Source organism: Streptomyces sp. NPDC051286 (assembly GCF_044455345.1).
GTDB lineage: Bacteria > Actinomycetota > Actinomycetes > Streptomycetales > Streptomycetaceae > Streptomyces.
Window position 1 is genome coordinate 346,658 of the sequence record NZ_JBITER010000001.1, and the last position, 56,201, is coordinate 402,858.

The window sequence follows — 56,201 nt, forward strand, 5'->3', positions numbered from 1 at the left end:
GGCCCCCCGATGGGGGCGGGGGGGCGGGGCCGGCCGGCGCCGGGGGGGGGGGGGGGCGGGGGCGCCCCCCCCCCCCCGGGGGGCCCCCCCGCGGGGGGGGGGGCCCCCCCCCCCCCCCCGCTCCCAAGTGCCTTCAGCGCCGTCAGGGGGCGTACTTGTAGCCGACGCGTCGCACCGTCTGGATCGACCGCCGGTGCTCGGCGCCCAGTTTGCGGCGCAGCCGGGCGATGTGGACGTCGACGGTGCGCCCGTCGCCCACGTGCCCGTAGCCCCAGACGGTCGTCACCAACTGGTCGCGGGTGTGCACCCGGTGAGGATGCGCCACCAGATGGGCGAGCAGTTCGAACTCGAGGAATGTGAGGTCGAGCGTGCTCCCGTCCACCGTCGCGGTGCGTTGCGCACGGTCGATGCGCACCGGCCCCGCCCCCGGCGTCACCAGCGGCTCCGGAACGATGCCCTGCGCCGCGGCGGCCGCGGCCGCGACGGCGGGCTGCTGGTCGGCCGGTACGAGGACCAGGTAGCCGATCATCGGCGGACGGCCCGGCAGCGCCGGAACGGTGTGCTGGGGTGCCGGAAGCCAAGTCGCGCCCGGCGGCAGGAAGCCGGCCACATCGGCCGGCTGGACGATGTCGTCGAGGGCGACGGCGCGCAGCCTGTGACGGTTGGCAGGAACGGAGCGGGCGGAGGCGGCGGCCGCAGCGGAGAAGGTACGAGTGTTCGCCATGAGGGTCAGCTCTTTCGCGCGAAGGAGTCGTCGAGGGACGGACTTGCTTGCGTGCGCGCGGACCGAAGGCCGGGTGAGCGGCTTTAGAGGGCCTGCGCGTTCAACACGCGGCAACACACCCGGTCGAAGTCATGATGCTGACGAGACGGCCAGAACGGCTCAAGGTCGCTGCGACCTGATGAGGTGTACGGGAAGCCGGCCATGCCCCCATTAGACCAGACAACGCGGTGGCGCAGCAGGCCTCTCTCACCCGTCGGTACGGACCCTTTGTGTCGAGCACGGGCCGGCTTCGGCACGCGCGACCGACGGCGGACCGGGCACACCGAAAGGGCGCCCCCGTTTCCCGAGACCTTCGGCAAGCGCCCCTATCAGGGCGGCCTGACGTACCGGGAAGCACGGTCGCACCTTCTGTCATCATCGGCGGGGTGATCACCACTTCCCGACGTTCCGTCCTGACCGTCCTCGCCGCCGCCGGCCTCGGTGTCGCACTCCCCACCACGCTCGGTGCCGCGCCCGCGTCCGCCGCGACCGACCTGTACGACTCCAATACGGATCTCTACCAGAAGCTCGCCGGACGCGAGGGCATCGACTTCGCGCGCCGCTATCAGCGCCACGCGTACATCGACAACGACGAGGCCACGACGCCGGGTTCGTACGCCCGGACCGCGATCCTCGCCCTGCACGGCGGCGGCATCGAGGTCGGCACCTCCGAACTGTGCCTGGGCATAGCCGGGTACACCCCGAAGGACCTCACACCCCACTACGGAACCGGGGCGCCGCTCCACGACTACTGGATGTTCGAGGGCATCAAAACCAGCGGGGGCAACTCCGAGCTGCATGTCACGTCCACCCACTGCGACGACCGCGTGGCCCTCTCGCTCGCGGCCGGTGCCCTCAACGTCGTGAGCGTGCACGGCTGTACGGCCGCCCAGGCGGGCGCCCCCGTGTCCCGCCCCGAGGCGGTGGTGATCGGTGGCCTCAACAGCGTTCTGCGCCAGTACCTCGGCGAGGCGCTGCGCGCGGCGGGCGTCCAGACGATCGAGGCCTCGGCCGACGGCGATATCGGCGGGGTTCACCCCAGCAACATCTGCAACCGGACCCTGCTCGGCATGGGCGCCCAGCTGGAGCTGACGACGGAGCTGCGGGCGAGCATGTTCGGCACCAACACCCTCAAGGGCAGGGCCGGTTCGGTCAACGCGGAGTTCTGGAAGTTCACGGACGCGGTGCGGAGCGCGGTGGCCCGCATGGAGGCAGATCCGTCCCAGGCCGTTCTCTGAGCGCACCCGCCGCCCCGAGGCGGACGAGCACGACGAACGCGCGGCGGGGCGCCCGGACCAGGTGCGGGCGCCCCTTCGTACCGAGTCGGTGGCGGGATCAGACCTGGTCGGCCTTCTCCAGCGCCGTGCAGCAGGTGTCGACGATCAGCCGCGTGACGACGTACGGGTCGACGTTGGCGTTCGGGCGACGGTCCTCGATGTAGCCCTTCTGGTCCCGCTCGACCTGCCACGGGATACGGACCGAGGCGCCGCGGTCGGAGACGCCGTAGCTGTACTCGTTCCACGGGGCGGTCTCGTGCAGGCCGGTGAGACGGTCGTCGATGCCCGCGCCGTAGTTCTTGACGTGGTCCATCGGCTTCGAGCCCTCGCCCATCGACTCGCACGCGGTGATGATCGCGTCGTAACCCTCGCGCATCGCCTTGGTGGAGAAGTTGGTGTGCGCACCCGCGCCGTTCCAGTCGCCCTTGACCGGCTTCGGGTCCAGGGTCGCGGAGACGTCGAAGTCCTCGGCGGTGCGGTAGAGGAGCCAGCGCGCGATCCACAGCTGGTCGGAGACCTCCAACGGTGCGAGCGGGCCCACCTGGAACTCCCACTGGCCCGGCATGACCTCGGCGTTGATGCCGGAGATGCCCAGGCCCGCCTGCAGGCAGTTGTCGAGGTGCTTCTCGACGATCTCGCGGCCGAAGATCTCGTCGGAGCCGACACCGCAGTAGTAGCCGCCCTGCGCGGCCGGGAAGCCGCCCACGGGGAAGCCGAGCGGGCGGTGGCCGTCGAAGAAGGTGTACTCCTGCTCGATGCCGAAGATCGGCTCCTGGCCGGCGAACTGCTCGGCGACCGGACGCAGGGTGGCGCGGGTGTTGGACTCGTGCGGCGTCATGTCGATGTTGAAGACCTCGCACAGGACGAGGACGTCGTTGCCGCCGCGGATGGGGTCCGGGCAGGAGTAGACCGGCTTGAGCACGAGGTCGGAGGCGTGACCCTGGGCCTGGTTGGTGCTGGATCCGTCGAAGCCCCAGATGGGCAGCTCCGCGACGTCTCCCGAGGGCTCGCCTGCCATGATCTTCGTCTTGGAACGAAGCTTGGCGGTCGGCTCGGTGCCGTCGATCCAGATGTACTCGGCCTTGAACGTCACGGAAGTCATCCTTCGGGGGTGGTGCGGTGCTGCGGTCTGCGGTCCGGTCTCTGCAGCGCAGCTTCGCAAGACGGGATTTCCCATCCGTTGCCCGAATGTGAACCCCGTGTTACCGAGGATTTCTGCGTTGTACGTGGGCCGTGAGGAGCCGCTCGAAACCGGCGGCCCGGATCCGGTGCACCAGCTCCTCCTCGGTGCTGCCCAGCGCCGCGGCCGCCCGCGCGAGCGGTGGGGTCGTTCCGGGCGGCGGTCGATGCGCTGCGCGAAGCGGTACGTACGGGGGTTGCGCACCCTGCGACGTACGGTTCGGGCTGCGGCATACCGAGCTGCTGGCCGAGGCGGAGGTCAAGGCGGGGCCGGTGCCCGCACGGTCCTGAACGGCGGGGAGCGCCCGTCCGGCACCGCGCGGGCACCGACCGGTCCGGTCAGCCCACGCGCTCGATGCGGGCGCGGCGGATCAGGAACTTGCCCGGCTCGCGGACCTGCTCGAAGGCCGCGTTGTTCAGCAGGGCGCAGCTACCGGAGGGCGAAGCGACCGTCACCGTCGTGGACCTGTCATTGTCGAGATTGGTCACCCGGAGCTCGGTGCCGACGGGGAACTGATTGCTGGACGCGGCGGGGGCACCACCCTCGCCGGACAGCGTCACGGTGGACCCGGCACAGACGACATCACCGGTGGCCCGGCCGCCTCCGCCGGGCGGCGCCGGGGCCGCGGCCCCAGGCGCCGGTGCGAACACGGGTGCGGACGCGATGGGATCCACGAACGCCCCCGCCGATGCCTCCCCACGGCACCCCGAGGCGGCCTGCTGGCGTCGGATCTGCGCGATCACGGCTTCCCGGTTGGCTATCCGCGCAGCCGACTGGGCATCCGGATCAGCCCGCTGACCGGCGATGAACCGCTCGTTGTTGCCGAGCGCCGTGGCCAGTCCGGTACAGACGACCGACGAGGACCGGTCCGCCGGTGGCGACTGTGCCGCCTGGCTGGTCCCGGCCAGCACGGCCGCCGTCCCACCGGCGAGCGCGGCGGCCCCGACCAGCAGGGCGAGCTTCTTCTTGCGGCTGAGGGTCTTCTTGCGTGACACGTAAGGCTCCTGTCCCCGGCCGGCACACCTGGTGCGCTCGGCCGGATGCGGTGCGTGTGTCCCTACGTACGAGTAACAGGCGTGTTCGTTTCAGCCGCCGCACCGCAGACTTCTGTCACTTCTCCATCAACCGGGTCCGAAGCTCCGTCCAGTCCTCTGTCTCGGCCAGCAGCTCCAAGTCGCCTACGCCCCGCCGCAGTTGCTCACCGACAGCGCAGGCCAGGATTCTGGCGCGCCGGGACCGGTCGATCGCCGCGATGTTCTCCCGGGTGTACGAGGCGGTGTTGCAGGCGACGCCTTTGACGATGCCGCCATGGAGCCGGATCACGAAAGGGACCCCTCGATCGCCCTGCCGGTCAGGGAATGGCGGTGACCGCCTGGTGCGCGGCGGACAGGAAGCGCCGCACAGCAGCCGTCTCACTCTCGTCGAAGTCGCGCAGCACTGCCACCGTGTTTTCGATCAGCGGCCCGAAGAAGGCCCACCCCAGCTCCACCGCCCGCGGGTCCACCGCCAGCAGCACCCGCCGCCGGTCGCGCGGGTCGCGGGTGCGGGTGAGGTGGCCGAGCCGTTCCAACCGGTCGATGACGGCGGTGGTGCCCGCGGAGTTGAGCCCGAGCTGCGCACCGAGCCACCCGGCCGTCGCGTCCGTGCCCGCCCGCTCGGCGTCGAGCAGGCAGATCAGGGCGCGTACGTCGGTGGGGTGCATGCCGTTGCGGCTCGCGAATTCGGCCTGACGCAGCCCGAATTCGACAGTCACCTTGCGCAGCAGATGAACGATCTCCAGCTCGGATCCCTGTTCGCCCATCGGCCCTCCTCCCTCTATTATCTCGCTCAGCGAGATAATATCCAAGGGCATCCACCCATGGGGAGGCACTGCATGGCAACCACGTCATCCGGTTCAGCCGCGGCATCCGTCACCGAGTCGTTCCTCGCGGCGTACGACGAGGTCCTGGCGGTCAAGTGGCCCACCGAAACGACCCACTCCGACGTCCCCACCCCGTACGGCACCACCCGTATCAACAGTTACGGTCCCGAGGGTGCCCCGCCTCTGGTGCTCCTGGCGGGGGGCGGCTCCACCTCAACCGTCTGGTTCGCCCAGGCCCCCCACCTGGGTCGCACCCACCGCGTCCACGCCGTCGACCTCATCGGCGATCCGGGCCGCAGTGTGGCGGGGGAGCGCCCGGTCCGTACGGTGCCGGACCTGACGGCCTGGCTGGACGCCGTGCTGGACGCCCTGAACATCGCATCGGCAGCACTCTGCGGCCATTCCTACGGCGCCTGGATCGCGCTCCACTACACCCTGCACGCGCCCGACCGCGTCCGGAAGCAGATCCTCGTGGACCCGACCCAGTGCTTCGCCGGCTACCGCACCGGCTATCTGCTGCACGCACTGCCGATGCTGCTCCGCCCCAGTGCGAAACGCACACGCGTCTTCATGAACTGGGAGACGGCCGGCGCTACGCTCGACCCGGCATGGCTGCGCCTGCGCGACGAGGCCGCAGGCTTCCCGACCACCCGGCCGGTCACGGGCCGTCGCCCCACGCCCGAGGTCCTGAGCACGCTCAACGTACCGACCCTGATCCTCACGGCCGAGAACAGCCGGGCCCACAAAGCCGCACGGGTCACCGCCACCGCGACCCGGCTGCTCCCGCACGTACGGACGGCGACGATCCCGGGCGCCACGCACCACACGCTGCCGCTGCACTCCCCGGACGCCGCCGAACTCAACCGCAGGATCGAGGACTTCCTGCTGACCGAGTGATTCCGGCCGTGCTCAACGCCCCAAAGCGTCCCGTACGGCTTCCTCCGTACGCGCCACGACAGCTGTCCCGTCCTCCGCCGTGATGATCGGCCGCTGGATCAGTTTCGGATGTTCGGCGAGCGCCGTGATCCACCGCTCCCGCGAACCGGCCTCGCGCGGCCACTCCTTGAGGCCGAGCTCCTTCGCGTCCGCTTCCTGCGTCCGCGTGATGTCCCACGGCTCCAGCCCCAGCCGGTCGAGCACGGCCCGGATCTCGTCCGGCGACGGCACATCCTCCAGATAGCGGCGAACGGTGTATTCGGCGCCCTCGGCGTCGAGCAACTGCACTGCGCTGCGGCACTTGGAACATGCGGGATTGATCCAGATCTCCATGGGGTCAACGGTACGTGACGGACACCGCGAAAGCCCCGCTGGCCAGGGGCGATTGTCAGTGGTGGACCGTAAAATGGAGGTAGTTCGTGAGGGTTTCACGACCGTGCCAGGAGGATGCCCATGGCCGTTGCCGCAGTCACGACCAAGCCGCTCCACAAGCCCCTGCAGAAGAAGCCGCTCCCCGCGGGCCGGCCCCGCGAGTGGTACGTCTCCCACAACCGCCGCCTGAAGGCCATGCGCCTGGCGATCGCCCTGCTCGACACGGGCGTCTACTACCCGTCGAGCGCTGACAACGACACGATACGCACGACCGCCGAGCGCATCGGCATCCACCCGCCGTCCGACACCACCTGCCGCATGGTCCGCGCCCTGATCCGTTACGGCCGCTGACGGACGGGAAGCCTGTGCCCCCGGGCGCCGGGGGCACAGGCGCATGCGCGCACAGGGCAGCCGCGCCCGGGCGTATGGCCCCCGCTCCGGCCCGGCACTTCACTCGTCCGGCATACCGAGCATGCGATGCGGCCTGCGGACCCTTTGACTGGGGCGACGGGTGAGTGCTGGGAGGAACGATGACAAGGAATGCCGCACGAGGCCTGTGGGCCGTGCTGCTGACGACGGCCGTGATGTCGACCGCCGGTGCTTGTTCGCACGGCGGCGGCACCTCTACCACGGCGTCCGGGCCGGCCTCCGCCGCGGCGTCGGTGGCATCCAGGGGTTCCGACGTGGTGGCCTCGGCGACTGCTGCCGCGGGCGAGAAACTGAGAGGCTTCAAGAACGGCGTGAACGCCAAGGGCGACGTCAAGCTGGGCGCGGTGAGCACCGACCACGACGGCCGCGCCACCTCGAAGATCACCGTGACGAATGGCACCGACTCGCCGAAGTCCTACGCCGTGCAGGTCACCTTCCGTGACGCGAACGGCAACCTGCTCGACACGGTGGTGGTGACGATCGGCGACGTCGGGCCCAAGTCCTCCAAGGACGCCACCGCCCGCAGCAACCGCAAGCTGTCGGGTGAAGTCAAGGTCGATGTGGCGAGGGCTCTGCGGCACTGACCGCACCACCACTGCCACCATCCGGTCCGAAGAACGACTCACCACCGGTGCGGCGGCCACCGCTGGTCCGCCCAGTCACGGGCCAGCGGCCGATGCCCCAAGCGATGCTCAGACCGCGCAATTTGGTTTCCAGGCATCAGGTTCAGAAGTGGTTGTGCCGTTGTTTTCCTGAAGTCGGCTTTCGATGCACGTGCCCCGGCGGAGCCTGTAATTGGTGGGATCGCCGGGAAAGCGCCGTCAGCTTTTTCTCTGTGCCGGTGCCGGGTTGCGGGATCTCGAGAATAATCCGTCGACCTGAGCGGTCGTCGACAACGAGAGCGCTCTCCTCCAGTACCATGTGGCCGACAGAGGGATGCCGCACTTCCCGGGTGGTGACCTGGTGACTTTCGATTTCGTGCTGCTGCCACCATCTGCGGAATTCCTTGCTGTTCTGACTCAGCTCTCGGACCAGTGTGGTGAACCACGGTTCGTGGACGTAAACTCCGGTGGCTGCGCGGAATTCGGCCAGCACGGAGCGGGCGCTCTGCTCCCAGTTCTGAATGAGCTCGTGCAGATATCCACCGAAGAAGAGCCAGAGCATGTGGCGGTGCTCACGGGGGATTTTGGTCAGATCGCCGTAGACATCGGTTCTGGCCTGGTTCCAGGCCAGAATGTTGAAACGGGGGCCGAGGGCGATTGCCGGATGTGGATGCTGGCTGTCCAGGATGCGTTGGAGAGTCGGAGGCACGCCGTCCGGGGCAATGCTTGCGCTGGAACGGGCGTCCTCGCGCGCCAGGGCCAGGAGGTAGTCGTGCTCTTCGGTGCTGAGGCGAAGGGCATCGGCCAGCGAGTCGAGGACGTGGTCGGACACCCGGATGTTCCGGGCCTGTTCAAGGCGTGAGTACCAGCAGGTGCTGATGCCCGCGAGGTCGGCCACGTCTTCCCGGCGCAGGCCAGGGGTTCGCCTTGATGTCCGGGGTGGAAGACCCACCTCTTCCGGCTGAATGGCCAGCCGTCGTGTTCTGAGGAAGTCCGCGAGCTGAGCTCGCCGTTGGTCGTAATTCATCCAATGTTCCCTTTGCTGGGCGACGTTTCGGATGGTTAGTACCTGGGACCTCTACTCCTAGGATAGTCGGTTTCTGGATGTGCGCTCTGCCGCGTGTGATCCTGATGCAGGAAGCGGCGTTCGGCCGTGCGAGGTGCTGAGGGAGCAGCACCGCCCTGGAGCGAACACCTAATCTTTCGTTCCGGCGATCGAAGGAGAAAATCATGCGTGGCAAGCGATACCTTTTCCGGCTCAGTCCCGTACTTATCGCCTCTCTGGCGGTGCCTGCGGGTTTCGCCGGGAACGCGTTCGGCGCCTCACCCGCAGCCGATTCGGTGGCAGCGGCGCCCTCGAAAGCGCCCTCGCAGGTTATCGATCCGTTCAGCTACAACGCCGGGTTCGCGGCGTGCAGGGCTGGGAACGTGTCGCAGAACCTGCAGCTGAACCGAAACGCCAACCTCAACCGTAACGTCAACCAGAACATCAACCGGAACCTGAACCAGAACGTCAACCGGAACCTGAACCAGAACGTCAACCAGAACCTGAACCAGAACATCAACCAGAACCTGAACCAGAACATCAACCAGAACCTGAACCAGAACATCAACCAGAACGTCAACCAGAACGTCAACCAGAACACCAACCAGCAGCCGCCTGCCCAGCCGCCTGCCCAGCCGCCTGCCCAGCCGCCTGCCCAGCCGCCGGCCCAGCCGCCGGCCCAGCCGCCTGCCCAGCCGCCGGCCCAGCCGCCTGCCCAGCCGCCGGCCCAGCCGCCTGCCCAGCCGCCTGCCCAGCCGCCTGCCCAGCCGCCGGCGGTGTAGCACCAGCCAGTCGCCGCCTAGCCGGCCTGTCCGGCGGTCACCATGCCACCGGGGACGCGCAGCCCGTGGACACGCGGGTTGCGCGTTCGGCCCCACCACTCAGCTTGTTCTCGGGGGCAGCGGGCGACTCTCCCGGAATTTCTGCGTCAATGCCGACTAGCTAGGGCCGCTACCCCGTTGGTGTGGGGTAGCGGCCCTAGCTAGTCGCTGTTTTGGGAGATCAAGTCAGTGAGCGGCCCTCTCTGCCCACTTGTTGTGTGCAGAGAGGGGGATATCGGTCGACCTCGCCCTTTAGATGTCGAAGTAGAGCTCGAACTCGTGCGGGTGCGGGCGCAGCTGGATCGGGGCGATCTCGTTGGTGCGCTTGTAGTCGATCCACGTCTCGATCAGGTCGGCCGTGAAGACGCCGCCCGCGAGGAGGTACTCGTGATCCGCCTCCAGGGCGTCCAGGACGGCGGGGAGCGAGGTCGGGACCTGCTGGACGTTGGCGTGCTCCTCGGGAGCCAGCTCGTACAGGTCCTTGTCGATCGGCTCGGCCGGCTCGATCTTGTTCTTCACACCGTCGAGGCCGGCCATCAGCAGCGCTGAGAAGGCCAGGTACGGGTTGGACGACGGGTCCGGGGCGCGGAACTCGACGCGCTTGGCCTTCGGGTTCGAGCCCGTGATCGGGATACGCATCGCGGCGGAGCGGTTGCGCTGCGAGTAGACCATGTTGACCGGGGCCTCGAAGCCCGGGACCAGGCGGTGGTACGAGTTCACCGTCGGGTTCGTGAAGGCCAGCAGCGACGGTGCGTGCTTGAGGATGCCGCCGATGTAGTAGCGGGCGATGTCCGAGAGACCCGCGTAGCCCTGCTCGTCGTAGAACAGCGGGTTGCCGCCGGCCCACAGGGACTGGTGGACGTGCATGCCTGAACCGTTGTCGCCGAAGATCGGCTTCGGCATGAAGGTCGCGGTCTTGCCGTTGCGCCAGGCGACGTTCTTCACGATGTACTTGAAGAGCATCAGGTCGTCGGCCGCGGCGAGCAGCGTGTTGAACTTGTAGTTGATCTCGGCCTGGCCGGCGGTGCCGACCTCGTGGTGCTGGCGCTCGACCTGGAGGCCGTTCTTGTCCAGCTCAAGGGAGATCTCGGCGCGCAGGTCGGCGAAGTGGTCGACCGGCGGAACCGGGAAGTAACCGCCCTTGTAGCGGACCTTGTAACCCCGGTTGTCCTCTTCCGAGCCGGTGTTCCAGGCGCCGGCCTCGGAGTCGATGTGGTAGAAGCTCTCGTTCTCCGACGTCTGGAAGCGGACGTTGTCGAAGACGTAGAACTCGGCCTCGGGGCCGAAGTACGCGGTGTCGGCGATGCCGGTGGAGGTGAGGTACGCCTCGGCCTTCTTGGCCACGTTGCGCGGGTCACGGCTGTACTGCTCGCCGGTGATCGGGTCGTGGATGAAGAAGTTGATGTTGACGGTCTTGTCGCGGCGGAACGGGTCGACACGGGCGGTCGACAGGTCCGCCCGAAGCGCCATGTCGGACTCGTGGATGGCCTGGAAGCCGCGGATCGACGAGCCGTCGAAGGCCAGTTCCTCGGTCGGGTCGAATGCCGCTGCCGGGATGGTGAAGTGCTGCATCACACCGGGCAGGTCACAGAACCGGACATCGATGAACTTGACATCTTCGTCAGCGATGTACTTCTTCGCGTCGTCGGCGTTCTGGAACATCCAACTCCTCCTACTCCCGGCCCGGGAGGGACGGGGTTGTAGCTCGTTGTGCGGCCAGTGCGGTGGCACACGCTGGACCCGACCATAGGCAGACCGGATTTCTCAAGCATGACCCATTTGTTTCGCAGAAGTTAACCGAGGCGGGTGTCGGCGGCACCTCGGAGGCGTTATCGGGGCGGCGGCGGGGGCCGCGTCCGCGCGTCCGGAGGGGCCCCACCCGGCAGGGCGGGAAGGCGGGCGCAGTACCGTGGACGGGTGGACAACAGGCAAGCAATCGGATCGTGGCTCTCCGGGCCGCGTGCGGCCGCCGAGGACATGGGCGCCGATTTCGGCTACCGGGGCAAGCGGCTCGGTCTGCCCGAAGAAGGGCCGGGGGCGATCGCGCCGCTCGGCCGGCGTTTCGGCGCCCTTTTCGTCGACTGGGCGCTCTGCCTGCTGATCGCCTACGGGCTGTTTGCTCGCGGTGACCAGCAGGCGGCCGGGAACTGGGCCCTCGGGATCTTTGTCGTACTGAGTGTGCTCACGGTCGGGACCGTCGGCTGTACGCCGGGCAAGCGCATCCTGGGCATTCGTGTCGTCGGCGAGGGCGGCGACCGGCTCGGTTTCGGGCGGGTGATCATCCGGAGCGTGCTGCTGTGCCTGGCGGTTCCGGCTCTGGTCTGGGACCGCGACGGGCGCGGGCTGCACGACCGGCTCTCGCGCGCCGTACAGGTGCGGATCTGAGAACGGTCCGACGAGCGGAGACGTGAAGAGGGGGGGGGGGGGGGGGCCCCCGGGGGGGGCGCCCCCCCCCCCGGGGGGGGGGGGGGGGGGGGCGGGGCCCGGCCCCCCCGCGCCGCCCGCCGCCGGCTGTGCTGCGCGCCCCCCGCCCCCCCCCCCGCGCCCCCCCGCCGCGGGGGGCCCCCCCCCCCCCCGGCCCCCCCCCCCCCGCCCTCTTGTGCGTCGAGTGTGCGGCGTCAGCGCATCTTGCCGCCGCGCGGCATCCGCATACCCTTCGGCATCGGGCCCTTCGGCAGCGGCATGTTGCTCATCAGGTCGCCCATCGCCCGCAGCCGGTCGTTGGCCGCCGTCACCTGCGGGCCGGTCAGGACCCGCGGCATCTTCAGCATCTTGGTGCGGACCTTCTTCAGCGGCACCTGGCCCTGGCCCTCGCCGTTGCCGACGATGATGTCGTGCACGGGTACGTCCACGAGGATGCGGGCCATCTTCTTCTTCTCGGCCGCCAGCAGGAGCTTGACCCGGTTCGGGTTGCCCTCGCCAACGAGCACGATGCCCGCCTTGCCGACGGCCCGGTGGACGACGTCCTGGCTGCGGTTCATTGCTACCGCCGGCGTCGTGGTCCAGCCGCGGCCCACGCGGTCCAGCACCGCCGCCGCAGCGCCCGGCTGTCCTTCCATCTGTCCGAAGGCCGCCCGCTCGGCACGCCGCCCGAAGACGATCGCCATCGCGAGGAGGGCCAGCACGAAGCCCAGGATGCCCAGGTAGATCGGGTGGTCGATCAAGAAGCCGATGGCGAGGAGGACACCGAAGGTGACGATTCCCACACCCGCGACGACAAGACCGATCTTGGGGTCGGTCCGCCGGGTCATCTTGTAGGTCAGGGCGATCTGCTTGAGCCGCCCCGCGTTCTCGACGCTGTCCGCGCCGTCAGTGTTTGCCTTCCTCGCCATGTACAGAAGTTTACGTGGCTTAGGAACGGTGGCTGGCCACGGCCTCCAGTACGTACTCGGTCTCGACCCGGTCCTTGGCCCGGCGGCGGTCCTCGAGGACGGCCGTCCAGGCATTGCGGCGGGCGGTGCGCTGGCCGCTGCTCAGCAGCAGCGACTCGACGGCGCGGAGAGCGTCGGTGACGGACGGAATGGCGGTGGCACGTACCGGCACGGCCTGCATCGTGGAAGTCCCCTCGGAACGGATGCGCGGAGTGAGTGGGTTACGGGAGCTGCTTGCGCGGGCTGGAGACGGTGAGCAGTGGCGGCAGCAGCCGTGAGAACCACTGTGCTGCGTGCATCCAGAGTCACTGCTCGGTGTTACCAGCGCATGACCTTTCGGTCAAACACCAATGAAACCTTGATATGAGCGCCGCGCACGCCGACGCGGCCCATACGCGTCCCCGACCTGCGGGGGGCGTATGGGCCGCGTCGATCCAGCCAGTACCGTTGAGTAGCCGCTTGTGCTCAGATTCACACAGTCCCGGTCAGGCAGTGGGGGCAGCCGTGACCGCGCCGCGTCGCTCGATCGCCTGCTGGAAGAGCCGCCCGGCCCGGTACGAGGAACGGACCAGCGGCCCGGACATCACACCGGAGTAGCCGATCTCGTCGGCCTCCTCCTTCAGCTCCACGAACTCGTGCGGCTTCACCCAGCGCTCGACCGGGTGGTGGCGCACGGAGGGCCGCAGGTACTGCGTGATCGTGATGAGCTCGCACCCGGCGTCGTACAGGTCCTGGAGCGCCTCGCTCACTTCCTCGCGGGTCTCGCCCATACCGAGGATGAGGTTCGACTTGGTCACCAGACCGGCCTCGCGGGCCCGAGTGATGACCTCCAGGGAACGCTCGTAACGGAAACCGGGACGGATCCGCTTGAAGATCCGCGGCACCGTCTCGACGTTGTGCGCGAGTACCTCGGGGCGCGAGGAGAAGACCTCGGCCAGCTGCGCGGGCTCCGCGTTGAAGTCGGGGATCAGCAGCTCGACCTTGGTGGCGCCGGCCTCGCGCTCCGCCGTCAGCGCGTGGATCTGGCGCACGGTCTCCGCGTACAGCCAGGCTCCGCCGTCCTCCAGGTCGTCGCGGGCGACGCCGGTGATCGTGGCGTAGTTCAGGTCCATCGTGACGACCGACTCGCCGACGCGGCGGGGCTCGTCCCGGTCCAGCGCCTGCGGCTTGCCCGTGTCGATCTGACAGAAGTCACAGCGCCGGGTGCACTGGTCACCACCGATGAGGAACGTGGCCTCACGGTCCTCCCAGCACTCGAAGATGTTCGGGCAGCCGGCCTCCTGGCACACCGTGTGCAGACCCTCGCTCTTCACGAGCTTCTGCAGCTGGTTGTACTCGGGGCCCATCTTCGCCCGGGTTTTGATCCACTCGGGCTTGCGCTCGATGGGGGTCTGGCTGTTCCGGACCTCCAGGCGCAACATCTTGCGCCCGTCGGGTGCGACAGCGGACACGTCCGGCTCCCTACGACTTCGATTCTTCGGCGAACACCAGGGTACGCCCGCTATTTATACGGTTGGGGTGTAGCTCTTGCCCCTGGTCAACCAGGGGGCGGGCCGGGCCATTCCCGGGGCTCCGGGTCAGGCCGAGGCCCGGTCGATCTCCCGCGGGGCGAGTTCCGCGTTCTCCAGGACGTCCTTCAGGTGCTTCTCGACCACCGGGAGCACCTCCGCGATCGTGATGTCGCGGCCCAGCTCGTACGCGAGCGAGGTGACGCCCGCATCGCGGATGCCGCACGGCACGATCCGGTCGAACCAGGTGTTGTCGGGGTTCACGTTCAACGCGAAGCCGTGCATGGTCACACCCTTGGCGACCCGGATGCCGATGGCCGCCAGCTTGCGGTCCTCGCGGCGCTGACCGGCGTTGGACGGGGCGTACTCGGGGCCGTTCAGCCGCGGGTCGAACTCCTCGTCGTGCAGCCGCGGGTCGAAGTCGAGGGAGAGGCCGCCGAGCGACGGACGCTCCTCGACCGGGTCACCGAGCACCCAGACTCCGCTGCGGCCCTCGACCCGGCTGGTCTCCAGACCGAACTCGGCAGCCGTACGGATCAGCGCGTCCTCCAGTCTGCGGACATGCGCCACGACATCCACCGGGCGCGGCAGTTTCTGGATCGGGTAGCCGACGAGCTGCCCGGGGCCGTGCCAGGTGATCTTTCCGCCGCGGTCCACATCGACGACCGGAGTGCCGTCCAGGGGACGCTCACTGTCGGTCGTACGTCGTCCCGCCGTGTAGACCGGCGGGTGTTCCAGCAGCAGACAGGTGTCGGGGACCGTGTCCTCGAACCGGGCCGCGTGCACCTCGCGCTGCTTCTGCCAGGCCTCCTGGTAGTCGACGGCTTCCTCGCCGAATCCCAGCCGGACGAACCGAAGCTCACTCACGGAGATGCCTCCCTACTTGCGGTACCGGGAGCCGGAGGGTGCCCCGGAACCACGTCACCATGCACTGATTCGCGCCCCGGGCCACTGTACGACCGCCCCGGGAACGGTGGCCCGGCAGGTTGTTCCCGTCAGCGCCACCCCCAATCCTCACACGATCGGATGAATGTGAAGCGAAGGAGAGTGAGGCCGCCGTAGGGCCCGCTAAATTCGCGCCGTTCCATAAGGGCTGCCCGCCCGGCCCCGAAAGCAGGAGACCGTACAGCTGATGTCGGAACGACCTCCGCAGCGCACCCCCAACCGCCAGCTCGCCTCGCTCATCACCGAAGCCGGATTCTCGAACGCCGGACTCGCCCGCCGGGTGGACCAGCTCGGCCTCGAACACGGCCTGGATCTGCGCTATGACAAGACCTCCGTGACTCGCTGGCTGCGCGGCCAGCAACCGCGCGGCACCACCCCCGCACTGATCGCCGAGGTCTTCACCCGGCGGCTCGGGCGCCGGCTCTCCGCGCAGGACCTGGGCCTCGACGGGTGTGCGCCCGTCTACGCCGGCCTGGAGTTCGCCGCCACTCCGGCCGAGGCGGTGGACATCGTCAGCGGCCTGTGGCGGAAGGACTCGGGCAGCCAAGCGGAGCTGCGCAAGATCGCCTTCACCCCGGCCGGTCTCGTGGTGCCCAGCCGCGACTGGCTGATCGGACGGGCCGACGAGTGGGTGGGGCGGGGGAGCGAGACGGCTGCCCCCGGCGGCGGGGGCAGCGGGACCCAGGCGGCGCCGGTGCTCGGTGCGCAGCGCGGGCCGGTGGCGACCAATGGGTCCCGTGGTTCGCACGCCGGAGCGCACGCCACGGCTCACGCGGGGGCGCATGGATTGCACGCGGCGAGTGGGCCCAGGGGCCGATACGGCGCCCGGGGGACCGCGCCCGCCAGGCCCTCCGGGCCCGCCGCCGCCGGGCCTCCGGTGCACCTCGTGCCGCCGGCAACCGGTGCCCCCGGCGTCCCCCGGCAGCGGCAGACCGACCGCGGATCCGGCCAGAAGGTCAGCAGCGGAGACGTCGCCGCTCTGCGTTCCGTCGGCGAGCTCTTCCGCACCCTCGACAACGCCTACGGTGGCGGCCACGCCCGCCAGGCCCTCGTCCGTTACCTGGAGCACGAGGCCGAGCCGATGCTCCGCGGGACGTACGGGGAGACCACCGGGCGGCGGCTCTTCTCGGCCGCCGCCGATCTGACCCGGCTGGCGGGCTGGACCTCGTACGACATCGCGGCGCACGGTCTCGCCCAGCGCTACTTCGTCCAGGCGCTGCGGCTCGCGCAGGCGGCGGGGGACCGGGCGTACGGCAGTTATGTGCTGATCACCATGAGCCGGCAGGCGGTCTATCTCGGGCACGGCAGGGAAGCCGTCCAGCTGGCGCGCGTCGCCCAGCAGGGCATCGGCTCGTCGGCGCCGCCCGTCGTCATGGCCCTGCTGCACTCCGTCGAGGCGCGCGGGCACGGCGTGCTCGGCGAGGCCAGGACCTGCGAGGCCTCGCTGGCGCGGGCGGAACGCGCGCTGGAGACCGCCCGGCCCGGGGACGACGTACCGTACTGGGCGCGCTCCTTCGACGAGGCGCAGCTCGCCGACGAGTTCGGGCACTGCCACCGCGATCTGCAGCAGTACCGGGCCGCCGCCCAGCACGCGGAGCGCTCGCTGCAGCTGCGCGCCCCGGGGTACGCCCGGAGCAGGCTGTTCTGCCGGGTGGTGCTGGCGTCCGCCCGGCTCGGGCTCGGCGAGCTCGACCAGGCGTGTCTGCTCGGCGCCGAGGCAGCTCAGCAGGCGGCGGAGATGCGGTCGGTCCGGGCGACGGAGTATGTACGGGACTTCGAGCGCCGCCTTGAGCCGTACCGTGACGCGGCTGCGGTACGTGGATACCGCGACCGGGTCGCGGCCCTCGGGTGATCCCTCCCGCGGGGCCGCGGATGACTCTCCCGCGCGGCTCCTGCGCGCGACAGAACGGGTGGCGGCCCGGACCGGGAGCGTTCGGTCCGGGCCACCACCCGTTTCGGCAGGGCTCTCTCAGTGCCCGCGCACCTCGACCTCCGCCAGCGACAGCGGGTTGGTGCCGGACGTCAGTTGCACGCGGACGTACCTGCCGGAGGTGCCCGCCGGGAGCTGCACCGTGGACGGCCGTCCGGCCTGACCGGTGACATGAACCGCCGTCACACCGGGTGCGGTCCGTGCCTCATCGAGTCCGTCGGCCGTGATCGGGGTGTCCGAGGTCAGGACCCAGAAGTCCCTCAGCCGGTCGGAGCAGCAGTCGGTCCGGTTCCAGATGTCGACCGCGGACAGTGACTTCGAGGCGCCCAGGTCGACCTGCCACCACGCCTGCGACGAGGGCTCCGCGGTGTGGGTCACCGAGCCCGACCCGAAGGAGCCGTCGGTGTTCCCGTCGACGGCGCGGGAGGCGGGGGCGTCCCACGCAGTGCTCTTCTGGGTGGCCGGCTTGTTCCGGGCGAGGTTCTCCAGGGCCACCGTGACCTTGACCGCCGTGCTGGTCGTGAGACGGCGTCACTGCGGGTTCCCTTCGGTCAGCGGTCGTAGTGCGCGTAGTCGGACCGGACCTGTTCGGGGCTCAACGCCTCGTCCCAGGTGGTGACTTCGTCGAGGTCTCCGCGCAGCCCGGCCTTTTCGGTGCCGATCGAGCGCAGCGGGAGCGGAATGGACGCGTCGACCGTGCCGACGCGCTCGCCGTGTGCATACAGGGTGGTGCGGCCCGGCACGATGTCGCCGGCCCGCGCGTGCCCGATGTCGCTGCTGACGGCCGGAGCCACCCCACTGACCTGGGCCACCTCCGTACGCAGCTGCTTGGCCAGGTCCTGCGCGGACTGCCGTGCGGGGCCCGGGAGTTCGGCCCGCCCGGAGGGGAGCTCGGTCATGGAGCGCGACCGGGGGTCCACCAGGATGCGGGTCCCCGCCGACAGCTGTGTGTGGCCACCCCGTTCGGTCCACTGGGTCGGCCTGGGGACAACGGGCGGCCCCGGGGCGGCCGCTGTGGTGCTTGCGCTCGATCCGGGTTCGTCGGGGGGCTCGTTCGCCACCGCGACGGGAGTGATAGATCCGATGACTAAGGCTGCAAGGAGTGGCAGAACGGGCATGGCTCGGCGCACCACGGTCTCCTGATGTCGGGTTTGGCCAGGACCGTAGCGGCAGACGTGACGCACGACAAGGGTGTTTGCGGGAGTGGTGTGGACCACTCCCGAGAACAGGAGGTGGGGTGAGAGATCCGATCTGTAAAGGGTGTTGGGGGTTGGGATCAGCTGGACCGGGGCAGGATGTGCGCGGGCGGACTCAGGCCGCTTCGCGCAGCTCCGCCTCCAGGTGGCCGGGCCGGATGCCCAGATCGCCGAGGATGGCATGCGCCGCGCGGCGGCCCGAGAACAGGGCGCCCTGCACCGTGCTCGTGTCCCGGTGGTCGCCGCACACGTACAGCCCGGCGAGCAGCCTGACCGGCCGGCGCAGATCGTGCGGGGGCGGCATGGCGGGCACCGCCTCCGGGTCGTGGCGGGCGGCCAGCAGTTCCCAGTCGTCTGTTGGGGTGCCGTACAACGCGGCGAGATGGGTGCGGACCGAGCGGTCGAGATCGGGCGGCGGGGTGCCGAGTACCGTCGACGTGATCAGGGTCCGGCCGTGCGGGGCGCGCGAGGGGTCGACCTCGCTCATCACGCAGGTGTGGGCCACCGGGCCCGAGCGGTCGGCGTCCAGCAGCAGCGAGGTGCCGGTCGGCGGGGGAGCGGGGGCGGTGTGGTGCAGGACCGTCACCGGATGGAAGGGCGGCACCCGAAGACCGGGCAGCAGCTCGGCGGCCGCGCTCGCACCGGTGGCCAGCAGCAGGGCACGGCAGCCCAGCTCACCGTGTTCCTTGGTGCGTACGGAGGTGGTGTCGGCTCCGGTGACATGGACGCCGGTCCGCACGGTGCCGGGCGGCAGGGCTGCCGCCAGCAGCTCGGGCAGCCTGGCCGAGCCGCCGGACGGTACGCACAGCTGGCCGCGCGCGTAGCCGCGCAGGGCGAGATCGGCGCACCGGCTCGATGTGGTGAGTCCGGGGTCACTGAGCAGCGCGGCGAGCAGCGGGCGCAGGAAGCCGTTGACCGTACGCGAGGGCAGACCGCGGGTGGACAGGGCGGCGAGCGCGGTCCGCTCGGGCCGGGCCAGGATGCGGGCGGCCGGGGTGGTCGCGAGCCGGGCGAGGGCCGCGCCGAGCCTGGCCTGGTCGATCGGCCCGCCCATCGGCGGGCGGGGGGCGCTCGTGAGGGCGCGCGCCGCCTTGAATGCGCCCCGTGCGCCCCGTACCTGGCGCGCATCGCCGGTCCGGTACTGGCGGCCCTCGCTGTGGACGAGGACCCCCGGAGCGAAGTTCCGCAGCAGGAGCCCTTCGAGGCCGGGCGCGGCGCGCAGTTCCGAATACGAGGTGCTGAGGAGCGGGCCGATGTGGTCGAGCCGGAACCCGTCCACCTCCTCGGTGGTCATCCGGCCGCCGACGCGTGGGCCGGCCTCCAGGACGCTGACGCTGACCCCTGCACTGGTCAACTGATGGGCTGCTGACAGGCCGGCGATCCCGGCACCGATGATGACGACGTCCGCGTGGTGTGCCGTGCTGAGCACGTGCCCCTCCCCGAGTCGGCGCAACTGGTGGGAGGCTCTTGCCCCCAACAGGCCCCCGGAATGCCCGAGTTCGCCACGAGGCTAGGAGGGGTCCGGTGCGGGCGCAGTCGCGCGCTGCCCGGGGCACCGTTGCACGGGGTCGCACATCCGTGTGATTCGACCGTGCGGGGTCAGCGCAGCGCCGCGCGGATGGCGCCGTCGATGCCGGGGAAGGCGAAGGTGAATCCTGAGTCCAGCAGCCGTGCGGGCAGTACCCGTTGGCTGCCCAGCACGTCCTCCGCGAAGTCACCGAGGACGACCCGGAGCGCGGGTGCCGGGACGGAGAGCAGCGTCGGACGGTGCAGCACGCGCCCCATCGCCGCCGTCACCTCGGCGTTGGTCACCGGGCCGGGGCCGGTCAGGTTCACCGGTCCGGACAGCGACTCCGTGTCGAGGAGGTGCCGCAGGGCCGCGATGTGGTCGTGCAGCGCGATGAAGCTCCAGTACTGGCGCCCGCTGCCGAGCCGCCCGCCGAGCCCCGCGCGGAACAGCGGGAACAGCCGCCCCCAGGCCCCGCCCTCCCGGGCGACGACCAGGCCCGTGCGCGCGTACACCGTCCGGATGCCTGCCGCCTCCGCCGGGGCCGCGGCAGCCTCCCAGTCCACGCAGACGGACGGCAGGAAGCCTGTGCCGTGCGGTGCGCTCTCGTCGACCGCGCGGTCCCCGGTGTCGCCGTAGTAGCCGATGGCCGACCCGCAGAGCAGCACCTTCGGCGGTACGCCGAGGGAGGCCACCGTCTCGGCGATCGCCGCCGTGCCCAGCACCCGGCTGTCCCGGATCTCCCGCTTGTATTCCTCCGTCCAGCGATGGTCGCCGACCCCGGCTCCGGCGAGATGGACGACGGCGTCGCAGCCGACCAGGCCCGCCCCGTCGACGTAACCCCGCTTCGGGTCCCACTCGACCTCGTCCCCGGCGCGCGCCGGATGCCGGACGAGGCGCACGACCTCGTGTCCGTCGGCCCGCAGCGAGCGCACCAGCGCGGCTCCGATGAGTCCGGTGGATCCGGTGACAGCGATACGGGAGTACACCATGGCCCCATCTTGCCGCAGCGGCGTACGGGGTGCCTCGCCCCCATCACCCGTCACGCCCGAATCACTCGAACAGCAGTTGTAGGGCGACATCCCGGTAGTGGCGCACCTGCCGCAGGGCGCAGACCGCCGCCGCCTCGCTGTCCGCCCAGATATGCGATGACGTGACCGGGCGGGGCGTGGCACAGTGGCGCCCATGCCTGAGCTCCGAACCCACCTCGTGCGCCCCGCCGTTCTCTCCGACGACGCCGCTCTCGGGGAGCTCGACCGGGCCACCTGGTCGACGCTCCACGCCGTACAGCCGCGTCCGCAGCCGCCGTACGAACCGTTCTTCAGCGACCGCAACCGGCCCGAGCATCTGCTCGTGGCCGAGGCGGAGGACCCGGCGGGCGAGATGCGCATCGCCGGCTACATCCGGGTCGTCGCGCCGACCCCGCTCGCCTGCAACACGCATGTGCGCCAGATACAGGGCCTGGCCGTGGCCGAATGGGCACGCGGCAGCGGTGTCGCCAGAGGGCTGCTGCGTGCCGCGTTGGCGCTGGCCCGCAAGGAGGGGGCGAACCGGATGACGCTGCGGGTGCTCGGGCACAACGCGCCCGCCCGGGCGCTGTACGCATCGGAGGGGTTCGTCGTCGAGGGGGTGCTGCCCGGCGAGTTCTTCCTGGGCGGGCGCTACGTCGACGACGTGATGATGGGCCGCTCGCTCGCCCTGTGACGGCTTACGGCCTCCCCCACGACAGGGCGTGAGGGAGGTCGTTACCGTCCTACCCCTTGAACAGCCGCATGCCGCCCAGAAGTTCATGCAGGCAACGCACCGCGAGGACGGCGGGGGAGCCGGCCCCGGCCGTCGGCGCGTCCGATGACGCACGCGCGGGCGAGCGAGTGCAGCAAGCGGGGTCTGCGCGTTGTCGACGTCGCGCCCGGGTCGATCTCCTCCGACATGACCAGCGGCAACGGCCCGGGGCTGCCGGCCGACGCGGACATGTCGCTCTTCGCGAATCTGTCCCCGGTGCTGGGCGACGGCTTCGCCGGCCCCGACACGGTGGCGGGCGTCGTCGCGACGCTGGGCTCCGAGGACGGTGCGTTCATCACGGGTACGGAAATCCGCGTCGACGGCGGCGCCCACTTCTGAACCCGGGTGCCCACGCGGGGGCGGCTCAGCCGGAGCCGAACCGCTCCCAGAGCAGGGGAAAGCGTTCGGCCAGCGCCGCGTCGTCCTCGAAGCGGACGGGGACGCCCTGCGGCTCGGCGGCCTGCGGCGGAAGGCCGAGGTCCGGCGTGACGACGCCGGTGAGCTGTTCGTACGCCTCGTCGGCCGCATAGCCGAGATCCTCGGCGTCCCCGTCGATCTCCTCGTCGAAATCGTCGAGCAGTACGGCGAGGCTGTCCGGATCGTGCACCGCCCCCTCGAAGACCTCCCGCCCCTGGCCGATCAGCCAGCACCGGAAGAAGTCGAAGGCGTCGTCGCTCGCGCCGCCGAGCAGCACGGCGGCGGCGCCCCACAGGTCCCAGTGGTACGCGCGGTTGTAGCGGGCCTCGAAGTGCCGGGCGAAGTCCAGCACGAATTCCGGATCGAGTTGCACCAGCCGGTCGACGAGCAGGTCGGCCTGGTCCTCGGGGTCGCCCTCGGCGGCCTCGCGGGTGCTGTCGATGATCTCCCAGAACTCCGTCTCGTCCATCACGGGTCAAGCATCGGTCTTGGTGACAGGCGATGCACGCGGAGACACCGAAAAGAAGCCTTCAGCGATAGAGGCCGCTCAGCCGTTCGGCGGCAGCGGCGAAGCGGTTCCGCAACGCGGGCGGTTCGAGGACCTCCAACTCCGGTCCCAGGGACAGCAGCTGGTCGTACGCGACCTCCAGGGACTCCACGGGCAGGGTGACGGTGCGCCACCCGTCGGTGCCGGGTGGCCCGGCCGCGTCCAGTGCGTCCTGGACCGCCGAACGGTCCATGCTCTGCGGCAGTCGGCCTACCCCCGCCTCCGACACCCGTACCGTCACCTCGGTCCGCAGGATCGAGCGGGCGAACCGCGCGGCCTGCTCGTCCCAGAAGCCCGGCAGATCGAAGTCGTCGTCGCGTACGAACCGTTCGTCCGACACGGCCACGGCGGTGAAGCGGTCGATCCGGTACACCCGGAAATCCGTTCCGACGCGGGCACACACGTACCAGACCCCGGCCTTGAGAACGAGTCCGTACGGCGCCAGCTCCCGCTCGACCTCACCGCCCGCACCGCCGCGCCGGTAGCGGGCGCAGACCATCCGGTCGTTCCAGACGGCCTCCGCGACGGCGGGCAGCAATTCGGGCGTGACGGGCTCCTGATACCAGCCGGGTGCATCCAGATGGAAGCGCCGGGCAGCGGTGTCGGAGGCGTCCCGCAGCGAGGGCAGCAGCGCGGCGGACACCTTGAGCCGGGCCGCGGACGCGGCATCCTCGAGCCCCATCTCGCGCAGCGCGGACGGCAGCCCGGAGAGGAAGAGCGCCTCGGCCTCGCTACGGGCCAGCCCGGTGAGCCCGGTCCGGTACCCGCCGACGAGCCGGTACCCGCCGGCCCGGCCCCGGTCCGCGTACACGGGAATCCCCGCCTCGGCGAGTGCCTGGGCGTCGCGGGTGACGGTCCGTTCGGACACCTCCAGCTCCCGGGCGAGCTCGGCGGCGGTCATGACGGACCGGGACTGGAGGAGCAGCACCATCTTGATGAGCCGGGCAGCACGCATGGGGACAAGTCTGCCGTGCCCTCCAACGCCGGGCGGGCCGACGGCCTCCCCGAGGGGCTGCCCCGGAGCAGAAACGCCCTCCGGCTCCGGACAGGCTCGAAGACCGAGCCCGCCCGGACACGGAGGGCGGCGCGGCAGCCGGGCGTACCCGGCTGCCCTCACCTCACAGCCCGTACTTCTCCCGGGCCTCCTTGACCGCGGACGCGGTCACCTCGCCGCGTCGCGCCAGCTGGGCCAGCGCCGCGACGGTGATCGACTGCGCGTCGACCCCGAAGTGGCGGCGGGCCGCGTCACGCGTGTCGGACAGACCGAAGCCGTCCGTGCCGAGCGAGGACCAGTCCTGCTCCACCCACTGGCTGATCTGGTCCGGCACCTGCCGCATCCAGTCGCTGACCGCGAGGACCGGGCCCGGTGCGCCTTCCAGCGCCTGGGTCACGTACGGCACCCGCTGCTCGCCGTGGAGCAGCGCCTCGTCGCACTCCAGCGCCTCGCGGCGCAGCTCACCCCAGGACGTGGCGGACCAGACGTCGGCCGTGACACCCCAGTCCGCGGCGAGCAGTTCCTGGGCCTCCAGGGCCCAGTGGATCGCCGTGCCGGAGGCCAGCAGCTGCAGGCGCGGCGCGTCCGCCGTGGCGGGCGTGCCCTCCTTGAAGCGGTAGAGGCCCTTGACGATGCCCTCCTCGACGCCTTCCGGCATCGCGGGCTGCGGCTTCGGCTCGTTGTAGACCGTCAGGTAGTAGAAGACGTTCTCGGCCTCGGGGCCGTACATCCTCCGCAGACCGTCCTTGACGATGACCGCGATCTCGTACGCGAACGCCGGGTCGTAGTTGAGCGACGCCGGGTTCGTGGCCGCGATCAGGTGCGAGTGGCCGTCCGCGTGCTGCAGCCCCTCACCGGTCAGGGTGGTCCGGCCCGCGGTGGCGCCGACGATGAAGCCCTTGCCGAGCTGGTCGGCGAGCTGCCACATCTGGTCGCCGGTCCGCTGCCAGCCGAACATCGAGTAGAAGATGTAGAAGGGGATCATCGTCTCGCCGTGCGTCGCGTACGACGTCGACGCGGCGATGAAGTCGGCCATGGCCCCGGCCTCGGTGATCCCCTCGTTGAGGATCTGGCCGTCCTTGGCCTCCTTGTAGTACATCAGCTGGTCGCGGTCGACCGGCTCGTACGTCTGGCCCAGCGGCGAGTAGATACCGGCCGACGGGAACAGCGACTCCATACCGAAGGTACGGGCCTCGTCCGGGACGATCGGAACCCAGCGCTTGCCGGTCTCCTTGTCCCGCATCAGGTCCTTGGCCAGGCGGACGAAGGCCATGGTGGTGGCCATCTCCTGCTTGCCGGACCCCTTGTACAGGGCCTGGAACGCGCGCTCCTCGGGCTCGGGCAGCGCCACCGCGTGCACCCGGCGGGCCGGCGCGGGACCGCCGAGGGCCGCGCGGCGCTCCTGGAGGTAGCGGACCTCGGGCGAGTCGGCGCCCGGGTGGCCGTACGGCACCAGCCCGTCCTCGAAGGCGCTGTCCGGGATCGGGAGTCCGAGCAGCTCGCGCATGCCCTTGAACTCGTCGATCGACAGCTTCTTCATCTGGTGGTTGGCGTTCTTGGACTCGAAGCCCTTGCCGAGCGTGTAGCCCTTCACCGTCTGGGCGAGGATCACGGTCGGCGCGCCCTTGTGCTCGACGGCCGCCTTGTACGCCGCGTACACCTTGCGGGCCTCGTGGCCGCCGCGGGAGGTGTAGAAGCACTCGGCGATCTTCGCGTCGGTGAGCAGCTTCGCCAGCTCGGCGAGCGCCGGCTCGGCGCCGAAGAAGTGCTCGCGGATGTACGCGACGTCGCGGGTGGCGTACGTCTGGAACTGGGCGTCCGGGACCTCCCGGAGCCGGCGGACCAGCGCACCGGTGGTGTCCAGCTGGAACAGCTCGTCCCAGGCGCTGCCCCAGAGGGTCTTGATGACGTTCCAGCCGGCCCCGCGGAACGCGCCTTCGAGCTCCTGGACCACGCGGAAGTTGGCGCGGACCGGACCGTCGAGGCGCTGCAGGTTGCAGTTGATGACGAAGGTCAGGTTGTCGAGCCGCTCACGCGCCGCGAGGGCGAGGGCGGCGGTCGACTCGGGCTCGTCCATCTCGCCGTCGCCCAGGAAGGCCCAGACGTGCGAGTTCGACGTGTCCTTGATGTTGCGGTTGGCCAGATAGCGGTTGAAGCGCGCCTGGTAGATGGCCGAGAGCGGGCCGAGGCCCATCGACACGGTGGGGAACTCCCACAGCCAGGGCAGCCGCCGCGGGTGCGGGTAGGACGGCAGACCGTCGCCGCCCGACTCCTGGCGGAAGTTGTCGAGCTGCTGCTCGCCGAGCCGGCCGTCGAGGAAGGCGCGGGCGTAGATGCCGGGGGAGGCGTGGCCCTGGATGTAGAGCTGGTCGCCGGAGCCGTCCCCCTCCTTGCCGCGGAAGAAGTGGTTGAAGCCCGTCTCGTACAGCCAGGCTGCCGAGGCGAAGGTGGCGATGTGGCCCCCGACGCCCAACCGGGAGCCGCGGGTGACCATTGCGGCCGCGTTCCAGCGGTTCCACGCGGTGATCCTGGACTCCATCTCCAGGTCGCCGTCGAACGCGGGCTCGGCGGCGGTCGGGATGGAGTTGACGTAATCGGTCTCCAGCAGCTTGGGCAGCGCGAGACCGGCGCCCTCGGCGTGCTGCAGCGAGCGGCGCATCAGGTACGCGGCGCGGTGCGGGCCCGCGGCCTTGGTGACGGCATCGAGGGAGGCCGCCCATTCGGCGGTCTCCTCCGGGTCACGGTCCGGGAGCTGGTCGAGCTCGCTCGGAAGCTTTTTTACGGGGTCGGTCATGATCGCCGCCTTCCGAAGAGGAGGGGGGTGGAGAAAGGCCCTGACTGGCAGGACAGGGCGATGGGGCCGGTGGGCCCGCGGAGTGAACTGTAAAACGCTGATCGATGATCGATCAAAGGATGAAGGGCAAAACTTCTCGATATGAAGAAATTGGCATCCGGTGCCCTGAATCGCGGCACGGAGTGACGTCAGAAATGGGCAGAATGCGGGCGCTCATCTGTGCGGCTGAGCGCCCGACCACGCATTGGCGTACCTGCGTCAGGCGCGCGGCGCGCATCCCAGGACATGCGCCTTCACCAGCGCACCGATGTCCGGGTCCTTGCGCAGGAACGCGTCGATGAGCGCCTCGTGCTCCTCCGCGTACGACTTCTGCACCGTCCCCAGCCACCGGATCGAGAGCGCCGTGAACACCTCGATGCCCAGACCCTCCCAGGTGTGCAGCAGTACGGCGTTCCCGGCGGCCCGCACCAACTCCCGGTGGAACGCCACCGTGTGCCGCACCTGCGCCTCGCCGTCGGCCAGCCGGTCCGCCTCGTACAGCGCCGCCACATGCGGCGACAGCCGCGAGCAGTCCTCGCCGAGCACCGGAGCCGCAAGCTCCGCCGCGATCTGCTCCAGACCGGCCCGTACCGGGTAGGACTCCTCCAGGTCGGCGGCGGTCAGATTCCGGACCCGTACGCCCTTGTTGGGCGCCGACTCGATCAGCCGGAGCGTCTCCAGCTCCCGCAGCGCCTCGCGTACGGGCGTCTGGCTGACCTCCAGCTCGGTGGCGATCCGGCGTTCCACGATCCGCTCGCCCGGCTTCCAGCGCCCGCTGACGATCCCGTCCACGATGTGCTCGCGGATCTGTTCGCGCAGCGAGTGGACGACGGGCGGGGTCATGAGGGCTCCTTCGGGGAAACCGGTGCTGCCGATCCGACCGGTGCGGGCGAGGCGACCGGTGGTGTCTAAAAGCTCTCCCGTCATCCCTGGCAGGCGCACGGTGACAGCTACGGCACCTCACCGCGTTGTCGGAACACCCGAATACGCCCAGTATGAGGGCGCTCCTCCGCCCTGCGTTGCACCGTAGCCGACGCCGTGCGCTGATCCACCAGGGATGACGGGACAGCTCTTAGACAATACGGCGGCGCCCCCGCCCGGAAGGGTTCCGGACGGGGGCGCCGCTGGTGAGGCTGGTTACAACTGTGGTGCTCAGAGGCCGAGCTCGACCTCGAACTCGCCGGCCTCCAGGATCGCCTTGACCGCAGTCAGGTAACGGGCGGCGTCCGCGCCGTCCACCAGACGGTGGTCGTAGGAGAGCGAGAGGTACGTCATGTCGCGGACACCGATGACGGTGCCCTCGGCGGTCTCGATGACCGCCGGACGCTTGACGGTGGCACCGATGCCCAGGATGGCGGCCTGGTTCGGCGGCACGATCACGGTGTCGAACAGCGCACCGCGCGAGCCGGTGTTGCTGATGGTGAAGGTGGCACCGGACATGTCGTCCGGGGTCAGGCCGCCGCCGCGGGCCTTACCGGCCAGCTCGGCGGTCTTCTTCGAGATACCGGCGATGTTCAGGTCGCCCGCACCCTTGATGACCGGCGTCATCAGACCCTTCTCGGCGTCCACGGCGATGCCGATGTTCTCCGAGTCGAAGTACGTGATGGTGCCCTCGTCCTCGTTGATCCGGGCGTTGATGACCGGGTGGGCCTTCAGCGCCTGGGCCGCCGCCTTCACGAAGAACGGCATCGGGGACAGCTTGACGCCCTCACGGGCGGCAAAGGCGGCCTTCGCCTGGTTACGCAGCTTCATCAGCTTCGTGATGTCGACCTCGACGACCGAGGTCAGCTGGGCCTGCGAGTGCAGCGCCTTCATCATGTTGTCGCCGATGACCTTGCGCATGCGGGTCATCTTGACCGTCTGACCGCGCAGCGGGGACGCCTCCAGCTTCGGCGCCTTCGCGGCTGCCGGGGCGGCCGCGACGGGGGCCGGAGCGGCAGCGGCGGCCTTGGCGGCCTCCGCGGCGGCGACGACGTCCTGCTTGCGGATACGGCCACCGACGCCGGTGCCCTTGACCGCACCGAGGTCGACACCGTTCTCGGCGGCGAGCTTGCGGACCAGCGGCGTGACGTACGCACCGTCGTCGACGGCGGCCGGAGCCACCGGGGTGACCGGAGCCGGAGCAGCGACCGGAGCCGGGGCCGGCGCGGCCACGGGCGCCGGGGCGGCCGGCGCTGCCGGAGCCGGAGCGGCCACCGGGGCGGGGGCTGCGGCGACCGGGGCCGGAGCAGCCGGAGCCGGAGCGGCCACGGGGGCCGGAGCGGCCGGAGCCGGGGCAGCCGCCGGGGCGGCACCCGCGGCACCGATGACGGCGAGCTTCGCGCCGACCTCGGCGGTCTCGTCCTCGGCGACCACGATCTCCAGCAGCACACCGGAAACCGGGGCGGGGATCTCGGTGTCGACCTTGTCCGTGGAGACCTCGAGCAGCGGCTCGTCCTCCGTGACCTCCTCGCCGACCTCCTTCAGCCAGCGGGTGACGGTGCCCTCGGTGACGCTCTCGCCGAGCGCCGGGAGGGTGACGTCCGTACCGGTCGTGGCAGCGGCCGGAGCCGCGGCCACGGGGGCCGGGGCGGCGGGAGCCGCCGCCACCGGCGCCGGAGCCGGGGCGGCCACCGGAGCGGCCACGGGCTCGGCGGCCGGAGCCGCGGCCGGGACGGCCGCACCCGTGCCGTCGTCGATGACGGCCAGTTCGGCGCCGACCTCGACGGTCTCGTCCTCGGCGACCTTGATGGACGCGAGGATGCCGGCGGCGGGCGCCGGGATCTCGGTGTCGACCTTGTCGGTCGAGACCTCGAGCAGCGGCTCGTCGGCCTCGACGCGCTCGCCCTCGGCCTTCAGCCAGCGGGTGACAGTGCCCTCGGTGACGCTCTCACCGAGCGCCGGAAGGGTTACGGAAACCGACATGGTTTCAGTTGCTCCTTACGAAAGTGCGGAAGTGGGTCGGTCGTCGCGCCCGGGACTGGATCAGTCGTGGGAGTGGAGGGGCTTGCCGGCCAGGGCCAGGTGGGCCTCGCCGAGCGCTTCACTCTGCGTCGGGTGGGCGTGGATGAGCTGCGCGACCTCGGCCGGCAGCGCCTCCCAGTTGTAGATCAGCTGGGCTTCGCCGACCTGCTCGCCCATACGGTCACCGACCATGTGGACGCCGACCACGGCACCGTCCTTGACCTGGACGAGCTTGATCTCGCCCGCGGTCTTGAGGATCTTGCTCTTGCCGTTGCCGGCAAGGTTGTACTTCAGAGCGACGACCTTGTCCGCGCCGTAGAGCTCCTTGGCCTTGGCCTCGGTGATGCCCACGGAAGCGACCTCGGGGTGGCAGTACGTCACCCGGGGGACACCGTCGTAGTCGATCGGGACGGTCTTCAGGCCGGCCAGCCGCTCCGCCACCAGGATGCCCTCGGCGAAGCCGACGTGCGCGAGCTGCAGCGTCGGGGCCAGGTCGCCCACGGCCGAGATGGTCGGAACGTTGGTCTGCATGTACTCGTCGACGAGGACGTAGCCGCGGTCCATCGCGACGCCGGCCTCCTCGTAGCCCAGACCCTGCGAGACCGGGCCGCGGCCGATCGCGACCAGCAGCACCTCCGCCTCGAACGTCTTGCCGTCGGCGAGGGTCACGCGGACACCGTCCTGCGTGTACTCGGCGCTCTGGAAGAACGTACCGAGGTTGAACTTGATGCCGCGCTTGCGGAAAGCGCGCTCAAGAAGCTTCGAGCTGTTCTCGTCCTCGACCGGAACGAGGTGCTTCAGGCCCTCGATGATCGTGACGTCGGTACCGAAGGACGTCCACGCCGAGGCGAACTCGACGCCGATGACGCCGCCGCCCAGGACGATCGCGGACTTCGGGACGCGGTCCAGCTTCAGCGCGTGGTCCGAGGAGATGATCCGGTTGCCGTCGATCTCCAGGCCCGGCAGCGACTTCGGCACGGAGCCGGTCGCCAGGAGCACGTGGCGGCCCTGGATGCGCTGGCCGTTCACGTCCACCGAGGTGGGGGAGGAGAGCCGTCCCTCCCCCTCGATGTAGGTGACCTTGCGCGAGGCGATGAGACCCTGCAGACCCTTGTACAGGCCCGAGATCACGTCGTCCTTGTACTTGTGGACGGCCTCGATGTCGATGCCCTCGAAGGTGGCCTTGACGCCGAACTGGTCGGCCTCGCGTGCCTGGTCGGCGACCTCGCCGGCGTGCAGCAGCGCCTTCGTGGGGATGCAGCCGTTGTGCAGGCAGGTGCCGCCGACCTTGCCCTTCTCGATCAGAGCGACGTCCAGGCCCAGCTGCGCTCCGCGCAGGGCCGCGGCGTAACCGCCGCTACCACCGCCGAGGATCACTAGGTCGAAAACGGTGCTGGCGTCGTTCGCCACGTCACGTCCTCCATGCATGTGCGCCGTACGCCGGGCCCCGTCGCTGGGGGATGACCGGCCGGTCGGCTGGTGTTCGGCCGCTTTTGTTATTCGGCCCTGTGGTGGGGGCCCTGTCCTGCCGAGAACCCATCTTCGCACTTGTTGACGGTGGGCGGGACGCGGGGCCCGGGTCCGGGACGGATGATCACCCGTTCCGGATGGTTACTGCTGCGTAGAGATTGGTAGGAGCGGCGCGAAGCACCACGGTGGAAGGGTGAGGGTGGGAGACGGGTGGGAGTGCGGATTTCGTTGAGAGCGAAACCTGCGTGCACGGTGCTGTCGATGCCGACGGGTGAACACGTACGGCCCCGGACGTATGCCCGGGGCCGTACGCACGGAGCATCCTCTAGCCGAGGTCCCCGGCGGCGGTGCGCTCCGCCAGCTTCACCAGCGTGCGGACCGCGGAACCGGTGCCGCCCTTCGGCGTGTAGCCGTACGGCGCGCCCTCGTGGAAGGCCGGACCTGCGATGTCCAGGTGCGCCCAGGTGATGCCCTCGCCCACGAACTCCTGCAGGAACAGACCGGCAACCAGGCCGCCGCCCATCCGCTCACCCATGTTGGCGATGTCGGCGGTCGGGGAGTCCATGCCCTTGCGCAGGTCGGCGGGGAGCGGCATCGGCCAGGAGGCCTCGCCGACCTCCTCGGCGATCTCGTGGATGGACGTACGGAAGGCGTCGTCGTTCGCCATGATGCCGAAGGTGCGGTGGCCCAGGGCCAGGACCATCGCTCCGGTCAGGGTCGCGACGTCGACGATCGCGTCCGGGTTCTCCTCGGAGGCGCGGGTCAGCGCGTCGCCGAGGACGAGCCGGCCCTCGGCGTCCGTGTTCAGCACCTCGACGGTCTTGCCGCTGTACATGCGCAGCACGTCACCCGGGCGGATGGCGTTGCCGGACGGCATGTTCTCGGCGAGCGCCAGCCAGCCGGTGACGTTGACCTGGAGGCCGAGACGGGCGGCCGCGACGACGGCCGCGAACACGGCGGCGGCGCCGCTCATGTCGCACTTCATCGTCTCGTTGTGACCGGCCGGCTTCAGCGAGATGCCGCCCGAGTCGTAGGTGATGCCCTTGCCGACCAGGGCCAGGGTCTTCTCCGCCTTCGGGTGCGTGTAGGCGAGCTTCACCAGGCGGGGGCCGTGGGTCGAGCCCTGGCCGACGCCCAGCAGACCGCCGAAGCCGCCCTTGACGAGCGCCTTCTCGTCGAAGACCTGCACCTTGATGCCGTGCTCCTTGCCGGCGGCCGTGGCCACGGCGGCGAAGGACTCGGGGTACAGGTCGTTCGGCGGGGTGTTGATCAGGTCGCGGGCGCGGTTGATCTCCTCGACGACCGCGGTGGCACGCTCTGCGGCCGCCTTGAACGCCTTGTCGCGCGGCTTGGTGCCGAGCAGGGCGACCTCGGCGAGCGGCAGCTTGGCACCGTTGCCGTTCTTCTTGTCCTTCGGCGCGAGCTTGTTCTCGCCGCCCTGGTACGCGGTGAAGGCGTACGCGCCGAGCAGTGCGCCCTCGGCGATGGCCTCGGCGTCCTCGACGGACGTGATCGGCAGCGCGAAGCCGGCCTTCTTGGAACCGGTCAGCGCACGCGCGGCGGAACCGGCGGCCCGACGCAGTGCCTCGCCGTCGAACGCCGCGTCCTTCTCCGGGACCGGACCGAGTCCGACCGCGATGACGACCGGGACCTTGAGGCCGTCCGGTGCGGGGAGCTTGGTCACTTCGCCCTCGGCACCGGAGGCGCCCAGGGTCTCCAGGACGGTGGCGAGCTTTCCGCCGAACGCCTTGTCCGCGGCCTCGGCGCCCGGTGCGACGACCGGGCCCTTGGCTCCCTTGGCGACGCCGACGACAAGTGCGTCGGCGCGCAGCGTCGCCGCACCGGCAGTGCTGAGAGTGAGAGCAGTCACGGTGGTGAAATCTCGCTTCCGTTGAGTTCGTTGTCGGTCGAGGGGTGGGCCGACCGTGCCCGGCGCATCGTAGACGCCGCCGCAATGTGCCGGGAATGAGCCTACGCGCGCCTTTGCTGCGGGATCACGGCGGCGGGCCGTCTGCGGCCCGTTCCGGCGGCAGGGCTCCGGCCCGGTCGGGGGCCGCGACGGTGCAACCGGCCCGGGAAGTAGGGTCGTTCGGAGGTGCCGGAGCGAGTGGGGGAGAGCGATGCGCGCCCAGCGGGCTGCACGCAGGACGAGACCGAAGTCGGCGCCGGTCGTCGTACTGATCCTGTCGGCGGTGCTGGCCGGCTGCACCTCGGCGCCTCGAACCACCTCCGCGGCGCGCTGGCAGCCGAAGCCGGGTACCGACTGGCAGTGGCAGCTCTCCGGCCGCCTCGACCCCACCGTGGACGTTCCGGTGTACGACATCGACGGCTTCGAGCACGATGCGCAGGCGGTCGCCGATCTGCACCGCCGTGGCCGCAAGGTCATCTGTTACGTGTCCACGGGCGCCTGGGAGGACTTCCGCCCGGACGCCGGGAAGTTCCCCGCCTCGGTCCTCGGGAAGGGCAACGGCTGGCCGGGGGAGCGCTGGCTCGACATCCGCCGCACGGATCTGCTCGGGCCGCTGATGGAGTCCCGGATCGAGATGTGTGCGAAGAAGGGCTTCGACGCGGTCGAGCCCGACAACATGGACGGCTACCGCAACCGCACAGGCTTCCCCCTGACCGATGCCGATCAGCTGCGCTACAACCGCCTCGTCGCCCGCATCGCCCACCGCCACGGACTTGCGGTGGGGCTGAAGAACGACCTGGACCAGATCCCGCAGCTGGAACCGGACTTCGACTTCGCGGTCAACGAACAGTGCGCCCAGTACGACGAGTGCGCCGACCTCACCCCGTTCATCGAGGCGGACAAGGCGGTGTTCCATGTGGAGTACGAGGTGCCGGTGGCACGGTTCTGCCCGGAGTCGACGAGGCTGCGTCTGAGCTCGCTCCGCAAGAAGTACGACCTGGGCACCTGGCGCCGGAGCTGCGCGGCGAGCCCGTCCACGGATTGAGGAGAGGACGGAGACCGGGCCGCCGCGCACCCGCGTCCGCCCAGGTCCTGTCCTGCCGGTCTTCGTGGGCCCGGAACGCCTGGCTTACGGGACAGCCCTTAGCCCAGGGCCAACGCCACCAGCGCCGCCGTCGCCGCCGTCTCCGCGACCGCCCCGAAGACATCGCCGGTCACGCCCCCGAACCGTCGCACGCAGTGCCGCAGCAGCAGCTGCGCGCCCATCAGCCCGGCCACTACGGCAAGGCCGTGGTGCAGCGCGCCGTACCCGCCGAACACTGCCCCCGTCGCCGACCCCGCGGCCACCACCGCGACCGTCACGGCCGCCGCCGCCCCTGTCGGCACCGTTCCCGCCACCGTCGCCCCCAGCCCTTCCGGCCGGGCCGGAGGTACGCCCTGACGGGACGCCAGCGTGAGCGCGAGGCGGGCGGTGACTCCCGCGACGACCGCGGCCACCGCGCCGTGCGCCCAGCCCTCCCCGTACAGCTGATGGAGGACCGCGACCTGGGCCAGGAGGGCGAACAGCAGGGTGATGACACCGAATGGCCCAATGTCCGACTGCTTCATGATGCGCAACGCGTCCGCCGCGGGCTTGCCGCTGCCGAGCCCGTCCGCCGTGTCAGCGAGTCCGTCGAGGTGCAGCCCCCGAGTGAGGACCGCGGGCACCGCGGCGGAGGCGACCGCCGCGAGCAGCGGCCCGGAGCCGAGCAGCAGGAACAGTGCGCCGGGGACCGCCGCGAGCAGCCCCACCACCAGACCGGCGAGCGGGGCGCTCAGCATCCCGGCACGGGCGGCCTCGCGGTCCCAGCGGGTGACGCGGACGGGGAGCACGGTCAGGGTGCCGAAGGCGAAACGTATGCCATGGCTGTTCAGGGAGGTCACGGCGCGCAGGCTAATCCCTCGGCCGGGCCGCTAGATTGGCGGAAACGCTGCAAAGTACCGCAAAAGCGGACCAACGGGAGTGGTGGCATGGGTCACTGGTTCGATCAGAACTTCGTCGAGCCGGGAAAGCTGCCCCTGCTTCTCGCCCTGGCCGCCTTTGTGCTGACCTTCGCCATCACCCGTCTCATCACCCGGATGATCAGGGCCGGAAAGGGGCCGTTCCGCAACATCACGCCCGGCGGGCTGCACGTCCACCACGTGGTGCCCGGTGTGGTGCTGACGGTGGTCGGCGGCTTCGGCGCGGTCTCCAGTGGACGGTACGGCGTCGGGGCGGGCATCTGCGCGGTGATCTTCGGGATGGGCGCGGGTCTGGTGCTGGACGAGTTCGCCCTGATCCTCCATCTCGACGACGTGTACTGGTCTGAACAGGGCCGCCAGAGCGTCGAGGTCGTCGTCCTCACCACGGCACTCGTCCTGCTCCTCCTCGGCGGCTTCTCGCCGCTCGGGGTGAAGGAACTGACCAGCGATCAGCAGCAGGGCCGGCTCGGCATCGTCCTGACCCTGCTGATCAACTTCTGCTTCGTGCTGATCGCCCTGTTCAAGGGCAAGGCGCGGATGGCGGTGATCGGCACCCTGGTGCCGTTCGTCGCCCTGTTCGGGGCGATCCGGCTGGCCCGGCCGACGTCGATGTGGGCGAAGAGGCTCTACCGCAACCGGCACCGCGCCCGTGCCAGGGCGATGCTGCGCGCGTACCACCACGACCGGCGCTGGGTGGGGCCGAGCCGCAGGTTTCAGGACCTCATCGGCGGAGCGCCGGACCGGGACCGGCTTCCCCCGCCCAAGTCCTGATCGCTGCGGGCGGGCAGATGCCGACGCCTGTCGTGCCGGGCGGTGAGACCGCACAGGATCAGCACCGCGGCGATCGCCGCCAGGTGTTCCTTGCCCGCCAGGTTGTTCTTGAAGATCACTTCGATGACCATCACCGCGATCACCACCGCCCCGGTGCGCCACGCCCGGTAGGCATGGCACACATAGACCGCGACCCCGACCACCGCCGCCGACGGTCCGGTGTCGACGACCTTCGCGTCGGTTGCGGGCAGTCCGAACAGCCCGTCGGGCCCGACCGCGACGCCGGTCCGTGCGTACAGTGTCCCGGCCAGCGTGGCGACGTACGCGATGAGCAGCGTGCGCCGTCGTCCGAGACAGATCTCGGCGGCCCCGAACACCACGAGCACCTGCGCCAGCGCACCCCACACCGGCAGATCGAGCGCGGGCACGAACAGCGACAGCGGGGTACGCAGCAGGGCGGTCCACAGCGGTTCCTCGGCCCGCACCGAGCCGAGGAACCGCACCGGACGTAATCCCCACGGCTGGTTCTGCACCACATGGAGCAGCGCCGTCAGGCCGACCGCGCCCAGCGTCATCGGGACCGCGCGCAGCCGGGAACGGGTGAGCCCCCCGTGTACGGTCGAGAACAGCGGCCCCCATTCGCGGCGGGCGGCCTCGGGCAGCGCCGCCATCGGTCTCATCTACGGGTCTCCAGGTGCGAGCGGTGCAGCCACTTGGGCAGCCCGGGCGCCTCCAGGAACCCTTCGGCGCGGCCCGCGGCGATGCCGATGCGCAACAGGTCGGAGCTCTTCTCGAAGAGCATGAAACGCGGCTCCCAGATCGGTCGGTACTTGGCGTTGGCGCGGTAGAGCGACTCGATCTGCCACCAGCGCGAGAAGAAGCTGAGCAATGAGCGCCACAGCCTCAGCACCGGCCCCGCGCCCAGCCGCGATCCCCTCTCGAAGACCGACCGGAACATCGCGAAGTTGAGCGACACCTGTGTGATTCCGATCTCCTTGGCGCGCTGGAGGAGTTCGATGACCATGAACTCCATCAGGCCGTTCTCGGCGTTCCGGTCACGGCGCATCAGGTCCAGCGAGAGACCGTTCGGGCCCCAGGGCACGAAGCTCAGTACGGCACGCAGTTCGCCGGGGCCGCCCGCTCCTTCGCCTTGCTCCTTCTCCGCTGCGTCACGGCATTCGAGCATCACGCACTGGCCGTCCGCCGGATCGCCGAGCCGCCCCAGCGCCATCGAGAAGCCGCGCTCGGTCTCGCCGTCGCGCCAGTCGTCGGCGCGTCGCACCAGTTCGGCCATCTCCTCGTCGGGGATGTCGGAGTGGCGCCGGATGGTCACCTCGTACCCGGCGCGCCTGATCCGGTTGTACGCCTGGCGGACGGTCCGCATCGCCCGCCCTTCGAGGGTGAACTCGGCGGTCTCCACGATCGCCTCGTCGCCGAGCTCCAGCGCGTCGAGCCCGTGCCGGGCGTAGACCGTGCCGCCCTCCTCGCTCACCCCCATCACCGCTGGGATCCAGCCGTGTTCGCGGGCCTCGGCCAGCCATGGTTCGATCGCGCCGGGCCAGGCCTCCAAGTCGCCGATCGGATCACCGGAGGCGAGCGAGACCCCGCCGACCACCCGGTAGGTGACGGCCGCCTTCCCGGTCGGCGACCAGATGACGCTCTTCTCCCGGCGCAGTGCGAAATAGCCGAGCGAGTCGCGTTCGCCGTGTTTTTCGAGGAGGGCGCGGAGCCGGTCCTCGTCCTGCGGGGTGATCGGGTCGACGGCCCGGCGGGAGCGGAACGCCACGTACACGACAGCGATCAGCAGCAGGGTGGAGAGGATGTTGATGACGACATTGGCCCAGCCGGGCACGGTGATGCCGGGGAAGCGGGCTTCGTCGGTCGCGACCGAGACCAGCCGCAGCGCGCCGTAGCGCCAGCGGTCGAGGAAGGCCGACCGGTACTCGTCGTGCGCCGTGTTCGTGACGGTGACCAGCAGGGTGGCGATCAGCGAGGTGACCATCAGCCCGCCGACGGCGACCACGGCCGCCAGCTTCGCGTTGGACCGGTCGCCCTTCGCGTAGAACTCCCGCCGGCCCAGGATCAGTGCCACGACGAAAGCGGCTGTCAGCGCCAGGGAGATCCAGTTCTGCGGGTACTGCCGGATCTCGGGAAAGACGATCACGAAGGCGAAGAGCAGGAGCAGGAGGCCGCTCAGCACCATGTTGACGATCCAGGCGGCGCGCTTGCGCCGTCGCATGGTGATCGCCAGGAAGAGGGCGACCACTCCGGAGGAGAAGCCCGCGGTGAGCAGATAGGGCGTGAAGTAGTTCTCGGTGTTGTGCCGACGGAGGTCCTGACCGAGCGTGACCCAGACGGCGCTCAGGAAATTGATGAACGACACGATGCGCAGATACCAGATGGTGAATGCCGCGCTGCGTCGTGAGCGGACGGTGCTTCGCCGGGCGTCCTGGCCGGTCAATCGGACCTCTCCCATAAAAAGCGATCATATGGGGCATTTCGCTCTATGGGGAGGCCTGCTGCGGCCGGTGTCCGGTGGTCGGCGGCCGCAGCGCAGCAGGGTCCGTCAGTCGTCGTCCTCGTCGGTCTTCGAGGCGTCGTCCTCGTCGGCCGACGCACGCTCGGGCAGCTCCGCCGCCAGCGCGGCGGCGGCCTGCACGAGCGGAAGCGCCAGCAGTGCCCCGCTTCCCTCGCCCACGATGACACCGTGGTCCAGCAGCGGGTTGAGAGCCATCCGGTCCAGCGCCTTCGTCTGTGCCGGCTCGCCGCTCACCTGACCGGCCAGCCACCAGTCCGGCGCCCGGAAGGCGGCCCGCTGAGCGACCAGCGCGCACGCCGACGAGACCACGCCGTCCAGGATCACCGGCAGCCTGCGCACCGCGCACTGCAGCAGGAACCCCGTCATCGCCGCCAGGTCCGCGCCGCCGACCGTGGCCAGCAGCTCCAGCTGGTCGCCGAGGACCGGCCGGGCCCGCCGCAACGAGTCCCGGATCGCCGCGCACTTCCGCATCCAGGCGAGATCGTCGATTCCCGCGCCGCCGCGCCCGGTGACCACCGAGGCGTCCGTGCCACACAGGGCCGCGATCAGGGTGGCGGCCGCCGTGGTGCCACCGACGCTCAGATCGCCTAGCACCACCAGATCGGTGCCCGAATCGGCCTCCTCGTCGGCGATCGCGATGCCCAGACGTACCGCCTGCTCGGCCTCCTCGGCCGTCAGCGCGTCCTCGATGTCGATCCGGCCGCTGCCGCGCCGCACCCGGTGACGCACGACCGACTCGGGCAGCAGCTCCGGCTCACAGTCCAGTCCGGCGTCGACGATCCGCACCGGTACGGAGAACTGGCGGGCCAGCACGGCCAGCGGCGTCGCGCCCTCCAGTGTGGCCCGGACGAGCTCGTGGGCGGTCCCGGCCGCGCGGCCGGAGACGCCGAGCTCGGCCACCCCGTGATCACCGGCGAAGAGCACCACACGCGGCTGCTGGATCGGTCTGACCGGCACGGCCTGCTGGGCGGCCGAGAGCCACTCGCCCAGCTCGTCGAGCCGGCCGAGGGCGCCCGGCGGCACAATCTGCCGCTCCCGGCGTTCCTCGGCGTCGCGCCGTACGCCGCCGTCGGGGCGTTCGATCAGGTCGGAGAAGTCGTCCAGATTCACGGGAGTCTGCCTCGCGGGTCGTTACGTGGTGTGGGCCGGTGAGAGCCTGTCGGGTGACCTTCGATCGGAGAGCGGCCACGCCCTGGCACGCGCGCTTCCGGCGTTGCCGAAATGCCCTGGTAGCTCCGCTACAAGGCCATCCCGGCGCCTTGGAATCGCACGCGCCATGCCGCGTCCGCTCTCCGATCGAAGGTCACCCGACAGGCTCTGAGCCCGGCGGCGGGCTCATTGCGGAACAGTACCTGCCATGATTCTGACGCCTCTTCAGTGCGGCGGCCGGCCCTCACGGCCTCCCCCGCGACAGGGAGTGGGCTCCCGGCGTCATGCGGCTTCGCTGGCGGCGTTGTCGTCGGTCACCGACGCTCCGCGTCGACTCCCTCCTCCGCCTTGCCATCGAAGCCGCATGACGCCGCTCGCCGATCCACTCCCTGTCGTGGGGGAGGCCGTCAGGCCCCGAAGCGCAGCAGCGTCATCGCGGGGGTCAGCGTCCGCAGCCCCGGCGTCAGATGCTGGAGCCGGATCAGTTCTCCCATCGCGCCCCGCCCCCGCGGCAGCCCCAGCGCGCGCACCTCCGTGATGTTCGGATGCGCGCTGCGCAGCTTCTTCCGCTCGCCCGGGTTCATCGCCCAGTGCATCGGCGGGACGGTCATGGAGCCGACCTTCGACTTCCCGGCCACCGTCCCCTTCGCCGGCCGGCGCGCCATCGAGTCCAGCACGAGCACCCCGCCCGGCAGCCGTTCGGCGCAGGTCGCCAGGATCTTCCGTACCTCCCAGGGCTGCAGATACATCAGCAGCCCCTGCGTCGTGACGATCACGCCCCGGCCCGCAGGGTCCTCGATCTCGTCCAGCCAGGAGAGATCGGTCGCCGACCGGGAGAGCGTCCGCAGCCGGTCCGAGGAGGGCAGCAGCGCCCGGCGCAACGCTGCCACCTGGGGCAGCTCCACGCTCAGCCAGGTGAGCCGCCCGTTGTCGACCCGCCAGAAGCCGGTCTCCAGACCGTCGCCGAGCGCGACGACGGTGGCCTCCGGATGTCCGCGCAGATAGCCCTGCACCGTCAGGTCGAAGCAGCGTGAGCGCAGCGCCTGCGCCTGCGAGTGGAAGGCGTTCGGCCGCCCGAAACGCTCCTCGAAGGGGTAGTCGAGGTCCGCCATGAGCTGCAGCGCCATCGGATCGTCGATGACGGGATAGAGCTGACCCGCCTCGTACGCCCGGTTGTAGAGCGTCCAGAGCAGGGTCTCCGGAACGCCTTCCAGCATCGGCCTCACTCGTGCCATGTCCGCTCCCTTCCTGCCGCTGACCCTGGTGCGATGCGGGTCAGCCGCGCAGCCTCAGCGCCTGACCGGCCACCACCAGCAGCACGTGCTCGCACTCGTCGGCGAACGCGGCGTTGAGCCGCCCCAGCTCGTCCCGGAACCGCCGGCCGGCGGCTGTCGCGGGCACCACGCCCGAGCCGACCTCATTGGTCACGGCGACGACCGTGCGCCGCGTTCCGCGCACCGCGCCGACCAGTTCGGTGATCCGCTCCCGCAGCGCACGCTCACCGCCGTCCGCCCACGCCTCGTCGTCCCAGGCGTTCACCCGGTCCATCGCGTCCGTCAGCCACAGCGACAGGCAGTCGATCAGCAGTGGCGGCCCGTCGGACTCCAGCAGGTCCACCAGCTCACAGGTCTCCTCGGTGCGCCAGGCGGCCGGTCTGCGCTCCCGGTGCAGCCCGACCCGGGCCATCCACTCCGGGTCGCCTTCGCGGCCGCCGCCGGTCGCCACGTACACCACCTCGGGGAAGGTCTCCAGCCGCCGTTCGGCCTCCACCGACTTACCGGACCGCGCCCCGCCCGTCACCAGCGTCCGCCGCGGGATATCCGGTACGGCGTGGTACTGGCCGACCACCAGTGTCGTCCCGTCCGGCACGGTCCGGGCGCCGGCCGCCGCGAGCCGCCGGTCCAGCTCGGGGCCGGTGGGTGCGTCATGGTCCAGGTGAACGGCGATGACCTCGGTGGCCGGCCCGATCGCTTCGACGGCCCGCAGCCTGGCCACGGCGTCCGGGCGTCCGGTCACATCACCGACCACCATGTCGTACGGCTCCGCCACCCGGTCCGTGAGACCGGCGGGGGCCGCCCCCGGCGGCATGTACAGCAGCCGCACGCCCTCCGGGGACGTCACCTCGTACCCGGTCCCCGGCGAGTCCATCGGCACCGCCCGGATCCGGTGCCCGCTGATCAGCGTCAGCACCTGCCCGTCCGGCACCCGTCCGGCCGGGGGCAGCCCGGCGGGCAGCTCCACGGCGGGCCCGTCGTGCGGATGGGTGAGCAGCACCTGCCGTACGCCGGTCAGGGAATGACCCGCGCGTGCGGCAGCGAACACGGCCCCCGGGGTGAGATCGAGCAGCAGCGCGTCGTCGACCAGCAGTGCGGTCGCGGCGCGCGCCCACCCCCCGCGGGCGGTGGCGCAGGCGGCGCACGGACAGTCGGGGCGCGGCAGCCCGTCGGGGGCTCCGGTGCCGAGCAGTGTCAGTTCCACGCTCCGATCCTCCCGCGTCCCCGCACCGGCTGCGCGACCAACCCCGTGGATCTCGGTCCGAAAGGCCCCAGGCACTAGGCTGCGGGCAGCAACGCGACCCAGGAGGCGGACATGGCGTGGACGTGGCGGTTCGAGAAGTCCGACGGTACGGAGACGGAGCCGGCCCTGCAGCCGGAGGAATTCACGACCCAGGGCGATGCGGAGACATGGATCGGTGAGTTCTGGAAGGAACTCCTGGACGGCGGGGCGGACCAGGTGACCCTCTTCGAGGACGCGACGAAGATCTACGGCCCGATGAGTCTCCAGGCCGACCAGGGCTGACCACCGGTACGGCGCACGAGCGCCCCGGGCGCCGTTCCTCGGCATCCGGGGCGCTCGCACAGGAGCGGTCAGATCTCGCCCAGCGTGACGACCGCAGTCCTTTCCACACCGTTGCGCAGATATGTCACCTTGACCTTCTGGCCCGGCTTGTCGTTGGCCAGAGTCTCGGCCAGCTCCGTCATCGTCGTGACCCGTGTGTCGCCGATCTTCGTGATGATGTCGCCGGCCCGCAGTCCGGCCTTGTCCGCGCCGCCGCCCGCCGTGACGGTGACCACCGCGATTCCGAACGGCTGGTAATTGTCGTCGACGACCGTGCGGCCGGTGATGTTCAGCGCCGCGCGGCCCGAGTCGGTGACCTTGCCGCTCTTGATGATCTGGTCGGCCACCGTCTTCACCATCGAGGCGGGGATCGCGAACCCTATACCCGGTGCCGCGCCGTTCATCTGCGGATCCGCCGCCGCCAGCGTCGGAATGCCGATCACCTCACTGTTCAGGTTCACCAGCGCACCGCCGCTGTTGCCGGGGTTGATCGCCGCCGAGGTCTGCACCATGTTCGCTATGGTCGCCCCGGTGCCACCCTCCGTCCGGCTCTCGCTGACGGTCCGGCCGACCGCCGACACGATGCCCTGCGTGACGCTGCTGGACAGTCCGAGCGGCGAACCCATCGCCAGCACTATCTGGCCGACCTCGACCTTGTTCGAGTCGCCGAACTTCGCCGGCTTCAGCCCGCTCGGTACGTTGTCGAGCTTGATGACGGCCAGGTCCTGCTCCGGATAGGTGGCGACCAGCGAGGCGCCCAGCACCTTCTCGCCGGTGGCGACGGTGACCTTGAACCTCTTCTCCGGGCCGACCACATGGGCGTTGGTGACGATGTGGCCCTTGTTGTCGTAGACGACGCCGGATCCGAGGCTGTTGGCGGCTTGGATCTGCACCACGGAGGGCAGCACATTCCTGATGACGGCCTCATACTCGGCCTGCAGGTCACCTGCGGCCTGGGAAGTCGTCTGCGGCGAGGCCGACTGCGTGGCAGTGGCGCCGGCCGAGTCCGAGTCGGAGCAGCCGGACACCAGGGCCATGGCACAGACACCTGCGGTCAGAGGCAGCAGTAGCCGGTACAGACGGCGGCGCGAGTGGGAAGCATCCATGTCTGAATCATTGGCTTTTAACCCCATTGGCGGCCTGTTGGGTTCGGCTGATCGGGTGACGCCCGCTCCTCGTCCATCCCTCAACCATCCCCAGGGATTTCGGGCGGGTCATGCCCGCGGTCGCGGCGCCCGGCACGGCACCTCGCGGCGCTGCCGGTACGTCGGAACAGTTCGCCACCTGGACGCTCCGGCGCCTTGCGGTGCACCGCACCGGGCGTCGCGAACCGTCCGGCGTTCGTCCGGACGGTCCTTCAGCGCCCTCCTAGCCGCGCACCCCGCACAGATGCAGCAGTGCGGCAACCCGGCGGTACGGGTCCGTCCGTCCGGCCCGGTCCTCCGCGGCCAGCAGCCGGTCGAGTTCCGCGGCGGCCGGCAGCTCGACGTCATCGCTCACCTGGTCCGTGAAGATCCGCACCCCGTACCAGGCGTGCAGCGGCGCGGCGATCCCGGCGAGCGTGGCCGTGAGGGCGTCCAGCCGGTCGGCGCGGACCGCCAGGCCCAGCTGGTTGGTGTACGTATCCGTGTCGAACGCGGCCAGTGCCGTGTCCCAGTCCCCGGCGGTGCCGGGCCGCATCGCCAGCGCGTCGCCGTTCCGTACGAGCAGCGAGAGCAGCCCGCCGGGCGCCAGCATCCGGGCCAGCCCCGCCAGCAGCGCGTCCGGTTCCCGGGCGTACATCAGTACGCCGTGACAGAGCACCACGTCGAAGCTGCCCGGCAGGAAGTGCACGCCCGTGTCCAGGCCGTCGCCCTCGATCAGCCGGACCCGCTCCCGGATGCCCGCGGGCTCGTCCCCGAGCGCCCCGCGGGCGGCCCTCAGCATCTCGGCGTCGGACTCCAGGCCGGTCACCGTGTGGCCGGCCCGGGCCAGCCGCAGCGCCTGCGTGCCCTGTCCCATGCCGACATCGAGGACCCGCAGCCGCTGGCCGACCGGGAAGCGCGCGGCAATCTGCTCGTCGAGCTGCCGGGCGACGAGCTCCTGGCGGACGGTGTTGCGCAGCCCTCCGAGCCACGCCGAAGAGGCCCTGGTGAACCCGGAGTCCTTGGAGGGGGCACCGTCCGGCAGGCCTGCGGACGGACCGCCGACCGAGCCGGAAAGCTCCGTACTCAGGGTCGCTCTCCGCGCTTGACCTGCGGCTTTGGTAGACGGAGCCGACGCATCTGAAGCGTACGCATCAGGCCGTAGGCGACCGCGCCGCGCTTCGGCGTATCGGGGAAGCGCGCGTTCAGCTGCTTCTTCAGCCGGAACGCGAGACCGATCGAGTCGATGACGATCAGCACGATCACGGCGAGCCAGAGCAGCAGCGAGATGTTCTGGATGTTCCGCACCTGGATCACGCTGAGGATCAGGATGATCACTGCGAGCGGCAGGAAGAACTCCGCGATGCAGAAACGCGAGTCCACGAAGTCGCGGACGAAGCGCCGCACCGGACCCTTGTCACGGGCCGGCAGGTAGCGCTCGTCGCCACTGGCGAGCGCCTCGCGCTGCTTGGCCAGGTCCACCCGGCGCGCTTCGCGCTGGCGCTTCATGGCCTCCTTGCGGTCGAGCGGCGCGCCACTGGAGGCACGACGGCGCTGCGACTGGGCCTCGCTGCGCTTGGGGGTGGGGCGACCTTTGGGGGCCTGCGGGTCGCGGGGCTGCGTGGAGAGGTCCGCCGTCACCTTGGTGGCGGGGGCCTTCTCATCCTTCGAACGGCTACGGAACACAAAACCCAAGGGTACGGGGTCGGCCGCGACGACCCCAGCCCGGTCGGGAACGATCCGGCAACGGCCTTCGTCCTCCCAGGTGTCCGCAGCGGGACAGAACGGACGTTGCCACCGGTTTCCCTGAGGGCCGCCTACTCCCTGGGCCGGAGCGGTATCCGGGGGCAGTCGTCCTTGGGGAGGACCACATCCGTGCTCGAACAGTGCGGTAATAGAGACAGGGCCCGTACTGTGGGTTCTGTTGGAGTGCTGGAGCCCAGTCCGTCAGAAGGGGGCGCGCGAAGCCCATGAGCGGTGTCATGAAGCGTATGGGGATGATCTTCCGCGCGAAGGCAAACAAGGCCCTTGACCGGGCCGAGGATCCGCGCGAGACCCTCGATTACTCGTACCAGAAGCAGCTGGAGCTGCTTCAGAAGGTGCGCCGCGGTGTCGCCGATGTGGCGACCTCGCGCAAGCGCCTGGAGCTGCAGCTGAACCAGCTGCAGGGCCAGACGTCCAAGCTGGAGGACCAGGGCCGCAAGGCGCTCGCGCTCGGGCGCGAGGACCTGGCCCGGGAGGCGCTGTCCCGGCGCGCCGCACTCCAGCAACAGGTCACCGACCTGGAGACGCAGCACACGACGCTGCAGGGTGAGGAGGAGAAGCTCACTCTCGCGGCCCAGCGGCTGCAGGCCAAGGTCGACGCCTTCCGTACGAAGAAGGAGACCATCAAGGCCACCTACACCGCCGCCCAGGCGCAGACCCGGATCGGCGAGGCGTTCTCCGGGATCTCCGAGGAGATGGGCGACGTCGGCCTGGCGATCCAGCGGGCCGAGGACAAGACCCAGCAGCTGCAGGCACGCGCCGGTGCGATCGACGAGCTGCTCGCCTCCGGCGCTCTGGACGACCCGACCGGGACGGCGAAGGACGACATCGCCGCCGAGCTGGACCGGATCTCCGGTGGTACGGATGTGGAGCTGGAGCTGCAGCGCATGAAGGCCGAACTGGCCGGCGGCTCCACCCCGCCACAGGCCATCGAGGGCGGCCCGCAGGACGCCGCCCAGCAGCAGTCCTCGCAGTCCCCGCACAGGTTCGACAAGCAGTAAGGCGGACGTCATGATCGTTCGGATCATGGGGGAGGGCCAGGTAGCCCTGGCCGACAGCCACTTCGCTGAGCTCAACAAGCTCGACGACGAGCTGCTCGCCGAGATGGAGAGCGGCGACGGCCCCGGCTTCCGCGCCACGCTCCAGGCGCTCCTCGCCAGGGTGCGCGAGCTCGGCACACCTCTGCCGGACGACTCCCTGGAGCCGTCCGAACTGATCCTGCCGTCTCCCGACGCCACCCTCGAAGAGGTACGCGACATGCTCCGCGACGGCGGCCTGATCCCCGGCTGACGCCGGTCGCTCCAGCACCCGCACGCACTGTGCCCCGTGTCCGGTCCGCCGGCCGCGGGGCACGGTTCTGCCGGGACTTTTCGCGCTCTGCGTGCGGTTCCGGCCGCAGGCGGACCGTATCCGTGCGCGACACGCCGTACCGTAGCTTGACGTGACCACCCTCGGAACCGGGTTGCTGCGCGTCCGGCGCTGGCTGCGCGACCATCCCCTCGCGTTCGACGGGGCGCTCGCCGTGGCCGTACTCGCCGCGATGATCGCCGGATCGTTCACCGACCCGAACGCGCCGAACGGGCCCAGCTTCGGCACCCGCACGCCCGAGGCGGGCAGCGTGGTCCTGATGGTGCTCGCCGCCGCCGTGCTCGCCCTGCGGCGTCGCAACCCGATGGCGGTGCTGGCCGCCACCGGCGGGCTGTCCATCGTCGAGTTCGTGCTGGTGGACCCGCCCGCCCCAGTGGTCATGAGCGCGGTCGTCGCGCTCTACACGGTCGCCGCGTCCACCGACCGGCCCACCACCTGGCGGGTCGGCCTGCTGACCATGGCCGTGCTGACGGCGTCCGCGATGGTCTTCGGGGCATCCCCCTGGTACAACCAGCAGAACCTCGGGGTCTTCGCCTGGACCGGCATGGCCGGCGCCGCCGGGGACGCCATCCGCTCCCGGCGGGCGTTCGTCGACGCGATCAGGGAACGCGCCGAACGGGCCGAACGCACCCGCGAGGAGGAGGCCCGGCGGCGGGTCGCCGAGGAACGGCTGCGGATCGCCCGCGATCTCCACGACGTCGTCGCTCACCACATCGCCCTGGTCAATGTGCAGGCCGGGGTCGCCGCCCACGTCATGGACAAGCGCCCCGACCAGGCAAAAGAGGCGCTCGCCCACGTCCGGGAAGCCAGCCGTTCCGCACTGGGCGAACTCCGCGCCACGGTCGGGCTGCTGCGCCAGTCCGGCGACCCGGAGGCGCCGACCGAACCGGCACCAGGTCTCGCGGTCCTCGACGAACTCGTGGAGACGGTCCGGCGCGCCGGACTCCCGGTCGAGGTGGCCTGCGTCGACCGCAGGCCCCCGCTGCCCGCGGCCGTCGACCTGGCCGCGTACCGGGTGATCCAGGAGGCGCTGACCAATGTGCGCAAGCACGCGGGCCCCGGGGCGAAGGCCGAGATCAGTGTCGTACAGGTCGGGGCGACGGCCGAGGTCACAGTCCTCGACAACGGCACGGGCAGCCCCGAGGCCCCGGGCGTCGCAGCCGACGGCGGCGGCCACGGACTGCTCGGTATGCGCGAGCGCGTCACCGCCCTGGGGGGCATCCTCACGGCCGGGCCCCGCTACGGCGGCGGATTCAGGGTTCATGCGATCCTGCCGGTCAGGGCCCGCACGGGAGAGCCGGGGACGCCGGGCATGGCGGGCCGGACGGGGGAAGGCGCATGACACCAGCACCCATCAGGGTTCTGCTCGTCGACGACCAGGCGCTGCTGCGCAGCGCGTTCCGGGTGCTGGTCGACTCGGAGCCCGACATGCAGGTCGTAGGCGAGGCGGCCGACGGCGCGGAGGCCGTGGCGCTGACCTGCTCGGCGCGCCCCGATGTGGTGTTGATGGACATTCGGATGCCCGGCACGGACGGACTGGCCGCGACCCGGATGATCAGCGCCGACCCCGAGCTGGCGGACGTACGGGTCGTCATGCTCACCACCTTCGAGGTGGACGAATATGTGGTGCAGTCGCTGAGGGCCGGTGCCTCAGGCTTCCTCGGCAAGGGCGCCGAACCGGACGAACTGCTCAATGCCATCCGTATCGCCGCGGGTGGTGAGGCGCTCCTCTCGCCGGCCGCCACCAAGGGACTGATCGCCACCTTCCTTGCGCAGGGCGGCAGTTCGGGTGGTGAGGGGCCGAGCGCCGCGGAGTACTCCGAGCGGCTCGATGCGCTCACCGGCCGCGAACGAGAGGTACTGGTCCTCGTCGGGGGCGGGCACTCCAACGACGAGATCGCCGAGCGCCTCGCCGTCAGCCCACTCACCGTCAAGACCCATGTGAACCGGGCCATGGCGAAACTGGGTGCCCGCGACCGGGCTCAATTGGTGGTTTTTGCGTACGAATCGGGCCTGGTGCGCCCACGGGTGGAATGAAGGGTGGAAGCGGCGTACTCCACCTGCGGTATGCGCCACATAAGAAAATGACCCTGTGGTCGACGATTCTGCCCCTGTGGATGAGCGATGGTGTAGCTGGGCCGGGTCTGTCCCCGAGTCACCCGCCCACCTGCCGCGTAAGCCACAGAAGAGAGACCCACCCATGTCCTGGCTGTCCAGATTCAGCCTCGCGCAAAGGGCCCTGATCGGGCTGATCTCGATCGTCGCGCTCGTCTTCGGAGCGATCGCGATCCCGCAGCTCAAGCAGCAGTTGCTGCCCACCATCGAACTCCCGATGGTCTCGGTGCTCGCCCCCTACCAGGGTGCGTCCCCCGATGTGGTCGAGAAGCAGGTCGTCGAACCGCTCGAGAAGTCCATCAAGGCCGTCGACGGCGTCACCGGCGTCACCTCGACCGCCAGCGAGGGCAACGCCGTCATCATGGCGACCTTCGACTTCGGCGACGAAGGCACCAAGCAGCTGGTCGCCGACATCCAGCAGGCGGTCAACCGCGCCCGCGTCCAGCTGCCCGACGACGTCGACCCGCAGGTCATCGCCGGTTCGACGGACGACATCCCGACCGTCGTCCTCGCCGTCACCTCCGACAAGGACCAGCAGGCGCTCGCCGACCAGCTGGACCGCACCGTCGTCCCCGCTCTGGAGGACATCGACGGTGTCGGCCAGGTCACCGTCGACGGTGTCCAAGACCTCCAGGTCTCCATCACCCCGGACGACAAGGAGCTCGCGGCCGCCGGTCTGAACGCCGGATCCCTTGCCCAGGCCCTCCAGGCGGGCGGCGCCACGGTCCCGGCCGGATCGTTCTCGGAACAGGGCAAGAGCCGCACCGTCCAGGTCGGCGGGGCCTTCACCTCCCTGAAGCAGATCGAGGACCTGCGGGTCACCGGTCAGGACCCGGCCACCGGCAAGCCCGGCAAGCCGGTCCGCATCGGTGACATCGCCACGGTGAAGCAGGAGCCGTCCACCGCGGTCTCCATCACTCGCACCAACGGCAAGCCGAGCCTCGCCGTGATGGCCACGATGGACAAGGACGGCAGCGCCGTCGCTATTTCGAACGCCGTCAAGGACAAGCTCCCGGACCTCCGCAAGGACCTCGGCGCCGGCGCCGAACTGACCGTCGTCTCCGACCAGGGCCCCGCCGTCTCCAAGGCGATCTCCGGTCTGACCACCGAGGGCGCGCTCGGCCTGCTCTTCGCGGTCATCGTGATCCTGGTCTTCCTCGCGTCGCTCCGCTCGACGCTGGTCACCGCGGTCTCCATCCCGCTCTCCGTGGTTCTCGCGCTGATCGTGCTCTGGACCCGCGACCTGTCGCTCAACATGCTCACGCTCGGCGCGCTGACCATCGCGATCGGCCGCGTCGTCGACGACTCGATCGTGGTCCTGGAGAACATCAAGCGTCACCTCGGCTACGGCGAGGAGCGGCAGTCGGCGATCATCACCGCGGTCAAGGAAGTGGCCGGCGCGGTCACCTCCTCGACCCTCACCACGGTCGCGGTCTTCCTTCCGATCGGTCTGGTCGGCGGCATGGTCGGCGAGCTGTTCGGCTCGTTCTCCCTGACCGTCACCGCGGCCCTGCTCGCCTCCCTGCTGGTCTCGCTGACCGTGGTCCCCGTCCTGTCCTACTGGTTCCTGCGCGCCCCCAAGGGCAGCACGGAGAACCCGGACGAGGCCCGTCGCAAGGCCGAGGAGAAGGAAGCCCGCAGCAGGCTCCAGCGGCTGTACGTCCCGGTGCTGCGCTTCGCGACCCGGCGCCGCATCACCAGCATCGCCATCGCCATCGCCGTGTTCGTCGGCACCTTCGGCATGGCGCCGCTGCTCAAGACCAACTTCTTCGACCAGGGCGAGCAGGAAGTCCTCTCCATCAAGCAGGAGCTGGCCCCCGGCACCAGCCTGGCGGCCGCCGACGAGGCGGCCAAGAAGGTCGAGAAGCTCCTCGACGAGGACAAGGGCGTCAAGGACTACCAGGTCACCGTCGGTTCCTCCGGCTTCATGGCGGCCTTCGGCGGCGGTACGGGCGCCAACCAGGCCTCCTACCAGGTCACCCTGAAGGACTCGGCCGACTTCGACGCCACCCAGAAGCGCATCGACAAGGGCCTCGGCAAGCTCGACGGCATCGGTGACACCACCATCGCCGCGGGCGACGGTTTCGGCAGCCAGGACCTCAGCGTCGTGGTCAAGTCCGCGGACGCCACGACCCTGAAGAAGGCCTCCGAGGAGGTACGGGCGAAGGTCGCCGAGCTGAAGGACGTCACCGACGTCCAGAGCGACCTGGCGCAGAGCATTCCGCGCATCTCGGTGACGGCCAACTCCAAGGCCGCTGCCGCCGGATTCAACCAGGCCACCCTCGGCGCGGCCGTCGCCGGAGCGGTGCGCGGTACCCCGGCCGGCAAGGCGATCATGGACGACACCGAGCGCGACGTCGTCATCAAGTCCGCCCACCCGGCCACCACGATGGAGGAGCTGAAGAAGCTTCCCCTCGGCACGGTCGAGCTCGGCCGGATCGCCGATGTGAAGCTGGTCCCCGGACCGGTCTCCATGACGAGGATCGACGGCCAGCGCGCCGCCACGATCACCGCCAGGCCCACCGGTGACAACACCGGCGCGGTGAGCGCCTCGCTCCAGTCGAAGATCAACGCGCTGGACCTGCCGGACGGCGCCACCGCCACCATCGGCGGGGTCTCCCAGGACCAGAGCGACGCGTTCGTGAAGCTCGGCCTGGCCATGCTCGCGGCCATCGCGATCGTCTTCATGCTGCTGGTCGCGACCTTCCGGTCCCTGGTCCAGCCGCTGATCCTGCTGGTCTCCATCCCGTTCGCGGCCACCGGCGCCATCGGTCTCCTCGTCGTCACCGGCACCCCGATGGGCGTCGCGGCGATGATCGGCATGCTGATGCTGATCGGCATCGTGGTGACCAACGCGATCGTGCTGATCGACCTGATCAACCAGTACCGGACGCAGGGCATGGGCGTCGTCGAAGCAGTCATCGAGGGCGGCCGCCACCGCCTCCGCCCGATCCTGATGACGGCACTCGCGACGATCTTCGCCCTGCTCCCGATGGCGCTCGGCGTCACCGGCGAGGGCGGCTTCATCTCGCAGCCCCTCGCGGTCGTGGTGATCGGCGGCCTGGTCACGTCGACGCTGCTGACGCTGCTGCTGGTGCCGACGCTCTACGCGATGGTGGAGCTCCGCAAGGAGCGCCGCGCGACGAAGAAGGCCATCAAGCGCGCGAAGAAGGCGGGCGTTCCGGCCCCGTTGGAGGAGACCACCTCCGAGGAGCCGGAGCCTGCGAAGGCCTGACGTCCGGCACACACGAAGACCCCGGCACCGGTGAACGGTGCCGGGGTCTTCCTGTGCCGGCCTGCCGGGCCCGTACGGGCGGCCTCGGCCCCCAGGCGGGGGCGGAGGCCCGGGAGACCCTGTCGTCCCTACGGGATCGCCAGCATCCGCTCCAGCGCGAGCTTCGCGTACTTCTCCGTCTCGGGGTCGACCTCGATCCGGTTGACCAGGTTCCCCTCGGCCAGCGACTCCAGCGCCCACACCAGGTGCGGCAGGTCGATCCGGTTCATCGTTGAACAGAAGCAGACCGTCTTGTCGAGGAAGACGACCTCCTTGTCCTCCGCGGCGAACCGGTTGGCCAGGCGGCGCACGAGGTTCAGCTCGGTGCCGATCGCCCACTTCGAGCCGGCCGGGGCCGCCTCCAGGGCCTTGATGATGTACTCCGTCGAGCCGACGTAGTCCGCCGCGGCCACGACCTCGTGCTTGCACTCGGGGTGCACCAGCACATTGACGCCCGGGATGCGCTCGCGCACATCGTTGACGGAGTCCACCGAGAAGCGCCCGTGCACCGAGCAGTGCCCGCGCCACAGGATCATCTTCGCGTTCCGCAGCTCCTCGGCGGTGAGGCCGCCGTTCGGCTTGTGCGGGTTGTAGAGGACGCAGTCCTCCAGCGTCATCCCCAGGTCGCGGACCGCGGTGTTCCGGCCCAGGTGCTGGTCGGGGAGGAAGAGGACCTTGCCCGCCGAGGGCTCCCTCTGCTCGAAGGCCCACTCCAGGGCGCGCTTCGCATTGGACGAGGTGCAGATCGTGCCGCCGTGCCTGCCGGTGAAGGCCTTGATGTCGGCGGAGGAGTTCATGTATGAGACGGGTACGACCTGCTCGGCGACCCCGGCCTCGGTCAGTACGTCCCAGCACTCGGCGACCTGCTCGGCGGTGGCCATGTCGGCCATCGAGCAGCCTGCGGCCAGGTCCGGCAGCACGACCTTCTGTTCGTCGGTGGTCAGGATGTCCGCGGACTCCGCCATGAAGTGAACACCGCAGAAGACGATGTACTCGGCTTCCGGCCGGGCGGCCGCGTCACGGGCGAGCTTGAACGAGTCGCCGGTGACGTCCGCGAACTGGATGACCTCGTCGCGCTGGTAGTGGTGGCCGAGAACGAAGACCTTGTCCCCGAGCTTCTCCTTGGCCGCGCGGGCGCGCTCCACCAGGTCCGGGTCGGACGGGGAGGGCAGATCGCCGGGGCACTCGACGCCACGCTCACTCTTCGGGTCGGCCTCGCGGCCGAGCAGCAGCAGGGCGAGGGGCGTCGGCTGGACATCGAGGTCCTGGACGGGGTGGGCCGTGGTCACGTCACGCACCCTTTCTTCTCTGCAGATAAGCCTTTTCGTCTAATTGACGTTATCGATCATATCCGGTTCACGTCACTTTGACGATGCCGATAGCGTCTATGTGACGCATTCCCTCTTGAGCTGATCGGGGGCCGTTCCGCAGTCGCGAGAGGCATCGTTGCCCCGCCCGGCACCTCTTCGCCCCGCCCGGCACCTCTTCCCGGAGGCGTGTGCGAGCATGAAAGGAACAGGCAAGCGCTCGGCCCGGAATGAATCCGCGGTCCCGACGGTTGCAACGTCGGCAAGCAGTCCGCACAACCCGGGAGAGAAGCAGATGTCCGTATCGGACGAGACCACCACCGTGAGCGACGGCATCCTCCTGTCCGACGCCGCCGCAGCCAAGGTCAAGAGCCTGCTGGAGCAGGAAGGCCGTGACGACCTGGCGCTCCGCGTCGCCGTCCAGCCCGGCGGCTGCTCGGGCCTGCGCTACCAGCTCTTCTTCGACGAGCGTTCGCTCGACGGCGATGTCGTGAAGGACTTCGACGGCGTCAAGGTCGTCACCGACCGGATGAGTGCTCCGTACCTGGGTGGTGCCTCGATCGACTTCGTCGACACCATCGAGAAGCAGGGCTTCACGATCGACAACCCGAACGCCACGGGCTCCTGCGCCTGCGGTGACTCCTTCAGCTGAGTCGCGAAGGCGGTATCGGGCAGCAGTGCCTGACGAAGGCGGCGGCCCCCGGATTCCGGGGGCCGCCGCCTTCGCTCGTGCCAGACATCTGTCAGGCGACTGTCACCGACGCGTACATCTGGTGCCGTGATCGGCAGTGTGCCCCGCCGCAAAGCTGGCACTAGCCGCGCGGCACCGTGCCGCCCGCCGCGTCGAGCACCTTCCGGTCACCCAGCGGGGCGTCCAGCGTCACCGTCCGCGTCAGCTCCTTGGCGATCATGATGCAGACCTTCTTCGGGTCCGGGATCGACTCGGTGATCGTCACCCGGACCGCGTCCGCGCTCTCGGTCGCGCTCGCCGCGTAGGTACTGCACACCCCGCCCCAGAACGTCACCCTCAGCGTCCGGTCGTCCGCGGTGTACGAGTTCAGCTGGTGCGTGGACCGGGACGCGTCCCCCGTACCCGGATCCTGCCCCGGTTCCTTCGAGGGCTTCACCAGCGAGTCCGGGTCCACCGCGACCTGTGCCACCGTGTTGCCCGTCCCGCCCGCCGCCGGCCGCACCGAGAAGAGCCATGACGGTACGAGCGTCTGCTCGCCGTCCACGTACCGCATCGCAAGGCCGAAAACCGCTTTGTCGACCACTGCGGTCGTCGTCTCCCGCTCCGCTCCGGTCCGTGCCCCGCAGCTGACAGCCGACGACTTCGGTTCTCCCTCCTCCAGTGGTACGGAGGTGGCGCACCCGCCGACGTCGCCCCGCGAAGCGGCCGCGCGGCCGGCCTTGTTCAGTTGCTTCAGCGCATCGTCCGCGCTGATCACCGGATACTCCGCACCTTTCTCCAGGCTCTTCAACTGCCCGCTGCCGCCGACCACTTGACGGTCCGGCCCCACCTGGATCCCGGTCGCCCAGCCGTACGTGGGCAGCCCGCCCACCACCGGGTTCGCGTTCACCACCCTTACCGAGCCCATGAGTTGGGACGCGTCGAGGGCGGCACCGTCCTGCCCAGCCGCCTTCAGCACGGGCACGGCGGCGGCCTTGGCAGCGTTCTCGCTCACCGGCGATCCCGTGCCGCCCGGCGCCGCGTCCTTGCCCCCACACGCCGTCGTGCTCCGGCAGTTGTCCGTTCCGCCGGAGCCGAAGCGGGCGAACGACCAGGTGCCCGGCGCCTGCTTGTCCACACGCAGGATCGGACCCGAGCCGTCCCCGTCGGACCCCACCTTCCAGGCCGCGCCCTCGGCCCGCGGAGTGCCCTCCAGGCCCAGAACCTTCGCCAGCCGGGTCACCTCCGCCGCGGAGACGGTGCCCTTCGCGCGGTGGACGGCGGCCTTGGCCGGGCCGTCGGGCAGCCTGCCGGACGCGCGGTAGACCACGCCGTCACCGCTGGGGTCGGGCTCGCCCGGGGCGATACCCACCGGGGGTGCCGTCGGGCTCGACGCACCCTCGTCGAGCGCGAGCAGGGGAGGCGTGCGGTCACTGCTGCCCGCGCGGCTGCTGCCGCCGCCGTCCGCGGCAGCCCAGTACGCGCTGCCGCCCCCGGCGAGCAGCACCGCTGCCGCCACCGAGGCCACGGCCAGCGGCGACCGCCGCCGGGGGGCAGTCACGTCATTGTCGGGTCGCTCGGTGCTCACCGGGTCGCTCCTTCGACTGCGTTGCCGTCACCATGACCGTCGCACGGCCATCGCCTGTCCCGCGAGTGCGGACAGGGGTGGGACGGAGCAGGGGGGCACCCGGTTCCCCGAGAGTGCCGGAAGCGAGCGGTTGCGGCCGTCAGTCGCCGTACTCGGACATCGCGTCGATCAGCCGTGCGGATGCGTCCGGAACGGTGACACCATGAATCAGGGACGGCGCGACAGGGGCGGGGGCAGCCTTGGCGGGTACGACCCAGTGCGGAGCCATCCGTGCGCAGTCACCGCGCAGCTCGGCCAGGCTGATCTCGGACTCACGCGGGGCGATGTTGTTCGGCATGTCCGCACCGTAGGCACCGCAAGCCTCAGGATAAAAGACCTACTATCGGGTAGTTTTTCCCCTTCAGGGCGAGTGCGGCGAACGGGTAGCGTGAACTGTCACGCCGTCCCGGGAACACAGACAGCTGTTCCCCCCGACCCCTGCAGGAGCAGTCTTCCCGTGCGCATCGCAGTCACTGGCTCCATCGCCACCGATCACCTCATGACCTTCCCCGGCCGTTTCGCCGACCAGCTGGTCGCCGATCAGCTGCACACGGTCTCGCTCTCCTTCCTGGTCGACAACCTCGATGTGCGCCGGGGCGGTGTCGCCGCCAACATCTGCTTCGGCATGGGCCTGCTCGGTACCGGCCCGATCCTGGTCGGCGCCGCGGGCTCCGACTTCGACGAGTACCGTGCCTGGCTCGACCGGCACGGCGTCGACACCGGCTCGGTGCGGATCTCCGAGGTCCTGCACACCGCCCGTTTCGTCTGCACGACGGACGCCGACCACAACCAGATCGGCTCCTTCTACACGGGTGCGATGAGCGAGGCCCGGCTGATCGAGCTGAAGGCCGTCGCCGACCGCGTCGGCGGTCTCGACCTCGTCTCGATCGGCGCCGACGACCCGGAGGCGATGCTCCGCCACACCGAGGAGTGCCGCTCCCGGGGCATCGCGTTCGCCGCCGACTTCTCGCAGCAGATCGCGCGGATGGACGGCGACGAGATCCGGATCCTCCTCG

53 protein-coding genes and 1 pseudogene (1 of these 54 cut by a window edge) are annotated in these 56,201 nt (G+C 70.2%); 19 read left to right on the plus strand and 35 right to left on the minus strand.

The genetic code is table 11. The features are described 5' to 3' along the window. Positions 1–142 precede the first annotated feature (142 nt). Complete coding sequence (locus ACIBB8_RS01560) at positions 143–724, minus strand: winged helix-turn-helix domain-containing protein (RefSeq protein ID WP_398948367.1); 582 nt, start codon at positions 722–724, stop codon at positions 143–145. Positions 725–1,149: 425 nt separating this feature from the next. On the opposite strand from ACIBB8_RS01560, the gene ACIBB8_RS01565 reads away from it, so the two are divergent. After that, the gene (locus ACIBB8_RS01565) at positions 1,150–2,001 is read left to right on the plus strand and encodes a poly-gamma-glutamate hydrolase family protein (RefSeq protein ID WP_398948368.1); all 852 of its coding nucleotides are present in this window, start codon (positions 1,150–1,152) and stop codon (positions 1,999–2,001) included. 97 nt (positions 2,002–2,098) lie between these two features. Here the strand turns inward: ACIBB8_RS01565 and glnII are convergent, their stop codons facing one another. The 4 genes from glnII to ACIBB8_RS01585 all read right to left on the minus strand — a co-directional run bounded on the left by glnII (position 2,099) and on the right by ACIBB8_RS01585 (position 5,021). Continuing rightward, the gene (gene glnII / locus ACIBB8_RS01570) at positions 2,099–3,133 is read right to left on the minus strand and encodes a glutamine synthetase (protein ID WP_398948369.1); all 1,035 of its coding nucleotides are present in this window, start codon (positions 3,131–3,133) and stop codon (positions 2,099–2,101) included. A 425-nt stretch (positions 3,134–3,558) separates the two neighbouring features. Continuing rightward, complete coding sequence (locus ACIBB8_RS01575; RefSeq protein ID WP_398948370.1) at positions 3,559–4,215, minus strand: hypothetical protein; 657 nt, start codon at positions 4,213–4,215, stop codon at positions 3,559–3,561. Between the two features lie 115 nt (positions 4,216–4,330). Continuing rightward, complete coding sequence (locus tag ACIBB8_RS01580) at positions 4,331–4,543, minus strand: hypothetical protein (RefSeq protein ID WP_398948371.1); 213 nt, start codon at positions 4,541–4,543, stop codon at positions 4,331–4,333. A 28-nt stretch (positions 4,544–4,571) separates the two neighbouring features. Further along, entirely contained in the window at positions 4,572–5,021 is a 450-nt protein-coding gene (locus ACIBB8_RS01585) for a MarR family transcriptional regulator (RefSeq protein ID WP_398948372.1), read from the minus strand. 72 nt (positions 5,022–5,093) lie between these two features. Between ACIBB8_RS01585 and ACIBB8_RS01590 the strand changes: the two genes are divergently transcribed. After that, positions 5,094–5,978, plus strand: a complete 885-nt coding sequence (locus ACIBB8_RS01590; RefSeq protein WP_398948373.1) for an alpha/beta fold hydrolase — start codon at positions 5,094–5,096, stop codon at positions 5,976–5,978. A 12-nt stretch (positions 5,979–5,990) separates the two neighbouring features. On the opposite strand, the gene ACIBB8_RS01595 is transcribed toward ACIBB8_RS01590, so the two are convergent. After that, positions 5,991–6,350, minus strand: coding sequence for an arsenate reductase family protein (locus ACIBB8_RS01595; protein ID WP_030926242.1), 360 nt, complete (start codon positions 6,348–6,350; stop codon positions 5,991–5,993). Positions 6,351–6,470: 120 nt separating this feature from the next. On the opposite strand from ACIBB8_RS01595, the gene ACIBB8_RS01600 reads away from it, so the two are divergent. Together ACIBB8_RS01600 and ACIBB8_RS01605 are read left to right on the plus strand one after the other, a co-directional pair. Then, positions 6,471–6,740 (plus strand): hypothetical protein, encoded by a 270-nt coding sequence (locus ACIBB8_RS01600; RefSeq protein ID WP_358858468.1) that lies wholly within the window; start codon positions 6,471–6,473, stop codon positions 6,738–6,740. 179 nt (positions 6,741–6,919) lie between these two features. Next, positions 6,920–7,402, plus strand: a complete 483-nt coding sequence (locus ACIBB8_RS01605) for an FxLYD domain-containing protein (protein WP_398948375.1) — start codon at positions 6,920–6,922, stop codon at positions 7,400–7,402. 142 nt (positions 7,403–7,544) lie between these two features. Here ACIBB8_RS01605 and ACIBB8_RS01610 read toward each other — a convergent pair whose 3' ends face one another. Beyond that, entirely contained in the window at positions 7,545–8,447 is a 903-nt protein-coding gene (locus tag ACIBB8_RS01610) for a helix-turn-helix transcriptional regulator (RefSeq protein ID WP_398948376.1), read from the minus strand. A 203-nt stretch (positions 8,448–8,650) separates the two neighbouring features. Between ACIBB8_RS01610 and ACIBB8_RS01615 the strand changes: the two genes are divergently transcribed. Then, positions 8,651–9,247 (plus strand): hypothetical protein, encoded by a 597-nt coding sequence (locus tag ACIBB8_RS01615; RefSeq protein WP_398948377.1) that lies wholly within the window; start codon positions 8,651–8,653, stop codon positions 9,245–9,247. A gap of 291 nt (positions 9,248–9,538) precedes the next feature. Here ACIBB8_RS01615 and glnA read toward each other — a convergent pair whose 3' ends face one another. After that, positions 9,539–10,948 carry a type I glutamate--ammonia ligase gene (glnA, locus tag ACIBB8_RS01620; protein WP_398948378.1) on the minus strand — a complete coding sequence of 470 codons (1,410 nt, stop codon included), beginning with the start codon at positions 10,946–10,948 and terminating at the stop codon, positions 9,539–9,541. A gap of 255 nt (positions 10,949–11,203) precedes the next feature. Between glnA and ACIBB8_RS01625 the strand changes: the two genes are divergently transcribed. Beyond that, the gene (locus ACIBB8_RS01625; RefSeq protein WP_398948379.1) at positions 11,204–11,671 is read left to right on the plus strand and encodes an RDD family protein; all 468 of its coding nucleotides are present in this window, start codon (positions 11,204–11,206) and stop codon (positions 11,669–11,671) included. 233 nt (positions 11,672–11,904) lie between these two features. On the opposite strand, the gene ACIBB8_RS01630 is transcribed toward ACIBB8_RS01625, so the two are convergent. From ACIBB8_RS01630 to lipB, 4 genes are all read right to left on the minus strand, one after another. After that, positions 11,905–12,618: a DUF4191 domain-containing protein gene (locus ACIBB8_RS01630; protein WP_398948380.1), complete on the minus strand. Its 714-nt coding sequence runs from the start codon at positions 12,616–12,618 to the stop codon at positions 11,905–11,907. A 19-nt stretch (positions 12,619–12,637) separates the two neighbouring features. Further along, positions 12,638–12,838, minus strand: a complete 201-nt coding sequence (locus tag ACIBB8_RS01635; protein ID WP_398948381.1) for a hypothetical protein — start codon at positions 12,836–12,838, stop codon at positions 12,638–12,640. Between the two features lie 304 nt (positions 12,839–13,142). After that, positions 13,143–14,108 carry a lipoyl synthase gene (lipA, locus tag ACIBB8_RS01640; RefSeq protein WP_398948382.1) on the minus strand — a complete coding sequence of 322 codons (966 nt, stop codon included), beginning with the start codon at positions 14,106–14,108 and terminating at the stop codon, positions 13,143–13,145. 126 nt (positions 14,109–14,234) lie between these two features. After that, entirely contained in the window at positions 14,235–15,032 is a 798-nt protein-coding gene (gene lipB, locus ACIBB8_RS01645) for a lipoyl(octanoyl) transferase LipB (protein WP_398948383.1), read from the minus strand. A 265-nt stretch (positions 15,033–15,297) separates the two neighbouring features. Between lipB and ACIBB8_RS01650 the strand changes: the two genes are divergently transcribed. Continuing rightward, positions 15,298–16,962 carry a regulator gene (locus tag ACIBB8_RS01650; RefSeq protein ID WP_398948384.1) on the plus strand — a complete coding sequence of 555 codons (1,665 nt, stop codon included), beginning with the start codon at positions 15,298–15,300 and terminating at the stop codon, positions 16,960–16,962. 117 nt (positions 16,963–17,079) lie between these two features. Here the strand turns inward: ACIBB8_RS01650 and ACIBB8_RS01655 are convergent, their stop codons facing one another. From ACIBB8_RS01655 to ACIBB8_RS01670, 4 genes are all read right to left on the minus strand, one after another. Next, positions 17,080–17,535, minus strand: a complete 456-nt coding sequence (locus tag ACIBB8_RS01655) for a discoidin domain-containing protein (protein ID WP_398948385.1) — start codon at positions 17,533–17,535, stop codon at positions 17,080–17,082. Positions 17,536–17,591: 56 nt separating this feature from the next. After that, on the minus strand, positions 17,592–17,939 hold the full coding sequence (locus tag ACIBB8_RS01660) for a hypothetical protein (protein WP_398948386.1): 348 nt from the start codon (positions 17,937–17,939) through the stop codon (positions 17,592–17,594). Between the two features lie 412 nt (positions 17,940–18,351). After that, entirely contained in the window at positions 18,352–19,665 is a 1,314-nt protein-coding gene (locus tag ACIBB8_RS01665; RefSeq protein WP_398948387.1) for an NAD(P)/FAD-dependent oxidoreductase, read from the minus strand. A 170-nt stretch (positions 19,666–19,835) separates the two neighbouring features. Continuing rightward, entirely contained in the window at positions 19,836–20,735 is a 900-nt protein-coding gene (locus tag ACIBB8_RS01670; protein WP_398948388.1) for a TIGR01777 family oxidoreductase, read from the minus strand. Positions 20,736–20,928: 193 nt separating this feature from the next. Here ACIBB8_RS01670 and ACIBB8_RS01675 point away from each other — a divergent pair, with 193 nt between their 5' ends. Then, positions 20,929–21,447: a GNAT family N-acetyltransferase gene (locus tag ACIBB8_RS01675; RefSeq protein WP_398948389.1), complete on the plus strand. Its 519-nt coding sequence runs from the start codon at positions 20,929–20,931 to the stop codon at positions 21,445–21,447. Positions 21,448–21,591: 144 nt separating this feature from the next. Then, a pseudogene (locus ACIBB8_RS01680) lies at positions 21,592–21,864 on the plus strand (SDR family oxidoreductase); the annotation flags it as partial. A 25-nt stretch (positions 21,865–21,889) separates the two neighbouring features. Here ACIBB8_RS01680 and ACIBB8_RS01685 read toward each other — a convergent pair. From ACIBB8_RS01685 to ACIBB8_RS01715, 7 genes are all read right to left on the minus strand, one after another. Further along, positions 21,890–22,411: a DUF4240 domain-containing protein gene (locus ACIBB8_RS01685; protein WP_398948713.1), complete on the minus strand. Its 522-nt coding sequence runs from the start codon at positions 22,409–22,411 to the stop codon at positions 21,890–21,892. Positions 22,412–22,472: 61 nt separating this feature from the next. Further along, a complete protein-coding gene (locus ACIBB8_RS01690; RefSeq protein ID WP_398948390.1) occupies positions 22,473–23,444 on the minus strand; it encodes a helix-turn-helix transcriptional regulator in 972 nt (323 codons plus the stop codon). A gap of 163 nt (positions 23,445–23,607) precedes the next feature. Continuing rightward, entirely contained in the window at positions 23,608–26,277 is a 2,670-nt protein-coding gene (gene aceE / locus ACIBB8_RS01695; RefSeq protein WP_398948391.1) for a pyruvate dehydrogenase (acetyl-transferring), homodimeric type, read from the minus strand. 258 nt (positions 26,278–26,535) lie between these two features. Then, positions 26,536–27,159: a GntR family transcriptional regulator gene (locus ACIBB8_RS01700; RefSeq protein ID WP_398948392.1), complete on the minus strand. Its 624-nt coding sequence runs from the start codon at positions 27,157–27,159 to the stop codon at positions 26,536–26,538. Between the two features lie 309 nt (positions 27,160–27,468). Beyond that, complete coding sequence (sucB, locus tag ACIBB8_RS01705) at positions 27,469–29,220, minus strand: 2-oxoglutarate dehydrogenase, E2 component, dihydrolipoamide succinyltransferase (protein ID WP_398948393.1); 1,752 nt, start codon at positions 29,218–29,220, stop codon at positions 27,469–27,471. Between the two features lie 60 nt (positions 29,221–29,280). Then, complete coding sequence (gene lpdA, locus ACIBB8_RS01710) at positions 29,281–30,669, minus strand: dihydrolipoyl dehydrogenase (protein WP_358858442.1); 1,389 nt, start codon at positions 30,667–30,669, stop codon at positions 29,281–29,283. 385 nt (positions 30,670–31,054) lie between these two features. Further along, positions 31,055–32,599, minus strand: a complete 1,545-nt coding sequence (locus ACIBB8_RS01715) for a leucyl aminopeptidase (RefSeq protein WP_398948395.1) — start codon at positions 32,597–32,599, stop codon at positions 31,055–31,057. A gap of 250 nt (positions 32,600–32,849) precedes the next feature. Between ACIBB8_RS01715 and ACIBB8_RS01720 the strand changes: the two genes are divergently transcribed. Then, on the plus strand, positions 32,850–33,683 hold the full coding sequence (locus tag ACIBB8_RS01720; RefSeq protein ID WP_398948396.1) for an endo alpha-1,4 polygalactosaminidase: 834 nt from the start codon (positions 32,850–32,852) through the stop codon (positions 33,681–33,683). 98 nt (positions 33,684–33,781) lie between these two features. Here ACIBB8_RS01720 and ACIBB8_RS01725 read toward each other — a convergent pair whose 3' ends face one another. After that, positions 33,782–34,561: an adenosylcobinamide-GDP ribazoletransferase gene (locus tag ACIBB8_RS01725; RefSeq protein ID WP_398948397.1), complete on the minus strand. Its 780-nt coding sequence runs from the start codon at positions 34,559–34,561 to the stop codon at positions 33,782–33,784. Positions 34,562–34,648: 87 nt separating this feature from the next. Here ACIBB8_RS01725 and ACIBB8_RS01730 point away from each other — a divergent pair, with 87 nt between their 5' ends. Then, complete coding sequence (locus ACIBB8_RS01730; protein ID WP_398948398.1) at positions 34,649–35,410, plus strand: hypothetical protein; 762 nt, start codon at positions 34,649–34,651, stop codon at positions 35,408–35,410. Here the strand turns inward: ACIBB8_RS01730 and ACIBB8_RS01735 are convergent. From ACIBB8_RS01735 to ACIBB8_RS01755, 5 genes are all read right to left on the minus strand, one after another. Further along, a complete protein-coding gene (locus ACIBB8_RS01735) occupies positions 35,353–36,090 on the minus strand; it encodes a hypothetical protein (protein WP_398948399.1) in 738 nt (245 codons plus the stop codon). The two genes, ACIBB8_RS01730 and ACIBB8_RS01735, sit on opposite strands and share 58 nt — an antisense overlap. Next, complete coding sequence (locus ACIBB8_RS01740; protein WP_398948400.1) at positions 36,087–37,886, minus strand: phosphatidylglycerol lysyltransferase domain-containing protein; 1,800 nt, start codon at positions 37,884–37,886, stop codon at positions 36,087–36,089. The genes ACIBB8_RS01735 and ACIBB8_RS01740 overlap by 4 nt, the downstream gene beginning before the upstream one ends. A 90-nt stretch (positions 37,887–37,976) precedes the next feature. Beyond that, positions 37,977–39,059: a nicotinate-nucleotide--dimethylbenzimidazole phosphoribosyltransferase gene (cobT, locus tag ACIBB8_RS01745; protein WP_398948401.1), complete on the minus strand. Its 1,083-nt coding sequence runs from the start codon at positions 39,057–39,059 to the stop codon at positions 37,977–37,979. A 446-nt stretch (positions 39,060–39,505) separates the two neighbouring features. Next, the gene (locus ACIBB8_RS01750; protein WP_398948402.1) at positions 39,506–40,333 is read right to left on the minus strand and encodes a class I SAM-dependent methyltransferase; all 828 of its coding nucleotides are present in this window, start codon (positions 40,331–40,333) and stop codon (positions 39,506–39,508) included. 40 nt (positions 40,334–40,373) lie between these two features. Further along, positions 40,374–41,576 carry a bifunctional adenosylcobinamide kinase/adenosylcobinamide-phosphate guanylyltransferase gene (locus ACIBB8_RS01755; RefSeq protein WP_398948403.1) on the minus strand — a complete coding sequence of 401 codons (1,203 nt, stop codon included), beginning with the start codon at positions 41,574–41,576 and terminating at the stop codon, positions 40,374–40,376. A 111-nt stretch (positions 41,577–41,687) separates the two neighbouring features. Between ACIBB8_RS01755 and ACIBB8_RS01760 the strand changes: the two genes are divergently transcribed. Beyond that, positions 41,688–41,897, plus strand: coding sequence for a hypothetical protein (locus ACIBB8_RS01760; RefSeq protein ID WP_358858432.1), 210 nt, complete (start codon positions 41,688–41,690; stop codon positions 41,895–41,897). Between the two features lie 68 nt (positions 41,898–41,965). Here the strand turns inward: ACIBB8_RS01760 and ACIBB8_RS01765 are convergent, their stop codons facing one another. From ACIBB8_RS01765 to ACIBB8_RS01775, 3 genes are all read right to left on the minus strand, one after another. Further along, positions 41,966–43,042: a S1C family serine protease gene (locus ACIBB8_RS01765; RefSeq protein WP_398948404.1), complete on the minus strand. Its 1,077-nt coding sequence runs from the start codon at positions 43,040–43,042 to the stop codon at positions 41,966–41,968. 262 nt (positions 43,043–43,304) lie between these two features. Beyond that, positions 43,305–44,039 (minus strand): class I SAM-dependent methyltransferase, encoded by a 735-nt coding sequence (locus tag ACIBB8_RS01770; protein WP_398948714.1) that lies wholly within the window; start codon positions 44,037–44,039, stop codon positions 43,305–43,307. Between the two features lie 107 nt (positions 44,040–44,146). Beyond that, positions 44,147–44,746 (minus strand): DUF3043 domain-containing protein, encoded by a 600-nt coding sequence (locus tag ACIBB8_RS01775; RefSeq protein ID WP_398948405.1) that lies wholly within the window; start codon positions 44,744–44,746, stop codon positions 44,147–44,149. 296 nt (positions 44,747–45,042) lie between these two features. Here ACIBB8_RS01775 and ACIBB8_RS01780 point away from each other — a divergent pair, with 296 nt between their 5' ends. From ACIBB8_RS01780 to ACIBB8_RS01800, 5 genes are all read left to right on the plus strand, one after another. Next, on the plus strand, positions 45,043–45,825 hold the full coding sequence (locus ACIBB8_RS01780) for a PspA/IM30 family protein (protein ID WP_366134536.1): 783 nt from the start codon (positions 45,043–45,045) through the stop codon (positions 45,823–45,825). Between the two features lie 10 nt (positions 45,826–45,835). Further along, positions 45,836–46,114, plus strand: coding sequence for a hypothetical protein (locus ACIBB8_RS01785; RefSeq protein WP_366134535.1), 279 nt, complete (start codon positions 45,836–45,838; stop codon positions 46,112–46,114). Between the two features lie 151 nt (positions 46,115–46,265). Next, on the plus strand, positions 46,266–47,534 hold the full coding sequence (locus tag ACIBB8_RS01790; protein WP_398948406.1) for a sensor histidine kinase: 1,269 nt from the start codon (positions 46,266–46,268) through the stop codon (positions 47,532–47,534). Continuing rightward, the gene (locus tag ACIBB8_RS01795) at positions 47,531–48,229 is read left to right on the plus strand and encodes a response regulator (protein ID WP_398948407.1); all 699 of its coding nucleotides are present in this window, start codon (positions 47,531–47,533) and stop codon (positions 48,227–48,229) included. The genes ACIBB8_RS01790 and ACIBB8_RS01795 overlap by 4 nt, the downstream gene beginning before the upstream one ends. Before the next feature lie 163 nt (positions 48,230–48,392). Then, the gene (locus ACIBB8_RS01800; RefSeq protein WP_398948408.1) at positions 48,393–51,542 is read left to right on the plus strand and encodes an efflux RND transporter permease subunit; all 3,150 of its coding nucleotides are present in this window, start codon (positions 48,393–48,395) and stop codon (positions 51,540–51,542) included. 128 nt (positions 51,543–51,670) lie between these two features. Here the strand turns inward: ACIBB8_RS01800 and nadA are convergent, their stop codons facing one another. Further along, positions 51,671–52,879 carry a quinolinate synthase NadA gene (gene nadA, locus ACIBB8_RS01805; RefSeq protein ID WP_398948409.1) on the minus strand — a complete coding sequence of 403 codons (1,209 nt, stop codon included), beginning with the start codon at positions 52,877–52,879 and terminating at the stop codon, positions 51,671–51,673. Positions 52,880–53,183: 304 nt separating this feature from the next. Between nadA and erpA the strand changes: the two genes are divergently transcribed. Beyond that, a complete protein-coding gene (erpA, locus tag ACIBB8_RS01810) occupies positions 53,184–53,540 on the plus strand; it encodes an iron-sulfur cluster insertion protein ErpA (RefSeq protein WP_189540679.1) in 357 nt (118 codons plus the stop codon). Positions 53,541–53,700: 160 nt separating this feature from the next. Here the strand turns inward: erpA and ACIBB8_RS01815 are convergent, their stop codons facing one another. Continuing rightward, on the minus strand, positions 53,701–55,146 hold the full coding sequence (locus ACIBB8_RS01815) for a hypothetical protein (protein WP_398948410.1): 1,446 nt from the start codon (positions 55,144–55,146) through the stop codon (positions 53,701–53,703). 139 nt (positions 55,147–55,285) lie between these two features. Next, on the minus strand, positions 55,286–55,483 hold the full coding sequence (locus tag ACIBB8_RS01820) for a hypothetical protein (RefSeq protein ID WP_366135076.1): 198 nt from the start codon (positions 55,481–55,483) through the stop codon (positions 55,286–55,288). 159 nt (positions 55,484–55,642) lie between these two features. On the opposite strand from ACIBB8_RS01820, the gene ACIBB8_RS01825 reads away from it, so the two are divergent. After that, on the plus strand, positions 55,643–56,201 hold the 5' portion of the coding sequence (locus tag ACIBB8_RS01825; RefSeq protein ID WP_398948411.1) for a carbohydrate kinase family protein. Its footprint extends 416 nt past the window's final position; 559 of the gene's 975 nt are visible here — the first part of the coding sequence; it begins with the start codon at positions 55,643–55,645; its stop codon lies off the right edge, out of view.

Excerpts from the sequence above, each read along its gene's own strand:
- ACIBB8_RS01560 (WP_398948367.1), bottom strand. The coding sequence starts at position 724 with ATGGCGAACACTCGTACCTTCTCCGCTGCGGCCGCCGCCTCCGCCCGC.
- ACIBB8_RS01585 (WP_398948372.1), bottom strand. The coding sequence starts at position 5,021 with ATGGGCGAACAGGGATCCGAGCTGGAGATCGTTCATCTGCTGCGCAAG.
- ACIBB8_RS01590 (WP_398948373.1), top strand. The coding sequence starts at position 5,094 with ATGGCAACCACGTCATCCGGTTCAGCCGCGGCATCCGTCACCGAGTCG.
- ACIBB8_RS01595 (WP_030926242.1), bottom strand. The coding sequence starts at position 6,350 with ATGGAGATCTGGATCAATCCCGCATGTTCCAAGTGCCGCAGCGCAGTG.
- ACIBB8_RS01600 (WP_358858468.1), top strand. The coding sequence starts at position 6,471 with ATGGCCGTTGCCGCAGTCACGACCAAGCCGCTCCACAAGCCCCTGCAG.
- ACIBB8_RS01605 (WP_398948375.1), top strand. The coding sequence starts at position 6,920 with ATGACAAGGAATGCCGCACGAGGCCTGTGGGCCGTGCTGCTGACGACG.
- ACIBB8_RS01610 (WP_398948376.1), bottom strand. The coding sequence starts at position 8,447 with ATGAATTACGACCAACGGCGAGCTCAGCTCGCGGACTTCCTCAGAACA.
- ACIBB8_RS01615 (WP_398948377.1), top strand. The coding sequence starts at position 8,651 with ATGCGTGGCAAGCGATACCTTTTCCGGCTCAGTCCCGTACTTATCGCC.
- glnA (WP_398948378.1), bottom strand. The coding sequence starts at position 10,948 with ATGTTCCAGAACGCCGACGACGCGAAGAAGTACATCGCTGACGAAGAT.
- ACIBB8_RS01630 (WP_398948380.1), bottom strand. The coding sequence starts at position 12,618 with ATGGCGAGGAAGGCAAACACTGACGGCGCGGACAGCGTCGAGAACGCG.
- ACIBB8_RS01635 (WP_398948381.1), bottom strand. The coding sequence starts at position 12,838 with ATGCAGGCCGTGCCGGTACGTGCCACCGCCATTCCGTCCGTCACCGAC.
- ACIBB8_RS01650 (WP_398948384.1), top strand. The coding sequence starts at position 15,298 with ATGTCGGAACGACCTCCGCAGCGCACCCCCAACCGCCAGCTCGCCTCG.
- ACIBB8_RS01660 (WP_398948386.1), bottom strand. The coding sequence starts at position 17,939 with ATGACCGAGCTCCCCTCCGGGCGGGCCGAACTCCCGGGCCCCGCACGG.
- ACIBB8_RS01670 (WP_398948388.1), bottom strand. The coding sequence starts at position 20,735 with ATGGTGTACTCCCGTATCGCTGTCACCGGATCCACCGGACTCATCGGA.
- ACIBB8_RS01675 (WP_398948389.1), top strand. The coding sequence starts at position 20,929 with ATGCCTGAGCTCCGAACCCACCTCGTGCGCCCCGCCGTTCTCTCCGAC.
- ACIBB8_RS01685 (WP_398948713.1), bottom strand. The coding sequence starts at position 22,411 with ATGGACGAGACGGAGTTCTGGGAGATCATCGACAGCACCCGCGAGGCC.
- ACIBB8_RS01690 (WP_398948390.1), bottom strand. The coding sequence starts at position 23,444 with ATGCGTGCTGCCCGGCTCATCAAGATGGTGCTGCTCCTCCAGTCCCGG.
- aceE (WP_398948391.1), bottom strand. The coding sequence starts at position 26,277 with ATGACCGACCCCGTAAAAAAGCTTCCGAGCGAGCTCGACCAGCTCCCG.
- ACIBB8_RS01700 (WP_398948392.1), bottom strand. The coding sequence starts at position 27,159 with ATGACCCCGCCCGTCGTCCACTCGCTGCGCGAACAGATCCGCGAGCAC.
- sucB (WP_398948393.1), bottom strand. The coding sequence starts at position 29,220 with ATGTCGGTTTCCGTAACCCTTCCGGCGCTCGGTGAGAGCGTCACCGAG.
- ACIBB8_RS01720 (WP_398948396.1), top strand. The coding sequence starts at position 32,850 with ATGCGCGCCCAGCGGGCTGCACGCAGGACGAGACCGAAGTCGGCGCCG.
- ACIBB8_RS01730 (WP_398948398.1), top strand. The coding sequence starts at position 34,649 with ATGGGTCACTGGTTCGATCAGAACTTCGTCGAGCCGGGAAAGCTGCCC.
- ACIBB8_RS01735 (WP_398948399.1), bottom strand. The coding sequence starts at position 36,090 with ATGAGACCGATGGCGGCGCTGCCCGAGGCCGCCCGCCGCGAATGGGGG.
- ACIBB8_RS01740 (WP_398948400.1), bottom strand. The coding sequence starts at position 37,886 with ATGGGAGAGGTCCGATTGACCGGCCAGGACGCCCGGCGAAGCACCGTC.
- ACIBB8_RS01750 (WP_398948402.1), bottom strand. The coding sequence starts at position 40,333 with ATGGCACGAGTGAGGCCGATGCTGGAAGGCGTTCCGGAGACCCTGCTC.
- ACIBB8_RS01760 (WP_358858432.1), top strand. The coding sequence starts at position 41,688 with ATGGCGTGGACGTGGCGGTTCGAGAAGTCCGACGGTACGGAGACGGAG.
- ACIBB8_RS01765 (WP_398948404.1), bottom strand. The coding sequence starts at position 43,042 with ATGGATGCTTCCCACTCGCGCCGCCGTCTGTACCGGCTACTGCTGCCT.
- ACIBB8_RS01780 (WP_366134536.1), top strand. The coding sequence starts at position 45,043 with ATGAAGCGTATGGGGATGATCTTCCGCGCGAAGGCAAACAAGGCCCTT.
- ACIBB8_RS01785 (WP_366134535.1), top strand. The coding sequence starts at position 45,836 with ATGATCGTTCGGATCATGGGGGAGGGCCAGGTAGCCCTGGCCGACAGC.
- ACIBB8_RS01795 (WP_398948407.1), top strand. The coding sequence starts at position 47,531 with ATGACACCAGCACCCATCAGGGTTCTGCTCGTCGACGACCAGGCGCTG.
- ACIBB8_RS01800 (WP_398948408.1), top strand. The coding sequence starts at position 48,393 with ATGTCCTGGCTGTCCAGATTCAGCCTCGCGCAAAGGGCCCTGATCGGG.
- erpA (WP_189540679.1), top strand. The coding sequence starts at position 53,184 with ATGTCCGTATCGGACGAGACCACCACCGTGAGCGACGGCATCCTCCTG.
- ACIBB8_RS01820 (WP_366135076.1), bottom strand. The coding sequence starts at position 55,483 with ATGCCGAACAACATCGCCCCGCGTGAGTCCGAGATCAGCCTGGCCGAG.